This is a genomic window from Nonomuraea sp. NPDC050536, from assembly GCF_044457685.1.
Lineage (GTDB): Bacteria > Actinomycetota > Actinomycetes > Streptosporangiales > Streptosporangiaceae > Nonomuraea.
Map to the genome: position 1 here is coordinate 112,230 of NZ_JBITHD010000009.1, position 55,581 is coordinate 167,810.

Annotated in this window: 55 protein-coding genes (2 of these 55 running past the window's edge); 29 read left to right on the forward strand and 26 right to left on the reverse strand. The window is 71.9% G+C overall.

Features of this window, described 5'->3' with window-relative positions; genetic code table 11:
* The 3 genes in view from ACIBHX_RS25235 to ACIBHX_RS25245 are tightly spaced (at most 11 nt apart) and all read left to right on the forward strand, a layout consistent with a single transcriptional unit that may run on beyond the window.
* Window positions 1–532, forward strand: the end of a protein-coding gene (locus ACIBHX_RS25235; protein ID WP_397069685.1) for an NPCBM/NEW2 domain-containing protein. 1,424 nt of this gene lie to the left of the window's left edge; 532 of the gene's 1,956 nt are visible here — the last part of the coding sequence; the start codon falls outside the window, past its left edge; it ends in the stop codon at window positions 530–532.
* 11 nt (window positions 533–543) lie between these two features.
* Complete coding sequence (locus ACIBHX_RS25240) at window positions 544–2,154, forward strand: beta-N-acetylhexosaminidase (protein WP_397069687.1); 1,611 nt, start codon at window positions 544–546, stop codon at window positions 2,152–2,154.
* Complete coding sequence (locus ACIBHX_RS25245; protein WP_397069688.1) at window positions 2,124–2,789, forward strand: tyrosine-protein phosphatase; 666 nt, start codon at window positions 2,124–2,126, stop codon at window positions 2,787–2,789. The genes ACIBHX_RS25240 and ACIBHX_RS25245 overlap by 31 nt, the downstream gene beginning before the upstream one ends.
* Here ACIBHX_RS25245 and ACIBHX_RS25250 read toward each other — a convergent pair.
* Entirely contained in the window at window positions 2,786–3,280 is a 495-nt protein-coding gene (locus tag ACIBHX_RS25250; RefSeq protein ID WP_397069689.1) for a DUF2087 domain-containing protein, read from the reverse strand. The two genes, ACIBHX_RS25245 and ACIBHX_RS25250, sit on opposite strands and share 4 nt — an antisense overlap.
* Before the next feature lie 17 nt (window positions 3,281–3,297).
* Here ACIBHX_RS25250 and ACIBHX_RS25255 point away from each other — a divergent pair, with 17 nt between their 5' ends.
* The gene (locus tag ACIBHX_RS25255; RefSeq protein WP_397069690.1) at window positions 3,298–3,852 is read left to right on the forward strand and encodes a hypothetical protein; all 555 of its coding nucleotides are present in this window, start codon (window positions 3,298–3,300) and stop codon (window positions 3,850–3,852) included.
* Window positions 3,853–3,873: 21 nt separating this feature from the next.
* Here the strand turns inward: ACIBHX_RS25255 and ACIBHX_RS25260 are convergent, their stop codons facing one another.
* Window positions 3,874–6,372: a DEAD/DEAH box helicase gene (locus ACIBHX_RS25260; protein WP_397069691.1), complete on the reverse strand. Its 2,499-nt coding sequence runs from the start codon at window positions 6,370–6,372 to the stop codon at window positions 3,874–3,876.
* An 84-nt stretch (window positions 6,373–6,456) separates the two neighbouring features.
* On the opposite strand from ACIBHX_RS25260, the gene ACIBHX_RS25265 reads away from it, so the two are divergent.
* Window positions 6,457–7,485: a DUF4344 domain-containing metallopeptidase gene (locus ACIBHX_RS25265; RefSeq protein WP_397069692.1), complete on the forward strand. Its 1,029-nt coding sequence runs from the start codon at window positions 6,457–6,459 to the stop codon at window positions 7,483–7,485.
* On the opposite strand, the gene ACIBHX_RS25270 is transcribed toward ACIBHX_RS25265, so the two are convergent.
* Window positions 7,482–7,964 (reverse strand): GNAT family N-acetyltransferase, encoded by a 483-nt coding sequence (locus ACIBHX_RS25270; RefSeq protein ID WP_397069693.1) that lies wholly within the window; start codon window positions 7,962–7,964, stop codon window positions 7,482–7,484. The genes ACIBHX_RS25265 and ACIBHX_RS25270 overlap by 4 nt on opposite strands.
* Before the next feature lie 47 nt (window positions 7,965–8,011).
* A complete protein-coding gene (locus ACIBHX_RS25275) occupies window positions 8,012–9,268 on the reverse strand; it encodes an acyltransferase family protein (protein WP_397069694.1) in 1,257 nt (418 codons plus the stop codon).
* Window positions 9,269–9,476: 208 nt separating this feature from the next.
* Between ACIBHX_RS25275 and ACIBHX_RS25280 the strand changes: the two genes are divergently transcribed.
* The gene (locus ACIBHX_RS25280) at window positions 9,477–10,700 is read left to right on the forward strand and encodes a sensor histidine kinase (protein ID WP_397069695.1); all 1,224 of its coding nucleotides are present in this window, start codon (window positions 9,477–9,479) and stop codon (window positions 10,698–10,700) included.
* A complete protein-coding gene (locus ACIBHX_RS25285; protein WP_397069696.1) occupies window positions 10,691–11,338 on the forward strand; it encodes a response regulator in 648 nt (215 codons plus the stop codon). Before ACIBHX_RS25280 ends, ACIBHX_RS25285 begins: the two co-directional genes overlap by 10 nt.
* Window positions 11,339–11,579: 241 nt before the next feature.
* On the opposite strand, the gene mihF is transcribed toward ACIBHX_RS25285, so the two are convergent.
* The 3 genes from mihF to ACIBHX_RS25300 all read right to left on the reverse strand — a co-directional run bounded on the left by mihF (window position 11,580) and on the right by ACIBHX_RS25300 (window position 13,756).
* Entirely contained in the window at window positions 11,580–11,885 is a 306-nt protein-coding gene (gene mihF, locus ACIBHX_RS25290; RefSeq protein ID WP_157245573.1) for an integration host factor, actinobacterial type, read from the reverse strand.
* Window positions 11,886–11,988: 103 nt separating this feature from the next.
* On the reverse strand, window positions 11,989–12,393 hold the full coding sequence (locus ACIBHX_RS25295) for a heme-binding protein (RefSeq protein ID WP_397069697.1): 405 nt from the start codon (window positions 12,391–12,393) through the stop codon (window positions 11,989–11,991).
* 190 nt (window positions 12,394–12,583) lie between these two features.
* On the reverse strand, window positions 12,584–13,756 hold the full coding sequence (locus tag ACIBHX_RS25300; RefSeq protein ID WP_397069698.1) for an ROK family protein: 1,173 nt from the start codon (window positions 13,754–13,756) through the stop codon (window positions 12,584–12,586).
* 35 nt (window positions 13,757–13,791) lie between these two features.
* Here ACIBHX_RS25300 and ACIBHX_RS25305 point away from each other — a divergent pair, with 35 nt between their 5' ends.
* From ACIBHX_RS25305 to rbsK, 10 genes are all read left to right on the forward strand, one after another.
* A complete protein-coding gene (locus tag ACIBHX_RS25305) occupies window positions 13,792–15,048 on the forward strand; it encodes an MFS transporter (RefSeq protein ID WP_397069699.1) in 1,257 nt (418 codons plus the stop codon).
* A 667-nt stretch (window positions 15,049–15,715) separates the two neighbouring features.
* Window positions 15,716–16,792, forward strand: a complete 1,077-nt coding sequence (locus ACIBHX_RS25310) for a LacI family DNA-binding transcriptional regulator (RefSeq protein WP_397069700.1) — start codon at window positions 15,716–15,718, stop codon at window positions 16,790–16,792.
* A complete protein-coding gene (locus ACIBHX_RS25315) occupies window positions 16,789–17,703 on the forward strand; it encodes a carbohydrate ABC transporter permease (protein WP_397069701.1) in 915 nt (304 codons plus the stop codon). The genes ACIBHX_RS25310 and ACIBHX_RS25315 overlap by 4 nt, the downstream gene beginning before the upstream one ends.
* Window positions 17,700–18,518, forward strand: a complete 819-nt coding sequence (locus ACIBHX_RS25320; protein ID WP_397069702.1) for a carbohydrate ABC transporter permease — start codon at window positions 17,700–17,702, stop codon at window positions 18,516–18,518. The genes ACIBHX_RS25315 and ACIBHX_RS25320 overlap by 4 nt, the downstream gene beginning before the upstream one ends.
* Window positions 18,519–18,528: 10 nt before the next feature.
* Complete coding sequence (locus ACIBHX_RS25325; protein WP_397069704.1) at window positions 18,529–19,839, forward strand: ABC transporter substrate-binding protein; 1,311 nt, start codon at window positions 18,529–18,531, stop codon at window positions 19,837–19,839.
* Window positions 19,840–19,841: 2 nt separating this feature from the next.
* Window positions 19,842–20,825 carry an ADP-ribosylglycohydrolase family protein gene (locus ACIBHX_RS25330; RefSeq protein WP_397069705.1) on the forward strand — a complete coding sequence of 328 codons (984 nt, stop codon included), beginning with the start codon at window positions 19,842–19,844 and terminating at the stop codon, window positions 20,823–20,825.
* 7 nt (window positions 20,826–20,832) lie between these two features.
* Window positions 20,833–21,810, forward strand: a complete 978-nt coding sequence (locus tag ACIBHX_RS25335) for an ADP-ribosylglycohydrolase family protein (RefSeq protein ID WP_397069706.1) — start codon at window positions 20,833–20,835, stop codon at window positions 21,808–21,810.
* Window positions 21,807–22,946, forward strand: coding sequence for an ADP-ribosylglycohydrolase family protein (locus ACIBHX_RS25340; RefSeq protein WP_397069707.1), 1,140 nt, complete (start codon window positions 21,807–21,809; stop codon window positions 22,944–22,946). Before ACIBHX_RS25335 ends, ACIBHX_RS25340 begins: the two co-directional genes overlap by 4 nt.
* Complete coding sequence (locus ACIBHX_RS25345) at window positions 22,943–24,277, forward strand: ADP-ribosylglycohydrolase family protein (protein ID WP_397069708.1); 1,335 nt, start codon at window positions 22,943–22,945, stop codon at window positions 24,275–24,277. The genes ACIBHX_RS25340 and ACIBHX_RS25345 overlap by 4 nt, the downstream gene beginning before the upstream one ends.
* A 2-nt stretch (window positions 24,278–24,279) precedes the next feature.
* A complete protein-coding gene (gene rbsK / locus ACIBHX_RS25350; RefSeq protein WP_397069923.1) occupies window positions 24,280–25,161 on the forward strand; it encodes a ribokinase in 882 nt (293 codons plus the stop codon).
* Window positions 25,162–25,207: 46 nt separating this feature from the next.
* Here the strand turns inward: rbsK and ACIBHX_RS25355 are convergent, their stop codons facing one another.
* Window positions 25,208–25,909, reverse strand: a complete 702-nt coding sequence (locus tag ACIBHX_RS25355) for a hypothetical protein (RefSeq protein ID WP_397069709.1) — start codon at window positions 25,907–25,909, stop codon at window positions 25,208–25,210.
* A 69-nt stretch (window positions 25,910–25,978) separates the two neighbouring features.
* Between ACIBHX_RS25355 and ACIBHX_RS25360 the strand changes: the two genes are divergently transcribed.
* Complete coding sequence (locus ACIBHX_RS25360) at window positions 25,979–26,632, forward strand: response regulator transcription factor (protein WP_397069710.1); 654 nt, start codon at window positions 25,979–25,981, stop codon at window positions 26,630–26,632.
* Window positions 26,629–27,939, forward strand: coding sequence for an ATP-binding protein (locus ACIBHX_RS25365; protein ID WP_397069711.1), 1,311 nt, complete (start codon window positions 26,629–26,631; stop codon window positions 27,937–27,939). Before ACIBHX_RS25360 ends, ACIBHX_RS25365 begins: the two co-directional genes overlap by 4 nt.
* Window positions 27,940–27,987: 48 nt before the next feature.
* Here the strand turns inward: ACIBHX_RS25365 and pyrF are convergent, their stop codons facing one another.
* Window positions 27,988–28,794, reverse strand: a complete 807-nt coding sequence (gene pyrF / locus ACIBHX_RS25370) for an orotidine-5'-phosphate decarboxylase (protein WP_397069712.1) — start codon at window positions 28,792–28,794, stop codon at window positions 27,988–27,990.
* Between the two features lie 31 nt (window positions 28,795–28,825).
* On the reverse strand, window positions 28,826–29,467 hold the full coding sequence (locus tag ACIBHX_RS25375) for a FadR/GntR family transcriptional regulator (RefSeq protein WP_397069713.1): 642 nt from the start codon (window positions 29,465–29,467) through the stop codon (window positions 28,826–28,828).
* 50 nt (window positions 29,468–29,517) lie between these two features.
* Here ACIBHX_RS25375 and ACIBHX_RS25380 point away from each other — a divergent pair, with 50 nt between their 5' ends.
* A complete protein-coding gene (locus ACIBHX_RS25380; protein ID WP_397069714.1) occupies window positions 29,518–29,778 on the forward strand; it encodes a DUF6968 family protein in 261 nt (86 codons plus the stop codon).
* Here ACIBHX_RS25380 and ACIBHX_RS25385 read toward each other — a convergent pair.
* Complete coding sequence (locus tag ACIBHX_RS25385; RefSeq protein WP_397069715.1) at window positions 29,775–30,137, reverse strand: hypothetical protein; 363 nt, start codon at window positions 30,135–30,137, stop codon at window positions 29,775–29,777. The two genes, ACIBHX_RS25380 and ACIBHX_RS25385, sit on opposite strands and share 4 nt — an antisense overlap.
* Before the next feature lie 19 nt (window positions 30,138–30,156).
* On the opposite strand from ACIBHX_RS25385, the gene ACIBHX_RS25390 reads away from it, so the two are divergent.
* Complete coding sequence (locus ACIBHX_RS25390; protein ID WP_397069716.1) at window positions 30,157–30,963, forward strand: Cof-type HAD-IIB family hydrolase; 807 nt, start codon at window positions 30,157–30,159, stop codon at window positions 30,961–30,963.
* Between the two features lie 85 nt (window positions 30,964–31,048).
* Window positions 31,049–31,432 carry a hypothetical protein gene (locus tag ACIBHX_RS25395; RefSeq protein ID WP_397069717.1) on the forward strand — a complete coding sequence of 128 codons (384 nt, stop codon included), beginning with the start codon at window positions 31,049–31,051 and terminating at the stop codon, window positions 31,430–31,432.
* A 4-nt stretch (window positions 31,433–31,436) separates the two neighbouring features.
* Here the strand turns inward: ACIBHX_RS25395 and ACIBHX_RS25400 are convergent, their stop codons facing one another.
* Window positions 31,437–32,063: an endonuclease V gene (locus tag ACIBHX_RS25400; RefSeq protein ID WP_397069719.1), complete on the reverse strand. Its 627-nt coding sequence runs from the start codon at window positions 32,061–32,063 to the stop codon at window positions 31,437–31,439.
* Window positions 32,064–32,148: 85 nt separating this feature from the next.
* Between ACIBHX_RS25400 and ACIBHX_RS25405 the strand changes: the two genes are divergently transcribed.
* On the forward strand, window positions 32,149–33,222 hold the full coding sequence (locus tag ACIBHX_RS25405) for an alpha/beta hydrolase family protein (RefSeq protein ID WP_397069721.1): 1,074 nt from the start codon (window positions 32,149–32,151) through the stop codon (window positions 33,220–33,222).
* Here ACIBHX_RS25405 and ACIBHX_RS25410 read toward each other — a convergent pair.
* Window positions 33,219–34,526, reverse strand: a complete 1,308-nt coding sequence (locus ACIBHX_RS25410) for an ABC1 kinase family protein (RefSeq protein ID WP_397069723.1) — start codon at window positions 34,524–34,526, stop codon at window positions 33,219–33,221. The genes ACIBHX_RS25405 and ACIBHX_RS25410 overlap by 4 nt on opposite strands.
* 53 nt (window positions 34,527–34,579) lie before the next feature.
* Window positions 34,580–35,971, reverse strand: coding sequence for a glycosyltransferase family 39 protein (locus ACIBHX_RS25415; RefSeq protein WP_397069724.1), 1,392 nt, complete (start codon window positions 35,969–35,971; stop codon window positions 34,580–34,582).
* 103 nt (window positions 35,972–36,074) lie between these two features.
* On the opposite strand from ACIBHX_RS25415, the gene ACIBHX_RS25420 reads away from it, so the two are divergent.
* The gene (locus tag ACIBHX_RS25420; protein WP_397069725.1) at window positions 36,075–38,981 is read left to right on the forward strand and encodes a hypothetical protein; all 2,907 of its coding nucleotides are present in this window, start codon (window positions 36,075–36,077) and stop codon (window positions 38,979–38,981) included.
* Here ACIBHX_RS25420 and ACIBHX_RS25425 read toward each other — a convergent pair.
* On the reverse strand, window positions 38,959–40,557 hold the full coding sequence (locus tag ACIBHX_RS25425; protein ID WP_397069727.1) for an AMP-binding protein: 1,599 nt from the start codon (window positions 40,555–40,557) through the stop codon (window positions 38,959–38,961). The two genes, ACIBHX_RS25420 and ACIBHX_RS25425, sit on opposite strands and share 23 nt — an antisense overlap.
* 38 nt (window positions 40,558–40,595) lie before the next feature.
* Window positions 40,596–41,885: an FAD-dependent oxidoreductase gene (locus tag ACIBHX_RS25430; protein ID WP_397069728.1), complete on the reverse strand. Its 1,290-nt coding sequence runs from the start codon at window positions 41,883–41,885 to the stop codon at window positions 40,596–40,598.
* A 120-nt stretch (window positions 41,886–42,005) separates the two neighbouring features.
* Here ACIBHX_RS25430 and ACIBHX_RS25435 point away from each other — a divergent pair, with 120 nt between their 5' ends.
* Window positions 42,006–42,746, forward strand: coding sequence for a sulfite exporter TauE/SafE family protein (locus tag ACIBHX_RS25435; RefSeq protein WP_397069729.1), 741 nt, complete (start codon window positions 42,006–42,008; stop codon window positions 42,744–42,746).
* Here ACIBHX_RS25435 and ACIBHX_RS25440 read toward each other — a convergent pair.
* The 7 genes from ACIBHX_RS25440 to ACIBHX_RS25470 are packed head-to-tail and all read right to left on the reverse strand — an operon-like array spanning window position 42,734 to window position 48,178.
* Window positions 42,734–43,420: a type 1 glutamine amidotransferase gene (locus tag ACIBHX_RS25440; protein WP_397069730.1), complete on the reverse strand. Its 687-nt coding sequence runs from the start codon at window positions 43,418–43,420 to the stop codon at window positions 42,734–42,736. The genes ACIBHX_RS25435 and ACIBHX_RS25440 overlap by 13 nt on opposite strands.
* Window positions 43,413–43,811, reverse strand: coding sequence for a DUF5655 domain-containing protein (locus tag ACIBHX_RS25445; protein ID WP_397069731.1), 399 nt, complete (start codon window positions 43,809–43,811; stop codon window positions 43,413–43,415). Before ACIBHX_RS25445 ends, ACIBHX_RS25440 begins: the two co-directional genes overlap by 8 nt.
* Window positions 43,808–44,608: a bifunctional 5,10-methylenetetrahydrofolate dehydrogenase/5,10-methenyltetrahydrofolate cyclohydrolase gene (locus ACIBHX_RS25450; RefSeq protein WP_397069732.1), complete on the reverse strand. Its 801-nt coding sequence runs from the start codon at window positions 44,606–44,608 to the stop codon at window positions 43,808–43,810. Before ACIBHX_RS25450 ends, ACIBHX_RS25445 begins: the two co-directional genes overlap by 4 nt.
* Window positions 44,605–45,210, reverse strand: coding sequence for a cyclodeaminase/cyclohydrolase family protein (locus ACIBHX_RS25455; protein ID WP_397069733.1), 606 nt, complete (start codon window positions 45,208–45,210; stop codon window positions 44,605–44,607). Before ACIBHX_RS25455 ends, ACIBHX_RS25450 begins: the two co-directional genes overlap by 4 nt.
* A gap of 28 nt (window positions 45,211–45,238) precedes the next feature.
* A complete protein-coding gene (locus ACIBHX_RS25460) occupies window positions 45,239–45,823 on the reverse strand; it encodes a hypothetical protein (RefSeq protein ID WP_397069734.1) in 585 nt (194 codons plus the stop codon).
* Window positions 45,824–45,833: 10 nt separating this feature from the next.
* A complete protein-coding gene (locus ACIBHX_RS25465; RefSeq protein WP_397069735.1) occupies window positions 45,834–46,838 on the reverse strand; it encodes a LacI family DNA-binding transcriptional regulator in 1,005 nt (334 codons plus the stop codon).
* A complete protein-coding gene (locus tag ACIBHX_RS25470) occupies window positions 46,835–48,178 on the reverse strand; it encodes a rhamnulokinase family protein (RefSeq protein WP_397069736.1) in 1,344 nt (447 codons plus the stop codon). Before ACIBHX_RS25470 ends, ACIBHX_RS25465 begins: the two co-directional genes overlap by 4 nt.
* 122 nt (window positions 48,179–48,300) lie before the next feature.
* Here ACIBHX_RS25470 and ACIBHX_RS25475 point away from each other — a divergent pair, with 122 nt between their 5' ends.
* The 4 genes from ACIBHX_RS25475 to ACIBHX_RS25490 all read left to right on the forward strand — a co-directional run bounded on the left by ACIBHX_RS25475 (window position 48,301) and on the right by ACIBHX_RS25490 (window position 53,499).
* Window positions 48,301–48,612: an L-rhamnose mutarotase gene (locus tag ACIBHX_RS25475; RefSeq protein ID WP_397069924.1), complete on the forward strand. Its 312-nt coding sequence runs from the start codon at window positions 48,301–48,303 to the stop codon at window positions 48,610–48,612.
* Between the two features lie 7 nt (window positions 48,613–48,619).
* Window positions 48,620–49,765, forward strand: coding sequence for an L-rhamnose isomerase (rhaI, locus tag ACIBHX_RS25480; RefSeq protein ID WP_397069737.1), 1,146 nt, complete (start codon window positions 48,620–48,622; stop codon window positions 49,763–49,765).
* Window positions 49,762–51,801 carry a bifunctional aldolase/short-chain dehydrogenase gene (locus ACIBHX_RS25485; RefSeq protein WP_397069738.1) on the forward strand — a complete coding sequence of 680 codons (2,040 nt, stop codon included), beginning with the start codon at window positions 49,762–49,764 and terminating at the stop codon, window positions 51,799–51,801. Before rhaI ends, ACIBHX_RS25485 begins: the two co-directional genes overlap by 4 nt.
* A gap of 282 nt (window positions 51,802–52,083) precedes the next feature.
* Window positions 52,084–53,499 (forward strand): arabinose isomerase, encoded by a 1,416-nt coding sequence (locus ACIBHX_RS25490; protein ID WP_397069739.1) that lies wholly within the window; start codon window positions 52,084–52,086, stop codon window positions 53,497–53,499.
* Here ACIBHX_RS25490 and ACIBHX_RS25495 read toward each other — a convergent pair.
* From ACIBHX_RS25495 to ACIBHX_RS25505, 3 genes are all read right to left on the reverse strand, one after another.
* Entirely contained in the window at window positions 53,485–54,321 is an 837-nt protein-coding gene (locus ACIBHX_RS25495) for a hypothetical protein (protein WP_397069740.1), read from the reverse strand. The genes ACIBHX_RS25490 and ACIBHX_RS25495 overlap by 15 nt on opposite strands.
* 104 nt (window positions 54,322–54,425) lie before the next feature.
* On the reverse strand, window positions 54,426–55,079 hold the full coding sequence (locus ACIBHX_RS25500) for a hypothetical protein (RefSeq protein WP_397069741.1): 654 nt from the start codon (window positions 55,077–55,079) through the stop codon (window positions 54,426–54,428).
* Window positions 55,080–55,146: 67 nt separating this feature from the next.
* A protein-coding gene (locus tag ACIBHX_RS25505; RefSeq protein ID WP_397069742.1) for a hypothetical protein crosses the window boundary here: on the reverse strand, window positions 55,147–55,581 show its 3' portion. Its footprint extends 363 nt past the window's final position; only the last 435 of its 798 coding nucleotides appear in the window; its start codon lies beyond the right edge, outside the window; it ends in the stop codon at window positions 55,147–55,149.

Below are 55,581 nucleotides of genomic sequence, written 5' to 3' on the forward strand. Positions count from 1 at the left end.
GAAGACCTACGACCTGACCGGCGCCGTCACCGCCGCAGGAGGCGTCAAGCTCGGCGGGGCCGCGGTCGCCAGGGTCGCCCAGGGACCCGGATCCGGAAAGTCGTACATCAGCGACCTGACGTGGACCAAATCCGCCAACTACTGGGGACCGGTCGAGCGCGACCAGAGCGTCGGCGGCAAGGGCCAGAACGACGGCGCCCCGCTGACCATCGGCGGCGTCAAGTACGCCAAGGGGCTCGGCACCCACGCGCCCGCCGAGATCGAGTTCTACACCGGCGGCCGCTGCTCGACCGTCGAGTTCCAGGGCGGGGTCGACGACGAGGTCGGCGACGCCGGATCCGTGGACCTCGAGGTCTGGGCCGACGGCGGCCGCGCCGCGCACTCCGGCATCCTCACCGGCGCCCAGCCGGCCAAGAAGGTCACCGCCGATGTCACCGGCGCCCGCTACGTCCGGCTCGTCGTGACCAACGGCGGCGACAACGCCACATCCGACCACGCCGACTTCGGCGAGGCGGCCATCACCTGCTCCTAGGAGGCCCGTTGATGATCGTTCCCAAGCCCGCGCGGTTCGAGACCCGGCTCGGCCGCTTCGTCCTCGACAGGGAGACCGCGCTCGCCGCCGATCCCGCGCTCGGCGAGGTGGCGGCCTGGTTGCGGGGCGAGCTGTCGCCCGTCACCGGCGGCCAGTTGCTCCCCGGCAGGCCGGGGCCGGGAACGATCACCTTGGGGCTGGACGACCTGGCGCCGGAGGCCTACCGGCTCACCGTGGCGCCCGACGGCATCGAGATCGACGCCGGCGGGCCCGCGGGCGCCTTCTACGGGGCGCAGACGCTGCGCCAGCTCATGCCCGCCGCCGCCTTCCGCAGGGGCGCGGCCGGCGGCCCGCTGGAGCTGCCCGCCGTACACGTGCAGGACGCGCCGCGCTTCGCCTGGCGCGGCGCGATCCTCGACGTGGCCAGGCACTTCATGACCAAGGGCGACCTGCTGCGCTTCATCGACCTGATGGCCGTGCACAAGCTGAACGTGCTGCACCTGCACCTGTCCGACGACCAGGGCTGGCGCATCGAGATCAAGCGGTACCCGCGCCTGACCGAGGTCGGCTCCTGGCGCAAGGAGAGCCAGGTCGGCTGGATGGGCGAGATGGACGGCCGGCCACACGGCGGCTACTACACCCAGGACGACGTCCGCGAGATCGTCGCCTACGCCGCCCGCCGCCACATCCGCGTCGTGCCCGAGATCGACCTGCCCGGGCACACCCAGGCGGCCATCGCCGCCTACCCGGAGCTGGGCAACCTCGACACGCCCATCGAGGTGAGCGGCACCTGGGGGATCGGCTCCAACGTGCTCAACGTCGAGGACGCCACGATCGCCTTCTTCAAGAACGTGCTCGACGAGGTGCTCGAGCTGTTCCCCAGCCCGTACATCTGCGTTGGCGGCGACGAGTGTCCCAAGGACCAGTGGCGCACCAGCCCGTCCGCCCAGCGGCGCATCCGCGAGCTCGGCCTGCGCGACGAGGACGAGCTGCAGAGCTGGTTCATCCACCAGTTCGACGACTACCTGGCCGCGCGCGGCCGGCGCCTGGTCGGCTGGGACGAGATCCTCGAAGGCGGCCTGGCGCCCGGCGCGGTCGTCGCCTCCTGGCGGGCCGACCTGGGCGCGGTCGCCGCAGCCCGCTCCGGCCACGACGTGATCAACTGCGCCAACACCTCCGTCTACTTCGACTACCGGCAGAGCGAACGCGACGACGAGCCCGTGCCCTTCGGCACCGTGCTCACCCTCGACGACGTCTACGCCTTCGAACCCGTCCCCGCCGAACTGCGCGGCGATCCCGCGGCCGCGCACGTGCTGGGCGCGCAGTGCGGCATCTGGACCGAGCTGATCGACTCCAACCGGCGCATCGACTACATGGCCTTCCCCCGCCTGGCCGCCTTCGCCGAGACCGTCTGGTCCGGACCCGAACGCGACCTGCCCGGCTTCCGCGCCCGCCTGGCCGCCCACCTGCCCCGGCTGGACGCGCTCGGCGTCGAGTACCGCCACGAGTCCGGCCCGCTGCCCTGGCAGACCAGGCCGGGAGTGCCGGGCCGCCCTGAAGACCCGGACGCCTGGCAGGCCACCATCGACGCGTGGACCAGCAACCTGCGGAACGCTCGATGATCCTCGACTGGCCCGGCTGCCAGAACGCCCGCGATCTGGGGAGTGGCAGGATCCGCCGCGGCGCCCTCGTCCGTTCTGGCAGGCCCGGCCGCGACACCACGGAAGCGATCTTCGCCCACGGCGTCACCCGGGTCCTGGATCTGCGCCTGGCCACCGAGACCGACGTCGACCCCAGCCCACTGTCCGGGCACCGGGCCTACCGCAACCTGTCGGTGCTGCGGCCCGAGGACACCCTGCTGGAGGCGATGGGCGACACGCTGCCCGCCATCTACCGGGCCGTCCTCGACCGCGGCCAGGTCAACCTGGCCGCGGTGCTGAGCGCCATCGCGCAGGCCCCCGAGGGCGGCGTGCTGGTGCACTGCCACCAGGGCAAGGACCGCACCGGCCTGGTCGTGGCGCTGGCACTGGCCCTGGCGGGCGTGCCGGAGCAGGAGATCGCCGCCGACTACGCCCTCACGGCCCGTTTCCTGCCGCCCGCCCAGACCTGGATGCTCGACCAGATCACCGCCGCCACGATGCGGGCGACCCTGGCCTACCTGCGCGAGCGGTACGGCGGGGCCGAGCCGTACCTGCTGGACGGTGGGCTGGGACCCGAGGAGGTCGCGCTGGTGCGCGCCCGGCTGACGGCGCCCTAGAGGTCGACGGGGCCGCCGCTGCGCCAGTACATGCCATCGCCACGAGACAGCAGGTCCTCATCGATCAGGTACCGGCGCAGCGCGGCGTAGTCGTCGTGGAAGGCGCGCAGCGCCACGTTCACGTCCTTCTCCGAGTAGCGGACGCCCAGCTCGAACACCCGTGAGACGTAGCGCAGGACCACCAGCCGCTTCTCGCGCTTCGTCGGGATGCTCGCCAGCCGCCCGTCCACCAGGAACGTGCGCAGCAGCCGCTCCTCGGGGTCGAGCTCGGCCGCCGGCTCCGCGCTGTCCTTGAGCAGCTCGCGGAAGCGTTCCGGCCGCGCCCGCCACCCGTTCCCGTCCTGTACGGCGAGGCCGCCCCCGGCCAGCTTGGCCAGCGCCTTCTGCGACAGCCCGTCGCCCGTGCCGCCCAGCACGAGCCGGGCGAACGCCTCGCGTGTGTCGTCCTGGTAGAGCAGGCCGAGTACCTGCCGGATGTCCTGCGTGCTCACCCTTACCATTTTGACCCATGATCAACCTGTTACTGCTCGCGACCGCCGTGACGACCGCGATCCCGAACGGCTTCCTGCTCTACGAGAAGGCCGCCGCCACGAAGGACCGCGACCCGCAGACCACCTGGGCCGTCAGCCGCGGCAAGGGCGCCAAGCTCGTGGTCAACCCGTGCGACAAGGCCGGGCTCGGGCAGGCGGGACGCACCGCGGCCAGGACCCTCACCTACACGGCGGTGCCCGACTTCTCCAAGTCCGAGCAGGTGGTGCTGTACTCGACCGACGCCGCCGCGGGCCAGGCGATACAGGCCATCAAGGTCGCGGCCAGGAAGTGCTCGACCAAGGACTACCGCTTCTCCTGGCGCGCCGCCTCGCTGGGGGACGAGGCGATCACCGTGACCGGCCAGGCCCGCGGCGTCGGCGGCGAGCGCGCCGTGGTGGCCCGCCGCGCCAACGCCCTGGTGATCTACACGCAGGCGGGGGAGTGGGGCAAGCCGTCCGCCGCCGACTTCAGGCGGCAGAGCGGCGACGCCGGCCGGATGCTCGCCAAGATCTGCGACATCGCCGCCTGCTAGGCCGCCCGTCCAGGCGTACCGTCAGAGCCGGTTGAGGCCCTGCACGTGCAGGACGGCGCGGCCCTCCTCGTCGGAGCCGGCCAGGTCGACCTGGGCGTCGATGCCCCAGTCGCCGTCTCCGGCGGGGTCGCGGATCGTCTGGCGCACCTTCCACAGCCCGGACTCCTCCTCGATGCGCAGCAGGGCGGGCCCGCGCGCGTCGGCGTCGGTGAGGATCTCCTCGTGCTCGTCGTAGTAGGCGTCCAGGGCCGCGCCCCAGTCGACGTCGGGCGCCAGCTCCTCCAGCTCGTTCTCCTTCTCGATCGCGCACAGCTCGACCAGGCGGAACATGGCGTTGCGCACCAGGACCCTGAAGGCGCGCGGGTTGCCGGTGACCGGCCGCACCCTGGTCTCCAGCTCCTCCTGCTTGGCCAGCGCCTCCTCGGGGTTGGCCAGCTTCTCCCACTCGTCGATCAGCGAGGAGTCGACCTGCCTGACCAGCTCGCCCAGCCACTCGATCAGGTCGACCAGGTCCTCGGTCTTCAGATGCTCGGGAACGGTACGGCTGAGCGTCCGGTAGGCGTCGGCCAGGTACCGCAGCACCGTGCCCTCCGAGCGGGCCAGCTCGTAGAACTGGATGTACTCGCCGAAGGTCATCGCCCGCTCGAACATGTCGCGCACGACGGACTTGGGGCTGACCGTGTAGTCGCCCACCCACGGATGGCCGCGCCGGTAGGTCTCGTAGGCGCCGAGCAGCAGGGTCTCCAGCGGCATCGGATACATGACCTCGGCGAGGGCGTCCATGCGCTCCTCGTACTCGAGCCCGTCGGCCTTCATCTGCGCGACGGCCTCACCCCTGGCCTTCTTCAACTGCGCGGACAGGATCTGGCGCGGATCGTCCAGGATCGACTCCACGATCGAGACCATGTCCAGCGCGTAACTGGGCGACTCCCGGTCCAGCAGGTCGAAGGCCGCCAGCGCGAACGTCGACAGCGCCTGGTTGAGCGCGAAGTCCTCCTGCAGGTCGATCGTCAGCCTGGCCCGCCTGCCCTGGTCGTCGGCCTCGCGCAGCTGCTCGACGATGCCGCCCGCGAGCAGCGACCGGTAGATGGCGATGGCCTGGCTGATGTGCCGGCGCTGCCACTTGCGGTCCTCGTGGTTGTCGGTCAGCAGGTGCTTCATCGCCTGGAAGCAGTCGCCCGGCCGGTTGATGATGGCCAGCAGCATGGCGTTGCTCACCTTGAAGCGGGAGGCCAGCGGCTCAGGCTCGGCCTCCTGCAGCTTGGCGAAGGTGTCCTCGCTCCAGCCGACGAAACCCTCCGGCGGCTTCTTGCGCGCGTAGCCACGGCGCCGCTTCGGGTCGTCGCCGATCTTGGCCAGGGCCCTGGCGTTCTCGACGTCGTGCTCGGGCGCCTGGCAGGCCACGTAGCCGATCGTGTCGAAGCCTGCCCGGCCCGCCCGGCCGGCGATCTGGTGGAACTCGCGGGCCCGCAGGCGGCGCACCTTGTTGCCGTCGTACTTCGACAGCGCGGTGAACAGCACCGTGCGGATCGGCACGTTCACCCCGACGCCGAGCGTGTCGGTGCCGCAGATGACCTTCAGCAGCCCGGCCTGCGCGAGGCGCTCCACCAGGCGCCGATACTTGGGCAGCATGCCCGCGTGGTGCACGCCGATGCCGTGCTTCACCAGCCGTGACAGCGCGCGGCCGAAGCGGGTGGTGAAGCGGAAATGGCCGATCATGGTGGCGATGGCGTCCTTCTCCGCCTTCGTCGCCATGTTGATGGACATCAGGGCCTGGGCGCGCTCCATCGCTGCGGCCTGGGTGAAGTGCACGACGTAGACCGGGGCCATGCCGGTGCTGAGCATCTCCTCCAGCGTCTCGTGCAGCGGGGTCATCCGGTAGGAGTACACCAGCGGCACCGGCCGCTCGGCGTGCTTGACCACGGCCGTCGGCCGCCCGGTGCGCCGGGTCAGGTCCCGCTCGAACATGGAGACGTCGCCCAGCGTCGCCGACATCAGCACGAACTGCACGTTCGGCAGCTCGAGCAGCGGCACCTGCCAGGCCCAGCCGCGGTCGGGCTCGGCGTAGAAGTGGAACTCGTCCATCACGACCTGGCCGATGTCGGCCTTCGCGCCGTCGCGCAGCGCCACGTTGGCCAGGATCTCGGCGGTGCAGCAGATGATCGGCGCGCCCGGGTTGACGCTGGCGTCGCCGGTCATCATGCCCACGTTCTCGGTGCCGAAGATCGCGCACAGGTCGAAGAACTTCTCCGACACCAGAGCCTTGATCGGCGCGGTGTAGAACGTGCGGATGTCCCTGGTCAGCGCGGCGAAGTGAGCCCCCGCTGCCACCAGCGACTTGCCCGAGCCGGTGGGTGTGGCCAGGATCAGGTTGCTGCCGGAGAGGACCTCGATCAGCGCCTCCTCCTGAGCGGGATAGAGGGTGAGCCCCCGCTCGGTGTTCCACGAGGCGAACGCATCGAAGATGGTGTCGGGATCGGCGTCGATCTCTTCTGGCAGTCGGTCAACGAGTAGGCTCACCCTCCCTATCCTGCCGAGCGCGGGCCTGCTGGTCGAACCAACCCCGGATGATGACGCAGAGTAGCCGTTTGATTCCATATTGCTATGAAAGGTCGACTGCTTGTCGCGGGCGCGGTGGCGCTCGCTCTCAGCGCGTGCGGCAACGGTCCGCTGCCCATGCCCGCCGGTTCCGGCGCTCATGGGTCGCCGTCCGGCTCCGCATCAGGTCCCACGCCCAGGGGTACGGCGGCGCCGTCAGGCCCGGCGGGAGGCGGCGCGGCGGTGCCGAGCCCGAGTCCCAGTCCCAGTCCCACGGGCAGGTACGCCTTCGTGCCGAACTACGAGGAGCCGGAGGACAGGTCGCTGCTCGCCGCACAGAAGTTGATGAAGGACAACCACCTGCTCGAGGACTGGGCGCTGACGGCCAACGAAGGCTTCTTCCCGCCGGTCAACGTCCCGATCATCGCCGACCAGTGCGACGGGATCAACGCCCTCTACGACCCCGAGACCAGGTCCATCGTCATCTGTTACGAGATGATCGACTACCTGGCGGAGCTCTTCCGCGAGCCGGACAAGGGCAAGAAGTCCAAGCCCAGCGCCAAGGAAGTGGACAAGAGCGTGGTAGGTGCCATGAACGGCATCTTCTACCACGAGCTCGGCCACGGCCTGATCGACCTGTACGACCTGCCCGCCACCGGCCGGGAGGAGGACTCCGTGGACCAGCTGGCGGCCCTGGTGCTCATCCAGGGCGCCGAGGACCAGGACGACTACACCGACATCATCAGCACGATCGAGACCTGGGGGCGGGTGTCGCAGAGCGAGGACGTCGACAAGCAGGCCTTCGCCGACGAGCACTCGCTGAGCCTGCAGCGCTACTACAACATGATGTGCTACCTGTACGGCTCGGACCACAACGGGTTCCTGCAGCTCGTGGCCGACGGCGAACTGCCGGTCTCGCGGGCCGTGCGCTGCGAGGAGGAGTACCGGAAGATGGCCCACGCCTGGAGCACGCTCCTGACCCCCCACCTGCGCAACGACCTGCCCTCCGTCTCACCATCGCCGTATCCCACGCCTACGCCTTACGCGAGCCCATCGCGGGTGCTGCGCACGACGTCGGCCGGCCACGGCGGCTAGAACCGCAGCTGAAGGAGGATCGTGTCGATCCAGCGGCCGTGCTTGAAGCCGATCGCCTCGAGCCGCCCCGCCTGCTTGAACCCGAACGACTCGTGCAGCCGCAGCGACGAGGGGTCCTCGGTGTCGGCCACCACGGCCACCAGCTGCCGGGCGCCGCCCTGCCTGCACCGCTCGACCAGCTCGCCGAGCAGCCGGCGGCCCAGCCCGCGCCCGGTGGCGCCGGGGGCCAGGTAGATGGTGTCCTCCAGGCTGTGCCGGTAGCCGGGCTTGGGCCGGTACTGCCCCGCGTAGGCGAAGCCGAGGATGTCCCCGTCCTCCTCGGCCACCAGGAAGACCGCGGCCCCGGCTGCCTTGGCCCGCCACGCCTGCACGTCCGGCGCGCTCTCGTCGAAGGTGGCCACGCTCTGCTCGACGTAGTGGGCGTAGATCGAGGCGATGGCGGGCAGGTCGGCGTCTTCCAGCGGACGGATCTCAGTCATGGCACAGATTGTCGCAATCCCCTGATGAACGGCGTGTTTCCGAACCCTCACACGCGCGCGGGCACCTGGGCCCTGGGCCCGGTCAGCAGCAGCCCGCCCAGGATCGCCACGATCGCCGCCACGGGCGCGACCCCCGGCGCGAACCCGGCCACGGTCAGCGTCAGCAGCCCGCCCCCGATCAGCACGGTGGAGGCCAGCACGGTGGTCCAGGTGGCCCTGCCGTACGGCAGCGCGGGCGGCTCCTCGAAGCGGGCGAACCCGCGCAGCAGCGGCCACATCACCAGACACAGCGCGCCGAACCACAGCGGCCATCCGGCCAGCCAGCCCGCACTGCCGGGCGCGGGCGTGTCCAGGCCGAGCCCCACCACGACGACCCCGGTGACGGTGAACAGCGCCGGCATGTGCCACAGGTACACCGTCATGATCCGCGGGCCCGCCCAGGCCAGCAAGCGCTGGGTGGGCAGCCGCAGGATGTGCGACCGCAGCATCGTCACCAGGCCGATCTGGCCGAACGCGACCGCCAGCATGGCCAGCGTGGGCGGCGCCATGTTCGACACCGCGGCCCCCGGCAGGCCGATCATGCTGCCCGGGTACGGCCCGAACGCCACCAGCAGCGCCGCCGCGCCGAACCCGCCCGCCGCCATCAGGCCCGGCCTGGTCAGCCGCCCCTGCCGGTAGAAGAAGCCCAGCTGGTACACCGCCAGCCAGACGAACACGATGTTGAGGTAGCCCACGGCCTCCACGCCGGTGGAGAACCTGGCCACATCCGTCAGCACGGCTCCCGCGGCGAGCACGGCGGGGACCCGCCAGCCGTACCTGCCGTGCAGCTTCACCAGGTACGGCGTGGCCGTCACGGCGATCAGGTAGACGGCCAGGAACCACAGCAGCTGACCCGTCAGCTTCGCCCCCACCTCGAGCGGCTGCGCGGGCACGCCCAGCGTCAGCAGCACGTGGGGGAGCGGGATCCAGACCGCGGCCAGCGGCAGCAGCGGCCAGGCCAGCCGGCGCAGCCGGGAGGACAGCCACTGCGGCGCGGGCAGGTGCGTGCGGCCGAAGCTGATCGCGTTGGCCGCGCCGCCGGCGAAGAAGACCAGCGGCATCACCTGGCTGATCCAGGTGATCACCCACACGCCCGGCGTGGACAGCGCGTTGCCGGTGGTCAGCCGGGCGCCGTCGTAGGCGAGCACGGGGATCGTCCAGTGCTGCAGGACGACCAGCGCCATCCCGAACACGCGCAGCACGTCGATGAACGGGTCCCTTCCAGCCGTCGCGGTCGTCGCCGGCCTTTCCAGCAGGACGGTCATCAGGGAGCCTCGATTCGTCGGGGGTGGACGTCTCAAGGCTTCCGTCAGGAGGCTTGCGGCACATTGCCGCAAACCACCGTCTTCAGGTCAAGATCTCCCCACCCCCGGGGGTGGGGGCAGCCCTACCAAGGGATGCCTGCACGCCCGGTCGTCGCGGTCCTGGCAGAGCCGTAGCGTGTAAGCCATGCGCTCCCGGATGAGACGTGTCATGCTCGACACGCGCTACACGCTGGTGGGGTTCCCCACGGCCGTCATCGCCTTCCTCCTGCTGGTCGCGGGCTTCGCCGCGGGAATCGGCACCGCGGTGGTGTGGATCGGCGTGCCGATCCTGGCGGGCACGCTGCTGATCGCCAGGGGCTTCGCCGACGCCGAGCGCGGCTGGCTGGCCGACGTGCTCGACCGTCCTCCCGTGCGCCCCCGCTACAAGCCCGCCCCACCGGGGTCCGGGCGCTTCCGCCGGCTGGTGAACCCGCTGACCAGCGGCCAGTCCTGGCTCGACCTGCTGCACGGGATCTTCAACTTCCCGATCTCGATCGTCTCGTTCCTGTTCACCGTGGTGTTCTGGGCGCTGCCGATCCTCGCGCTGACCTACCCGATCTACGGCTACTACACCAGCCGGATCCCGCACAACGTGGAGCTGCCCGAGCTGCTCGGCATCGGCAACGGCTACGAGACCAACGTTGTCTTCTACCTCACGCTCGGCGTGCTGTTCCTGTTCATCAGCCCGTTCGTCATCCGCGGCGCCGCGCTGCTGCGCGCCGGGCTCGGCCGCGCCCTGCTGACCGGCGTCGCCGAGCTGCAGGAGCGCATCGACGACCTGGCCGAGGGCCGCGCCGCCGCCGTCTCCGCCGAGGCCAACGCGCTGCGCAAGCTGGAGCGCGACATCCACGACGGGCCGCAGCAGCGCCTGGTGTCGCTGGCCATGGACCTGTCGCGGGCGCAGCGCCAGATGCAGAAGGACCCCGAGGCCGCCCAGGCCACGATCACCTCCGCCATCACCGCCACCCGCGAGACGCTCGACGAGCTGCGCGCCCTCTCGCGCGGCATCGCCCCGCCCATCCTCACCGACCGCGGCCTGGCGCCCGCGCTGGCCGCGGTGGCCGGCCGCTGTACCGTCCCCGTCGAGCTGGACGTGCAGACCGTCGAGCGCTACCAGGCGGCCGTGGAGAACGCGATCTACTTCGTCGTCGCCGAGACCCTGACCAACGTGGCCAAGCACAGCCGCGCCACGGTCTGCACCATCCAGCTCGTCCGCGTCGGGGACATGCTGGTGCTGACCATCGGCGATGATGGGGTGGGCGGCGCACACGTCGCCAAGGGACACGGTCTGGCCGGGCTGGCCGACCGGCTTCGCGCGGTCGACGGGGAGCTGGTCGTCCAGTCACCCGACGGCGGGCCGACATTGATCATGGCGGAGGTGCCGTGCGCGTAGTCGTGGCCGACGATGCTGTTCTCATCCGTGAGGGCCTGGTCAGGCTGTTGGAGGAGTTCGGCTTCGAGGTGGTGGCGCAGGTGGGGGACGGCGTCGCCCTGGTGGAGGCCATCGCGTCGCTGAAGCCGGACGTGTCGGTCGTGGACGTGCGGATGCCGCCGTCGTTCACCGACGAGGGGCTCAGGGCGGCCGTGGAGGCGCGCGAGCGCGTGCCCGGCGCGCCGGTGCTGATCCTGTCGCAGTACGTCGAGGTCTCCTACGCCGACGACCTGCTAGCCGACGCCCGCGGCGCGGTGGGCTACCTGCTCAAGGACCGGGTCGTCGACGTCGACGAGTTCCTCGAAGGCCTGCGGCGCGTGGCCGCGGGCGGCACCGTGTTCGACCCGCAGGTGGTGTCGCAGTTGATGGTCCGCAGACGCAAGGACGATCCGCTCGCCCAGCTCACGCCGCGTGAGCGCGAGGTGCTCGGGCTGATGGCCGAGGGCAAGTCCAACCCCGCCATCGGGCGCCAGCTCGTCATCAGCGACGGCGCGGTGGAAAAGCACATCCGCAGCATCTTCAGCAAGCTCGGCCTCTACGCCGACGACTCCGACCAGCACCGCCGGGTGCTCGCCGTGCTGGCCTACCTGCGTTCCTGACCCCGTACGGCGGGTCGGCGCACTCCGGGACGTCGGCCGGGCTCGTTTCCCCCTCGCCCGGCCAACAGTGCGCGCGTAACGGCGCCCGGCCACCACCCGGTCAGCGGTCGTGTCCCTGGAGGCGCTCAGCCCCGGGCGGCGGGTGGCGGTGGTGCGGCTCGCCGTACCTCATCGAGATACCTCGTGGAGCGAGCCGCGCCGGTCCGCGCGGCGCGTCCGCGCGGACCTGGCAGCCCGACGATCAGCCGAGCGCGTCGACCAGCTTCTTGCGCTGCTGGGCGCCCAGGCCGCCGAGGCGGCGCTTCTCGTCGACGCCGGCCTCCTCCATCAGAGCGGTGGCCTTGGCGGGGCCGACGCCCTTGACCGCGCGCAGCGCCTGCGAGACCTTGATCTTCTTGGCGATGTCGTCGTCGCGCTCAAGCAGCTGGGCGAACGTCAGCTCGCCGGCCTTGACCTTGGCGAGCAGCGCGGTGCGGGCCGCGCGAGCCTCGGCTGCCTTCTCCAGAGCCGCCTTGCGCTGCTCCGGGGTGAGTGTGGGAAGTGCCATCTCTGTTCTCTCCTCGGGGAGTTAGCGATCGGGATTCTGTTACCCCTTGTGCAGTGGCTAATCATGGCGGATACCAGCGGTTCGTGTTGCGGAAAGCGCCCGCTCAGCGTGTACGCCACACCGAAGCGGCCGCCTCGGCGCACGCCACGTCCTGTGCGACGGTGCCTCCGCTGACCCCCACCCCGCCGACCACGCGTTCCCCCTCACCGTAGTCCGCCCACAGGGGGATACCACCGCCGAAACATACGAAACGGTCCCCTGCCAGGCCGTACAGCTCGCCGCCCGGCAGGGTCAGCGGGTGCAGGTCGGCGGTGGACATCCGGTTGGCCACCGAGGTGTACGCCTTGCCGGGCGCCAGCACCGGCCCGGCGATCTCCGCACCCTCCATACGCTGGAACGTCACCAGATGTCCGCCCGCGTCGACGACCGCGACCGAGATGAGCGCTCCCTCGCGGGCGGCCTGCTTCAGCCCCGCCTCGCACATCCGGAGGGCGAGTTCAAGATTCACGTTCAGCACCCCAAGATCCCAAGATTTCCACGTATCGAACGCTCCATCCGTACAGCCCGCTCGGCGGCGACCGCAAGATCGCTCATCGCCTGCTTTCTGAGGAGATGACGGCTGAGCTCGATGGGCGTTTTACACCCTCCCGGGTGGTATCCGTCACACCGTGACGCTCGGGCGTGTCGGAGGTGGTCACTCAAGCTCCTGGCCAGCGTTTGAGGCCCTCGGGGGTCAGGAAGGCGTCGAAGACGGACTCCATCGCGCCCAGCAGGGGGCCGCGGCGGGCCAGGACCGATGGGGCGAGCTGCGGCGGGTGGTCGCGGCGGATCGTCATCAGGCGGCCGTGGAAGGCCGCCTCGAGGGTCTCGGCCGCCTGGGCGTGCAGGTCCAGGCCGAGACCCGACAGCGTGACGATCTCCGGGTCGTGCGCGTTGACCAGGGCGGCCAGGCCGGTGCCGAGCGCCGTCGCGTTGGCCGCCACCGCCGCGCGCGCCGGGGCGTCGCCACGGGCGAGGATCGCCGCCGCCTCGTCGCGGCCCTTGCCGCCGCCCGCGGGCAGGCCCAGGTGGCGCAGCAGGGCGTTCGAGCCCACGTCCATGCCCCAGCAGCCCACGGCGCCGCACATGCACCGCATGGTGCCGCCTGTGAGCGGCATGTGACCGAACTCGGCCCCCACCCCGCTCGCCCCTCCCAGCGGCCGCCCGTCGACCACGAGCACGCCGCCCAGGTCGAAGTCCACGTGCACGTGCAACCCCACCTGGACCCCCGCCATCCGGCCCCGCCGCGCCTCGGCCAGCGCCGCGCACACGGTGTCGTTGCTCACCTGCAGCGGCACGTCCAGGGCGCCGAGCAGGGCGGGCACGTCCACGGCCCGCCAGCCGAGGTGGGCCACGTCGACCAGGTGGCCGTCGCGGATCGGGCCGGGCACCGCCAGGCCGATCCCGACGACGCGGGAGCCGTACTCCCTGATGTGGGCGCGCAGGGCGTCGCCGAGCGGGGGGAGGGTCCTGGCGGGCGTGCCGTTGTGCGGCCAGTCGTCCAGGACGGTCAGGCGGCCGCCGAGCTCGCAGGCGGCGATCTCCCAGGCGTCCTCGCGCAGGTCCACGGCCAGCGCGACCGGGCCGCGCGGATGCGGCCCGGGGATCTGGGTGGGGCGGCCCCTGCCGTGCCCGGCCGACGGCTCCTCGTGCAGCAGGCCGTCCGCCACCAGGCCGCCGACCAGCACCGACGCGGTGCCCCTGGCGAGCTCGAGCTCCCTGGTGAGCTGCGACCGGGTACGGGTCGCGCCGCAGGCGTGCACGGCGCGCAGCAGCCTGGCCCTGTTGTGCTCGCGCAGCTCCACGCTGGTTGTGGCGCCGGTCACAGTCATTGTGGCCACCTCCTCCGTCTTATTATGCTCTAGCCGTGAACAAAAAGGCGCGCATCGCGGTGTTCGGGTTCTTCTTCCTGAGTGGCTTCGTGCTGGGACTGTGGGCGGCCGGGCTGCCCTCGCTCAACGACCGCCTGCACCTCGGGCCTGGCCGGCTCGGGAGCGTGCTGCTGCTGATCTCCGCGGGCGCGCTGGTGTCGATGCTGATCACCGGTCCGGTCGTGGATCGCTGGTCGAGCCGCCGCGTGTGCTGGATCGGCGGGCCGCTGTCGGCGGTGCTGCTGCTCGGGCCCGCGCTCGCGCCCTCGTACTGGTCGCTGGCGGCGCTCGCGGTGGTCTTCGGCATCGGCGTGGGCGTGACGGAGGTCTCCATGAACGCCCACTCCGTCGAGGTCGAACGTGCCTACGGCCGGCCGATCATCTCCGCCTTCCACGGCACCTGGAGCCTCGGCGGAGCCGCCGCCGGCGCCATCACCGCCGGAACCCTCCGCCTCGGCGTCGACCCCCAGGCCCTGCTCGTCGCCGCCGCCCTGGTGGTGCCCTTCGGCTACCTGGCCGCCGCCCGCTGGCTCCTGCCCGCAGGTGCCGCTCCTGAGGGATTCGCGGGCAGTGCGGCGCCGGTGGGCTCCTCGGGCGGGGAGCAGGTCGTCGTCGAGCGCTCTCCTGGGGGCGGCGCGCTGGGGCAGGCCGTGCTGGAGCGCTCCGCGCGTCGGATGCCGCTGGGGGTGGGGCTGATCGCGTTGCTGGGGGTGGCGGCGTTCGCGGGGCATCTGAGCGAGGGGGCGGCCATCGACTGGACCTCGCTGCACGCCCGCTGGATCCTGGGCGCCGACCCGGCGCTGGCGCCGCTGGCGTACACGGTGTTCTCGGTGGCGATGACGACCGTGCGGCTGCTGGGCGACCCCATCAGGGCACGACTCGGGCCCGTGCTGACGATCCGGCTCGCCGGAATCCTGGCCACCGCCGGGTATGTCCTCGTCCTCGTCGCCCCAGCCACCGGAGCATCGCTCCGGTTGCCGGTCGCGTGGGTCGGGTGGGCGCTGGCGGGCGTCGGGCTGGCCACCGTCGTGCCGGTCATCTTCAGCGCGGTCGGCGCCGCGGGCGGGCCGGTCGGACGGGCGCTGTCGCTGGTAACGGCCTTCGGCGCCAGCGGGCTGCTCGTCGGGCCCGCCGTCCTCGGCTACGTCGCCGAGGCGGCATCGCTGCCGGTGGCCCTCATCATCCCCGCCGTCCTCGCCGCCGTCGTCACCCTCTCAGGCACCCCCGCCATCCGCCGCGTCACCCCAACCTGACCTGCCTTTCCGGCAAGCTTTCCGGGCGTTGCGTGTCCGGCAGGCTCTTCATCGCGTTGCTCGTACGTCAGGCCCTTCAGGGCGTTGCAGGCCTTTCAGGGCGTTGCTTGTGCGGCGGGCTCTTCAGGGCGTTGCGGGCTTTTCAGGGCGTTGCTTGTACGGCAGGCCACCTGCCGCCAGTCGCCGTACTTCGGCTGAGCGCCTCCAGGGACACGCTCGCTGACCGGATGCCGGTGACCCACCGTTACGCCCCTCCGGAACCCGCCCACGGCGGCTCGTCCCTCCCGCCGCACGGGGCTGCCCCGCCTCCCGCCGTACAGGGCGCCGCCCTCCGCCGTACCTCGTCTCGCCGACCCGGCGCCTGGGAGCGGCCGGGGGCGGGGCGTTCCGTGCTCGCGTAAAGGCGCCGGTTTGCCGTCGTGCCTCGTCTCGCCGTCGCGGTGCCTTGGGGGTCGGTCCGTGGGCGGTGGGTTGCGTGCTCGCCGTACAGGGGGGCGGGGGGTGGCTCTCGTCTCGGCGGGCTGAGGGGTGGGGGGTTTGGGGAAAGGGGGGTTGACCTGGTGTTATGTTATCGTGACTTGACCCTGTGGTTGCGTGCGGGTTTCATTTGCGCATTGCGGTAAACGTTTACAGAAGTCGGGCGTTTGCCTTCAGGGGAAGGACAGAGGTGGGCGACGGACCTACGATCAACACGATCGCTGAGCGCGCGGGCGTTTCGATCGCCTCGGTCTCGCGGGTGCTGAACGGGCTGCCGACCCGGCAGGACACGGTCCGCAGGGTGATGGCCGCGGCCCAGGAACTGGGATACGTGCGCAACGCCGTGGCCCGCTCGCTGAAGTCACGCCAGACGCACCAGATCGCCTTCGCCATGGCCGACATCGGCAACCCGGCGTACCTGGCGATGCTGCGCCAGATCCAGCCCGTGCTGAAGGCCGCCGGATACCGGCTGGTGCTGCACTCCACCGACGCCGTGGCGGCCGACGAGATCGATGTGCTGCACAGCCTGGGCGAGCGCTACGTGGACGGGCTGATCATGAGCCCGCTGCGCGTCACCGACGCGCACCTGGAGATGCTGGCCGCCGCCCGGGCGCCCGTCGTGATCATCGGCTCGGTGCCCGAGGGCACCAGGGTCGACAACGTGCGCGCCGACTCCCGCACCGGCGTCAAGCTGGCCATCAACCACCTGCACACGCTCGGCCGCCGCCGGATCGCGCTGGTCAACGGCCCGCTCGACACCGTGCCCGGCGCCGCCCGCGGTGCGGCCTACCGGGAGGCGCTCGAGGCGCTGGGCCTGCCGTACGACGAGGACCTGGTGGAGATAGGGGACTTCTACCGCGCGGAGGGGGCGCGGGCGGTGGCGAACCTGCTCGGCCGGGTGGCCGACGTGGACGCGCTGATGTGCGCCAACGACCTGATCGCGCTGGGGGCGCTGGACGTGCTGCGGGCCGCGGGGAGGCGGGTGCCCGAGGACGTGGCGGTGGTCGGGATGGACGACACCGATCTGGCAGCCGCGTCCTGGCCGTCGCTGACCAGCGTCTCGCTCGGTTCGGCCGAGCGCGGCAAGGCCGCCGCCGAGCTGCTGCTCGACCGGCTGCAGCGCGGCGACAGGGAGCCGCGCGTGGTCACGGTGCCGCCGCGGCTGGTGCCGCGCGCCTCGACCACGGGCCAGGAGCCCGCCCCGGTCCCCGTCACGGCAGGCCGTACCGAGAACAACCGCACTGATGCGAAGGGAGGCGCGGCGTGACGGCGACCGCGATGAAGCCGGCGCGGTCTGTGCCGAGGGCGAGCGCCAAGGTGCGCTCGCGGCAGCGCCGCGAGATGCTGGTGCTGCTGCTGCCCGCGCTGGTGCCGGTCCTGCTCTTCAGCGTCGGCCCGCTGCTGTACGGCATCGGGCTGGCCTTCACCGACGCGCGGGGCGGCAGGAACCGGGTCTACCACTTCGTGGGGTTCGACAACTTCGCGAACCTGCTGACCGATGCCGACTTCTGGTCCTCGTTCAAGATCGGCCTGATCTACGCGCTGAGCGTGACCGCGCTGACGTTCCTGGCGGGCCTCGGCCTGGCGATCCTGCTGAACCAGAACCTGCGGTTCCGTGGCGTCGCCCGGGTGCTGGCGGTGGTGCCGTGGGCGATGCCACCCGTGGTGGTCGGCCTGATGTGGAAGCTGGTCTACCACCCGGACGCCGGCATCCTGAACAGCCTGCTCGGCACCGACATCGACTGGCTGGCCGACTTCACGTTCGTCATCCCGGCGATCATCATCATGGGCGTCTGGGCGGGCATGCCGCAGACCACCGTGGTGCTGCTGGCGGGCCTGCAGAACGTGCCGAAGGAGCTGTACGAGGCGGTCGAGGTCGACGGCGCGGGCACCTGGCGCAAGTTCTGGAACATCACGCTGCCCCAGCTCAAGCCGGTGATCGTGGCGATCACCTCGCTCGACTTCGTGTGGAACATCAACCAGTTCAGCCTGGTCTACGTGCTCACCCAGGGCGGGCCGGGCGGCCGGACCCAGTTGCCGATGCTCTTCGCCTACCTGGAGGCGTTCCGCTACAACCGCTTCGGCTCGGCCGCGGCCATGGGCGTCGCGATCACCGTGGTCGTGCTCGCCGTGCTCGGCGTGTACCTGTGGCGGCAGATGAGGGAGGCCTCCTCGTGAAGCGGATCCCGCAGTACCTCGCGCTGCTCGCCTACATGGCGTTCCTGATCTTCCCGTTGCTGTGGTTGTTGTCGACCGCGCTGAAGACGCCGCAGGAGATGGCCCAGCTGCACCCGACGTGGATCCCGCGCGAGCCGACGCTGGCCAACTTCAGCGCCGCCTTCGAGGAGAAGGACCTGGTCGGCGCCGCGCTGCGCAGCGTGATCGTGGCGCTGTCCAGCTCCCTGATCACCGTGGTGATCGCGCTGCCCGCCTCGTACGCGCTGGCCCGCTACCGCAGCGCGATCAACAAGGGGGCGCTGGGCTGGGTGCTGCTCAGCCAGGTGTTCCCGTTCATCCTGATCATCATCCCGCTGTTCACGATCATGGTGAAGCTGGATCTGGTCAACACGCTGGCCGGGCTGGTGGTCGTGCACGTGACGTTCACGCTGCCGTTCGCGCTGTGGATGCTGCAGGGCTACGTGCGCTCCGTGCCTCCCCAGCTGGAGGAGGCCGCGGCCGTCGACGGCGCGGGGCGTATGCGGGCGATCGTCAGCGTGGTCGCGCCGCTGCTGGCGCCGGGAGTGGTGGCCACTCTGCTGTTCTCTTTCATCTCGTCCTGGAACGAGTTCCTTTTCGCGCTGGTGATGCTGAAGGACCCGGACGTGATCACCCTTCCACTCCTGCTGGCCTCGTTCACGGGGCCTGAGGGAGTGGCCAGGCTCGGACCGCTGGCCGCGGCGTCAGTGATGGCGACGATCCCGAGCCTGGTGTTTTTCGCAATCATCCAGCGGCGGTTGAAGTCCGGCCTGATGGCCGGTGCCGTCAAGGGCTAGGAGGTCCTTTATGCGTATCAAATCGGCGCTGGCCGCAGCCGCGATCATCGCTCTGTCCGCAGCGTGCGGCAGCAGCGGCGGCAGTGGTGGCACGGGCGAGCCGGCCAAGTCCGGCAGCGAGCCCGTGAAGCTGAACTTCCTCAGCCTGGCCTGGCAGAAGGAATCCGTCGCGGCCAACAAGGAACTCGTCGACGAGTGGAACAAGGCCAACCCCAACATCCAGGTCACCCTCGTGCAGGGCAGCTGGGACAACGTCAACGACCAGCTCGTCACCCAGTTCGCCGGCGGCACGGCGCCCGACGTCATCCACAACGACTCGCCCGCGCTGTCCACCTTCGCCTCGCAGGGCTACCTGCTCGACCTGAAGGACAAGGTCCCCGCCGAGCTCAAGAGCGACATCCCGCAGGCCGCCTGGGACACCACCACCTTCGACGACGGCAAGGGCAACCAGGGCGTGTACGGCGTGCCGTTCCTGCAGGAGTCGCAGGTCATCTACGCCAACAAGAAGGCGCTGGACGCCGCCAAGGTGCGCATCCCCACCCCCGACAACCCCTGGACGTGGGACGAGTTCGCCGACATCAGCAAGAAGCTCACCAAGGGCGGCAACTACGGCGTGGCCTGGGCGATGAAGTCGCCGGTCAACAAGACCCTCAACCTGGCGCTGAACTTCGGCGGCACGTTCTTCCAGACCGCCGACGGCAAGACCACGGTCAAGGTCGGCCCTGAGGAGAAGCAGGTCCTGCAGCGCATCTACGACCAGATCAACAAGGACAAGTCGGCCGACCCGAAGGCGCTCGGCATGGGCACCGCCGACCCGCTGCCCGGCTTCTTCGCCGGCAAGTACGCGATGCTGCCCGCCGGCGTCTACCTGCGCCAGCAGGTCGCCGAGCAGGCGCCCAAGGGCTTCGACTGGGTGACGCTCCCGCCGCTGAAGGGCACCTCCTCCAACCAGGGCGCGGTCTCGCAGACCCTGTCGGTGGCGCAGGACAGCAAGCACCCGGACGAGGCGCTGAAGTTCATCTCCTTCTTCCTCAACGGCACCAACCAGGTCAAGCTGGCCAAGGGTGACTGGCTGCTGCCGACCTCGCAGAAGGCCGCCACCGACCCGGCGATGACCACCAAGGAGAACGGCTGGGACGTGGCCACCGCCACCGCCAAGGACCTCGTCGTGGCGCCGTTCCTCAAGGTCAAGGGCTACGACGAGTGGAAGACGAAGGTGGCCACGCCGGCGCTGCAGCAGTACTTCGCCGGCAAGATCAGCCTCGACGACGCGGCCAAGCAGCTCGTCGACGAGGGCAACAAGGTGCTGGAGAACAACTGATCTTGAATCATCGGGGTAGTTTTCAAGATCATGCCCGGGGGTGTCTGCTCGGTCTCGCGGCCGGCGACGCCCTCGGGGCTCCCGCGGAGAACCTCACGCCCGCCGAGATCCGGCGGCGCTGGGGGACTCTCACGGAGATCGAGGGCGGCGGCACCGACGACACCGAGTACGCCATCTTCGCCTCGTCCTTGCTGGTACGGCACGGCCACGCGCTGACCGCCGCGGACGTGGCCGCCGCCTACAGGTCCGAAGTGATCCCGCTGATGACGGGACCGATGCGCGGGGCGGGATTCTCCGAGCTCGGCACCGTCCAGGCGTTGCGCCGCGGGCTGGAGCCGCCGCTGACCGGGCTGGTGCACTCGCACGGCTGGTCGGACGGGCTGGCCATGCGCGCGGCGCCCTACGGAATCTTCTGCCCGGGCGATCCGGCGGAGGCGGCCCGGCTCGTCGAGCAGGACGGGCTGGTCAGCGGCTCGGGCGAGGGCATCCTCGGCGGGCGTGCCGTCGCCGCCGCCGTGGCCTCCGCCATGTCCGGCGCCTCGCCTCGCGAGGTCGTCCAGGCCGCCCTCTCCGTGATCCCGCCTGACTCCTGGACGTCTCGCAATCTGGTCCGCGTCTGCGAGATCCTCGGCCAGGCGCCGTACGAGAGCGCCGACGACGTGCTGACGGAGGCGTTGCACGAGGCCGTGGTGGTGAAGCACTACCCGTGGACCGATGTGGCGCCGGAGGCCGTGGCCCTGGCGCTGGCCGCCTATCTCGTAGGGGAGGGCGACGTCGAGAGGTCCGTGACGTTCGGGGTGAGCCTGGGCAGGGACGCGGACACGATCGGCGCCATCGCCGGCGCGGTCGCCGGGGCCGGGCAGGGAGAGAGCGGGGTCCCGCGCAGATGGGCGGAAAGAATCGGGCCCGTGACGGGGAAGTGCCTGCCGGTCGTGGCGGGAAGACACGTACTGGACGTCGCCGACGAGCTGGCGAGAGGACTCTGAGGAGACCATGTCGGGGGACAGAAGAAGGGGAGCCTTCGCCGGGCTGGCCGTGGGTGACGCCGCGGGCTGGCCGGCGGCCAGGCACCGCTCGGCCGTGCACGCCCCGTGGAGCCGCAGGCTCTACCGCGAGCTCGACGCCTTCGCCGAGGAGCACCGGGTCACCACGCTGCCCGTCCCGTTCGCGCTCAACCAGCCCACCGCGCCGCTGGCGCTCGGCCCGTCCGACGACGCCGAATGGCTGGCCTGGACCGCGCTCACGCTGAAGCAGGACAGGGCCGAGGCGTACGGACAGCTGGCGGGCCGCGAGGACATCAGGGCCCGCATCTCCGTGGCCACCGCGCTGGACAACCTGGCCAAGGGGGTCGGGCCGCCCGCCAGCGGCCACGACAACCCGCATCACTTCGACGACGCCGCCGCGATCAGGGCCGTCGCGTTCGGCGTCCTCGGGCTCGATCCGACCGAGGACGCCCAGGTCACCAACGCCGAGGACGGGCTCAGGGCCGCCCAGGCCATGGCCGCCGCGATCCGGGCCGCGGTGGAGACCGGCTCCGCCACGGAGGCGGTCGAGGCGGCGCTCGCCGTACTGCCGCAGGACACCGCGATCGGGCACAACGCCCGCATCGCACGACAGGCCGCCAGGAAGGCGGGGGACGCCTTCGCCGCGGTGCCCGCGCTGGACGCCGCGCTGGTCGACCACGTCTACAGCTACGCCGTGGGCGCGGCGCAGACCGTACCCGCGGCGCTGGCGCTGGCCGAGGTGTCGGGCGGCAGGCTGCGCGAGGCGGTGCCCGCCGCGGCGTGCCTTTCCGCGCTGGCCGACTCGGCGCCCGCGCTGGCCGGGGCCCTGACCGGGGCCTGCGGCGGATACGAGGCGATCCCGCAGGGGTGGGTCGACTCGTCGCGCACACTGGCCGGCTGCTGCCTGCCCGAACTTGCGGGCAGAGATCTGATGGAACTCGTGGAGCTCTTGGAGGGACTCGCATGACGCCGCTTGACGACAGGGCCACCGGGTGCGTGGCGGGAGCGGCGGTCGGTGACGCCCTCGGCGGCGCCACCGAGGGCTGGACGCCCGAGCAGATCGTCACCAGGTACGGCGGGCAGGTCGAGGGCATCGTCGGCCCGTACAACGAGGACTGGCGCAACGCCCGCCCGATCGCCCCGTACCACAAGGGCGACGGCCACATCACCGACGACACCCTCATGACGCACGCGCTGATCAGGGTGTACGAGCAGGTCGGCGGCCACCTGGACGCCTACTCCATGGCCGAGCACCTGGTGCCCGAGCTGATGGGCGCCAAGCAGTGGATCCCCGAGCTGGAGGCCGAGGCGCTGCCGCTGCAGCGGATCTTCCTGGCCGAGAAGTGGATCGTGGCCCGCCTGCACTACGGCCACGCCGACCCGCGCGAGGCGGGCGTCGGCAACATCGTCAACTGCGGCGCCGCCATGTACGTCGCCCCCGTCGGCATCGTGAACGCCGCCGACCCCGACGCCGCCTACGCCGAGGCCGTCGACCTGGCCGGCGCCCACCAGTCCAGCTACGGCCGCGAGGCCGCCGGCGTCATGGCCGCCGCGGTCGCCGAGGCCATGCGCCCGGGCGCGACCGTCGACTCGGTCGTCGCCACCGCGCTGCGCCTGGCCAAGGACGGCACCAGGGCCGCCATCGAGGCGGTCTGCGAGGCGGCCCGCGGGCACGGCCACTGGGACGGCTCGTTCGAGACGCTGCGCGCGGCCATGCGCCCCTACGACACGGTCGCCGACACCTACCGCGACCAGGGCCTGGGAGCCCGCCGCCCGTCGCGGGTGCACAGCATCGAGGAGCTGCCGCTGGCGCTGGCGTTCCTGGTCATCGCCAAGGGCGACTACCGCGACACGGTGCTCGGCGGCGTCAACTACGGCCGCGACGCCGACTCGATCGCCTCCATGGGCGGCGCGATCGCCGGCGCGCTCGGCGGCCTCGCCTCCATCCCCGCCGACTGGGTCTCGGAGGTCGGTACGGCCAGCCGCACCGACCTCGTGGCTCCCGGCCACGCGATCGCGGCCGTGGCCCGCCGGGTACACGCCGAGGACCAGCGACGGCGGCGCGCGCACGAGGCGGCCTTCGCCGAGCTGGACGAATCGTGATCCGCCTGACCTGGGTGCAGCCCGAGGACCTGATCGGGCATGAGCTCCGCCAGGCCGCCGAAGACGGCCGTATCGCCAAATATCCCGAAATAGGGGAGATCGCGGACAGGTGGCACGCCGCGGGCGGGCACGACGCCCCGCCCAGGGCGGGAGCCTCCGCACCCGACGCGGTGCGACTGCGCGGCCTGGCGGGCGACCTGCTGGACGAGCTGGCCTCCTTCCCATCACCGCTCGACGAGCCGACGGATATTTCCGACATCGTCGCGGCGTGCCCGGACTGGCCCTCGCGGGTGCAGGCCGCCGTGGATCCGGCGCGGGTGCTGGGCGCCTGGCAGGGCAGGGCCGCCGGATGCGTGCTGGGCAAGCCGGTGGAGAAGATCCCGCGCGTGGGCATCCAGGAGATCGCCAAGGCCACCGGCAACTGGCCGATCCGCGGCTGGTTCACGGCCCAGGGTCTGCCGAGGGAGATCGCCGAGCGGTGGACCTGGAACAGGCGCAGCGCCGTCAACTCCCTGGCCGAGAACATCGACGGCATCCCCGAGGACGACGACCTGAACTACCCGCTGCTCGCCCTGTCGGTCCTGGAGCGCGCCGGGCGCGGCTTCACCACCGAGGACGTGGCCAGGCTCTGGCTGGACGAGCTGCCCGCGGGCCGGACGTTCACCGCCGAGCGGGTCGCCTACCGCAACCTGCTCGACGGGCTCGAACCCCCGCACACCGCCACCTACCGGAACCCGTTCCGCGAGTGGATCGGCGCGATGATCCGCACCGACGTCTACGGCTGGGTCAACCCGGGCGATCCCGCGGCCGCCGCCGAGCAGGCCTGGCGCGACGCCCGGCTCACCCACACCGCCAACGGCGTGTACGGGGCCATGTTCGCCGCCGCCATGTGCGCCCAGGCGCTGGTCGCCACGTCGGCGCGGGAGGTGGTCGAGGCCGGGATCGCGGTGGTCCCGCCCGCCTCGCGGCTCGGCGTCGCGCTGCGCCAGGCCGTCGAGGACGCCTCGGCCGAGAGCGACTTCGAGCGCGTGATCGACCGGCTGCACGAGCGGCACGGCGACCTGCACTGGGTGCACACGATCAACAACGCCGCTCTGGTCGCCGCCACGCTCGTGCACTCCGGCGGCGACTTCACGGCCACCATCGCCGGTGCCGTGGCCGGCGGCTGGGACACCGACTCGGCGGGTGCCACCGCCGGGTCGATCGCGGGCGCGCTGAACGGCGGCGTGCCCGGGCAGTGGCTGATGCGTGACAGCCTGGCAAGCAGCTTGACCGGATTCGACGGAGTGACCCTCGTGGCGCTGGCCCGCCGTACTCAGGAGATGATGTGACCATGATCTCGGTCTTCGGCAGCGCGAACATTGATCTGGTCGCGTACGTGGCACAGGCCCCCAAGCGGGGCGAGACGGTGACCGGGCGGGCGTTCCGCACCGTGCCCGGCGGCAAGGGCGCCAACCAGGCGATCGCCGCCGCCCGCGCGGGAGCCGAGGTCGCCTTCCTCGGCGCGGTGGGCGACGACTCCTTCGGCGCCGAGATTCGCGACACCCTGGCCGGGGCGGGGATGGACGTCACGGGCCTGCGCCGGGTGAAGGGTCCGAGCGGCATCGCGCACATCGTGGTCGACGACGAGGGCGGCAACTCCATCATCGTCGTGCCCGGCGCGAACGGCACGATCACCGGCCCGTCCGGAGACGACCTGGCCGTGATCGCCCGCTCGCAGGCGCTGCTGCTGCAGCTCGAGCTGCCCATGCAGGCCGTGGTCGGCGCCGCCGAGGCCGCCAGGGTCGCCGGCGCGCAGGTCATCCTCACCCCGGCGCCGGCCCGCCCGCTGCCGGACGAGCTCCTCGAGGCCGTGACGCTCATCGTGCCCAACGAGCACGAGGCCGCCGCGCTGACCGGCGCCGCCGACTCAGGCACCGCGCTGGACGAGTTGCTCAAGAAGGTCCCCGAGGTCGTCATCACGCTCGGCTCCGAGGGCGCGCTGTACGGCTCGCGTTCAGGAGAGCGGCTGCGGGTGCCCGCCGTACCTGTGAACGCGGTCGACACGACGGCGGCCGGCGACACGTTCGTCGGCGCGCTGGCCGTGGCCCGCGCCGAGGGCAGGGCGCCCGCCGAGGCGTTGCACTTCGCCTCGGTCGCGGCCGCATTGTCGGTGCAGCGGGAGGGCGCCAGCACCTCGATGCCCACCCGCGAGGAGATCGACGCCGCGCTGTGAGGCTCAGGGGTGCTCGCGGCTGCCGGTGAACGCCGTACCGCGCAGGTCAAGACTGGCTCAGGATCTTGACCAGGGCGAACTCCTCCTGCTCGCCGTGCACGGTCTTCTCCTTCACCAGGCCGACGCCGTGCACGTAGTACTTGTGGTCCAGCACGTCGGGCTCCAGCGGCGTCCACTCCTTGGTGACCAGAGCCGACGGGAACGCCTTGTACGGCACGGTCACCGGGGCCGACATGTCGATCACCATGAAGTAGTCCTCGGCGTGACCCGGGTCGTACTCCTGCCGCACCGGCTGGCCCACTTGCGGGTCGGCGGTGATGTAGATCCCGGCCCGCGCGCCGGAATCGCCCGCGTGCCAGGTGCCCTCGGTGGTGACCATGGCGCCGTCGGGCTCGAGTTCGGCGGTGTCCTCGCCGACGTACCAGACGTTGCCGGTGGAGTCCTGGCTGTAGTAGTCGCGCGTGGTCTCGGCGAGCTTACCTTTGAGGTAGAGCAGGTCCAGGACGATCCGGCACGGCTTCCCGTCGATCTTCTTGGTCTCCTTGGAGATCCGGACGTGCTCGACGGCGGCCTCGCCGTCCTTGACGCCGCGGTAGACGAAAGTCGTGCCCGGCTTCAGGGGGAACCAGGGGTTGGTGACGTTCGCGGAGAATATCGGTGCGGAGTTCGCGATCGCCGCCGTGCTGGGCGTGGGGGAGGCGCAGGACGTCGCGATCAGGGCGCCGGCGAGCCAGGTAGAACGGGACATCTTTCCTCCCTTGGCGATACCGCCCAGGATCTGCCGCCTTCGATAAGAGGAGGCTGAGAGGAGCCCGCCATGCGCGTGCTGGTGGTGGAAGACGAGCCGGAGATGGCCTCGATCCTGCGCAGGGGCCTGACGGAGGAGGGGTTCGCCGTCGACGTGTCGGCCGACGGCGAGGAGGGCGCCTGGTATGCGCGGGAGAACTCCTACGACGTGATCGTCCTGGACGTGCTGCTGCCCGGCATCGACGGGTTCGCGGTGCTCGAAGGCATCAGGGCCGCGGGCAACTGGGCTCCTGTGCTGCTGTTGACCGCCAGGGACGCCGTCGAGGACCGGGTACGGGGGCTCGACCTCGGGGCCGACGACTACATGCTCAAGCCTTTCGCCTTCGCCGAGCTGCTGGCCAGGCTCCGGGCGCTGCTGCGCAGAGGGGCAGGGGAGCGGCCCGCTGTACTGTCCGCGGGTGATCTCCAGCTCGACCCCGCCTGCCACGAGGTGCGGATGGACGGGCGGCTCGTCGGCCTGACGGCCAAGGAGTTCGCCCTGCTGGAGTACTTCATGCGCAGGGCAGGACGGGTGGTGTCCAAGACGGAGCTGGTCGAGCACGTCTGGGACTTCGCCTTCGACCGCGACTCCAACGTGGTGGAGGTCTACGTGGGCTACCTGCGTGCCAAGATCGGCCACGGGCGGATCGAGACCGTCCGCGGGGCGGGATACCGGTTGCCATGATCGCCAGGCTTTCCCTCAGAGTGCGGCTGACGCTGGCCTTCGCGCTGGCGATGGCCCTGGTCCTGGTCGCGCTCGGCGGCTTCCTGCATGCCCGGCTGGGCGCCGCGCTGCTCGACGGCATCGACCTCGACCTGCGATCCAGGGCCGGGGTGATCGTGGGCGCCCTCGACAGGCACCGCCCCGCGCCCATGGAGATCGGGCAGGATCTCATCGACCCCGACGAGGCCTTCGCCCAGATCCTGGACTCCTCAGGGCACATCCTGCAGACCACCGACGCGGTCCGCGCCGCCCCCATGATCAGTGTCCGCGGCCTGACCGGCCCCACCTTCCTCACCACCCGCGTGCAGGGCGTGGACGACGAGGCCAGGCTGCTCGCGGTGCCCACCGCGGCCGGGACCGTGGTCGTCGGCGCGCCGCTCGGCGACCGGCAGGAGGCGCTCGACAGCCTGCTCGCCCTCCTGCTCATCGGCGGACCGTGGGCGCTGGCCCTGTCGTCGGCCGCCGGCTGGCTCGTCGCGGCCGGGGCGCTCCGGCCCGTCGAGCGCATGCGCAGGGAGGCCGCGGCCGTCTCCGAGCTGGAGCCCGGCCGCCGCCTGCCCGTCCCTCCCGCCGGCGACGAGCTGACGCAACTGGCCGTGACGGTCAACGCCATGCTCGACCGGCTGCACGACGCCTCCGCGCGGCAGCGCCGCTTCCTGGACGAGGCCAGCCACGAGCTGCGCACGCCGCTGTCGATCCTCAAGAGCGAGCTCGACCTCGCGCTGGCCCGCCCGCGCACCCGCGAGGAGCTCGAGCTGGCCGTCCGGTCAGCCGCCCGCCAGACGGACACCCTGGTACGGCTCGCCGAGGACCTCCTGGTGCTGGCCCGCACCCGCCACGGTCGCCTGCCCGTCCACCGCACCCCCGTCCGCCTCGCGGACTTCCTCCGCGATCTGGCCCCCGAGGGGGTCGAGGTCTCGGCCCCCGACGAGATCGTCCGCCTCGACCCGCTCCGGGTACGGCAGGCGGTCGGCAACCTCCTGGACAACGCGGTACGGCACGGCCGCCCACCCATCACCCTCCTGGCCTCCAGGGACGGCGGCACGATCACCATCTCCGTGGAGGACGAAGGCCCCGGCTTCCCGCCCGACCTGGCGGAGCGCGCCTTCGAGCCCTTCGTCAGCGGCACGGGCGAGGGAGCGGGGCTCGGCCTCGCGATCGTCAAGGCCGTCGCCGAATCCCACGCCGGCACGGCCACGCTGACGCTCCCCTCCCGCGTCACCCTCGTCCTGAGCACCGCCGACCCCCAGGTAGCAGAGCACAGGTGACCGGCCCTCAGGGGGCGGTGCGGCACGTGCTGATGTTCGCCTGAGCTCCTACGGGGCGAGGTGGGTCTGGCAGTCGTCTCGGTAGCGCATGGTGGTGGTGCGGATCTTGGCCGGGTCCGCGAGTGCGGCGCGGGAGACCGAGGGGATGACGGCGTGCTGTACCTGGGCGAAGAGGCGGCCCACGTCGGCGGGGGAGCCGCCCTGCGCGCCCAGGCCGGGCGCGAGGATGGGGCCGTTGAGGTCCGTCAGGTCGAGGTCGAGCGACGGCAGGGTGGCGCCGACGACCAGGCCGACGGGCCCGAAGGGCGCGTGGCCGGCGTTGGCCGCGGTCGCGCCCGCGACGATCTGGTCCGCCACCAGGGTCTGCAGGGAGGTGGCCTCCGGGTTCGAGGTGCGTGCCAGGACGAAGAGCCCGGCGTCGTTGGCCAGGGCCGAGGTGATCGTGCCCGCGAGCGACTCGAACCCCGGATACGGGCTGACCGTGATGGCGTCGGCCGCCAGCGGGCTGCCCTGGTCCAAGTACGCCTCGGCGTAGGCGGCCATGGTCGTGTCGACGTCGCCGCGCTTGACGTCCAGCAGCACCAGCGTGCCCGCCTCGCGCAGGTCGGCGATGACCTGCTCGAGCACGGCGATGCCGCGGCTGCCCCAGCGCTCGAAGAAGGCCGACTGCGGCTTGACCACCGCCACCAGGTCGCCGACGGCTTCGACCACCGTGCGGCTGAAGCGCTCGAGCCCGGGGGGCGAATCATCCAGTCCCCAGGCCGTCAGCAGGTCAGGGCTCGGATCGATGCCCACGCACAGCGGGCCGAACTTGTCCAGCCTGGCCCGCAACCGTGTCCCGAACGACTCATTCATCACTGTGCCCCCTCGTGAAAACGTAGGCAGACTAGTCCGCGGAAGCCGTACGGAGGAAGGATTCGACCAGGCCGATATGGGTTGCCATCGCCGCGGCCGCCCGCGAAGGGTCCCGATCCCGGATCGCCTCGTAGATCGCCTCGTGGCCGCCGGCCTGCCCGGCGGGGTGGCCTCGCCGTACGCGCTCGCGCAGGGCACGGCCGCCCAGCGCCTGGATCAGGGCCGCGAGCACCGGGTTGCCCGCCGCGGCGGCGACCGTCTCGTGGAAGCGGACGTCCGCCTCGACCGGCGCGGACCGCATCGCCTCCAGGCAGCCGGCCAGCTCGGCCAGCTGCTCGTCCGTGGCGCGCGCCGCAGCCAGACCCGCCGCCTCCACCTCCAGCACCCTGCGTACGGCCAGCAGGTCCAGCACCGTGGCATCCTGCGACGCCTCGATCAGCAGCGAGAAGGAGTCGAGCAACCGCCCGGGCGCCAGGCTGCTGACATAAGTGCCCGATCCCTGGCGCGCCTCCAGGATCCCGCCGAGCGTCAGCGCCCTGATCGCCTCGCGCAGCGTGTTGCGGGACACGCCGAGCCTGACGGCCAGCTCGCGCTCGGTCGGCAGGCGCCGGCCCGGCTCGAACTCGCCCGTCACGATCGACCGCTTCAGCCGCTGGATCGTCTGGTCTGTCACCGACACACCCCCAGTCTTTCAGCGCACGCGGGGTGGGTAGATCACCAGACATGTACGAAATTGCGCAGCGCACGCTACCGCTGCGTACCGACCCGCCCGCAGAGGTGACGGTCACGATCGGCCTGCCGTACGAAGAGGCGAACGGCGAGTGGTCGTGCCCGTACCGCATCGACGGGCTGGACGGCTGGGAGCACGAGCGGAAGGTGACGGGCGCCGACTCGCTGCAGACGCTGGAGCTGGTGCTCGACGTGGTCCGAGCCGCCCTCGAAGGCTCCCACGAGGCCAGGGAAGGCCTGCTGAGCCTGGATTAGCCGGGCGCGAGCAGCCACCTCCAGCGGGCACGCTCGGTGACCAGCGTGGCCAGCGCCATCGCCGTCACCACGACCGCCACGATCGGGTGCCAGGCGGTCCACGACGCCCACACGGCCGCGACGAGCTGCAGGAGCACCAGCCCGATCGTCACCCACCCGGGCACGGCGACGATCACGTTGCTCTTGTCGCCCGGCGTCGACAGCACGGTCGGCAGCCCTATCAGCACGATCACCGACAGTACGGCCAGCGGCACCGAGACCGGCGCGAGCGCCCACGGCGTGGCCACCCAGGCCACCAGCTCCGTGGCGAACCTGAGGATAGAGGGGACACGATCGTTCGGACGGGGAGGTTTGGTCACGAAACTGGATAATAGGGGAGTGACTTCTCCTCGCCTCGTGGCCACGGACCTGGACGGAACCCTCCTCGACTCGACCGGATCGATCACCCCCCGCACCCGCCGCGCCCTCGACCTCGCCCGCGCCGCCGGAGCGGAGATCGTGTTCGTCACCGCCAGACCGCCGCGCGGCGTGGACCGCATCACCCCGCAGACCGGCGAGGGCGGGGTCGCGGTCTGCAGCAACGGCGCCATCGTCTACGACACAGCCACCCGCGAGATCGTCACGTCCCGCACCCTCGATCCGGCCGTCGCCGCCAAGGTCGCCATGCTGCTGAGCGAGACCATGCCGGGAGTCGGCTTCGCCGTGGAGACCGGGTGGAACGTCCTGGCCGAGCCCGCCTACGACCGGATCCTGCTCTTCGACCAGGAGTACCGGCGCGACCTGCCCGGCCTGGACAGCCTGTGGGACAGCGGGGAGCCGATCGTCAAGCTGATGGCGTGGTCGCGCGGCCACACCGCGGACGACATGCTCGCCGTGGCGCTGGCCGCGGTCGACGGCCAGGCCGAGATCACCCACTCCGGCGGCACAGGCCTGCTGGAGATCAGCGCCGCCGGCGTCACCAAGGCGGGCACGCTGGCCCTGCTGTGCGCCGAGCGCGGCCTGGCGCCCCAGGATGTGGTGGCCTTCGGCGACATGCCCAACGACCTGGCCGTGCTGGCCTACGCGGGCCTGCCGTACGGCATGGCCAACGCGCACCCGCTGGTCCTGGAGTCCGTCCCGAACAGGACGCTCAGCAACGACGAGGACGGCGTGGCCGTCGTACTGGAGCGGTTGTACGCCCGCTGATGTAGATCGGATCGCGACGCCGGGCGGATGCCCCCTTCCTCGCCCGGCAAGATGCTGGGTTTTCACGCGAGCGAAGGAGAGTCCAGTGGTTACCCAGGTCGCCAAGGGGAGCGGGTACCTGACCGCGTTCAAGGCCGTCACCGTGGTCAACACGCTGGCCGTCCTGGTGCAGGCGGTGAGCGCCGGGATGCTGCTCAGCGGCGGCGCCTCGGGCCTGCACGGCGCAGGGGCGCTGGTCGTGCACGTGCTCGGGCTGATCCAGCTCGTCGTGGCCGTGCTGCTGTGGCGCTCGGGGCGCGGGCCCGGCTGGCCGGCGCTGACGGCGCTCGTGGTGCTGCTGACCGGGTTCGCGCAGTCGGCGCTGGGCGGGTCTGGCGTCGTGCTGGTGCACGTGCCGCTGGGCATGGCGATCTTCGGCCTGAGCGTCTGGCTGCTGGTCTGGGCCTGCTCGCCGCGCCGCGCGAGCTGACCGGCTAGTCGCCGTGGCGCGCGAGGTGGTCGGCGGCGCGGATGGGGTCGGGGAGCCGGTAGTAGGGCGACAGGCGCAGCACCTGCTCGCAGGCCGCGTCGAGGCTGATCCGGTGGCCCTGGGAGACGAAGACCGGCTTGACTCCGTCCTGGGTGCGCAGGGCGCGGCCGACCACCTCGCCGTCCATCACGATCGGCGTCCATGACCCGCGCCGCGCCGCCGGATCCCGGTACTCGCCCACGAAGTGGGTCTTGCCCACGCCGAGCGCCGGCAGCCCGGTCACCACGCCCAGGTGGCACGCCAGGCCGAACCGCCGCGGATGGGCCAGGCCGTACCCGTCGCACATCAGCAGGTCGGGCGTGACCGACAGCCCTTCGAGCGCCTTCATCAGCGCGGGCACCTCACGGAAGGCGAACAGCCCAGGCACGTAGGGGAACTCGGGCCTGCCGTGCACCACCCGCTGGTCGACCCGCTTGCCCTGCGCGTCGAACACGACCGCGGCCGCCTCCAGGGCGTCGCCGTGGTAGTGCACGTCCAGCCCGGCGACCAGCGCGAAGCTCGCGGGCCCGTCCAGCTCGACCCGCGCCCGCAGCTCCTCCTGGACGCGTTCCGCCTCCTCGATCGAGATCACCCCTCCACGGTAGCCGCCGCACAATTGGATCAAGAAATTTCGGGCGCAGGGGTGAATAGATGGTCTTGGGAGTACTGTCGGGGACATGACGGACGTGCGGGTGATCGTTGGTCCCGGGGTCGTGGCAGACGAGGTGCTGCTCAGGGAGGTCGCCGAGCGGGAGTTCGCGGCCTGCGGGATCCGCGGGTCGCTCGTGCACGCCAAGGACGCCGCCGAGATCGGGCAACGCTGCGCCGCCCCTGACGGGCTGCCGGTGGTGATCCCCGGTCCCGAGGCCAGGGGCGTGATGGAGGAGCCGCTGGGCCCGGTCGTCTGGCTCGACCTCGACCGCCACGACGGGGTGAACGTCGGGGAGGGCGCCGCCCACCTGCACGGGCGCGGCATCGGCGGGCTCACCTGGGCGATCAGGCACGCCGTGCACCGCCACCGGCATCCGGCCGAGCGGATCTCCTACGGCGCGCACCCCGACCAGTGGGGCGAGCTGCGCCTGCCCCCGCAGCCGGGGCCGCACCCGGTGGTCGCGCTGGTGCACGGCGGCTACTGGCGGGCCATCTGGGCCGCCGACCTGATGGACGCGCTGGCCGTCGACCTCGTCGAGCGCGGCTTCGCGGTGTGGAACCTGGAGTACCGCCGCCCCGACCTGCACGGCTGGCCCGCCACCACCGAGGACCTGTCCGCGGGACTCGGCGCGCTGTCCGAGGCGGGCGACGGCGCGCTCGACCTCGACCGCGTGGGCGTGGTGGGCCACTCGGCCGGCGCGCAGCTCGCGCTCAGGGCCGCGGCCGACGGCGCCAGGGTCGCGCTGGCCGTCTCCCTGGCGGGCGTGCTGGACCTGGTGGAGGCCGACCGCCGCTGGATGAGCTCCGGCGCGGTGGCCGCCGCGCTCGGCGGCGGCCACGACGGCGACGCCAGGCTGTACGGCGAGGCCAGCCCCCTGCTCCGCCTCCCGCTCAAGGTGCGCCAGCTCGTGGTGCAGGGCACGGGTGACGACCTGGACCTGGTGGACTTCAGCCGCCGCTACGCCCGCGCGGCCCGCGACGCCGGCGACGACCTCACCTACCTGGAGATGTCAGGCGACCACTTCGCCGTCATCACTCCCACCGCCCCGATCTGGCGCACCACCGCCCTGGCCATCGCCGACGCCCTGCAGCGCCGCTAGCCCTCGTCGGTGAAGCCGGGGATCCAGCGAACGGCCTCGGCGCGGAAGGGGGCGGTGGCCCGCAACTGGCTGAGCAGGCCGTACCCGGCGGTCAGGACGCGGAAGCTCATCACGTAGTCCGGCGGCACGTTGAGCGAGCGGAAGATGCTGGTCCCGTCGCCGAACATATAGAGCCCGCGCTCCCGCATCCAGTCGCGGGTGAAGGTGAACTCCGGCACCGAGATCGGCTCGGCGTACGGCCGGACGAAGGACGCGAGCGCGTCCATGTCCACCGCGACGCCCTCCCGGATCACGCCCTCCTGGCGGAAGACCTCCGCCACCCGCTCGATGTCGCCGGCCGCGCCGTAGCGCAGCATGGGCCCGACCGCCGGCGGGTGACCGTCCGGATACTGCTTGACCGCGCCGAAGTCCAGCACGCCGAGCCGCCCGTCGGCGGTCATCCTGAAGTTGCCCGGGTGCGGGTCGGCGTGCAGCAGCCGGGCCCTGGTCGGCGCCGAGAAGGAGAAGCGCACCAGCAGCAGCGCCGCCCGGTCGCGCAGCTCCTGCGGCCCGTCCGCGATCACCTGCGACAGCGGCGTGCCCTCCAGCCACTCGGTCACGATCACGTGCTCGGAGGCCGCCACCACCGGCGGGATCGCGAAGTCGGGGTCGTCGGCGTACTCGGTGGCGAAGGCGTGCCAGGCCTGCGCCTCCCAGCCGTAGTCCAGCTCCTCCGCCACCCGATCCTGCAGCTCCTGCACGAACGAGCGCACGTCCAGGCCGGGCAGCAGCACGCCGAACAGCTTGGCCACCCGGCCGAGCTGCTTGAGGTCGCCGGTCAGCGCCTTGGCCGCGCCCGGGTACTGGACCTTGACCGCGACCGCCCGCCCGTCGGCCCACACGGCCCTGTGCACCTGCCCGATCGAGGCGGAGGCGGCCGGTTCGTCGTCGAAGGAGGCGAAGTGCTCGCGCCAGCCGTCGCCGAAGTCCTCGGCCAGCACCCGGTGCACGGTCGTGGCGGGCATCGGTGGCGCCGAGTCCTGCAACCTGGTCAGCGCCGCCCGGTAGGGCCCGATCACCGCGGGCGGCAGCGCCGACTCCAGCACCGACAGCAGCTGCCCGATCTTCATGGCGCCGCCCTTGAGCTCGCCGAGCACCTTGAAGATCTGCTCGGCGGTGCGGGTCTGCACCTCCGTCGCGATGAGCTCGGCGGGCTTGCCGAAGGCGCGCTTGCCCAGCCCGAGGGCGGTACGGCCGGCGTATCCGAGAGGCAGGGCGGCGAGCTTGGCGGTACGGGCGACCGCGGACTGGGGAAGATCGGCCATGGCCCGATCTTTTAGACTGAATGCCAATAAGGCAACGTGACAGTCGCCACACTTCAGGTGTGGGTGAACAGCGTGAGCCGGATCCGCCCGATCGTCTCGCTGGTCGCGACGCGGAACAGCGGATCGTGCAGCAGCTCCTGGCAGCGCCGGTCGCCGGCCCAGTGACGGTGCGGCGGGGAGACCATCCAGATCCGCCGCAGCCGGTCGGCCTGCCGCAGGAACGGTCCCCGCGCGTAGGTGATGTCGTGCAGCACCCGAAGCGGCGCCTCGTACACCCCGACGAACAACCGGAACGGCCGCGGCACGAACAGCACCCCGTCGCCCGGCCGCTCCTGCGCCGCGAGCGTGCCCGCCATCGCGCGCAGGTTGTCGGGCCTGCTGTCGGGCCGCCGCAGCGCCACCTGCGCGGGCAGCACCAGTACGGCGAGCAGCACGAGCGCCGCCGGCGCCGCCCACCGCCACCGCCCGCCGGGAACCGCGACCCCCGCCACCGCTCCCAGCAGCAGCGCGAACCCGGGCACGCAGAACAGCACGTACCGCGGGCTGTAGACGGGATGGACCTGCGAGATCGCGAACGACAACGCCACGGGCAGCACCGCCCACGGCAGCGCCACCCGCAGCAGCGCCCGCTCCGACCGGGCGGCCACCACGACCCCGGCCAGCCCGAGCCCGCCCAGGAACACCACCGCCACCCAGCTCCCGCCCACCCGATAGGCGAACCCGGCCAGCCGCATCACCCCGGGCGTCCGCAGCCAGGCCACCTGCCGCTGCTCGTGCACCGCCACCAAGGCCAGCGGCAGCACCGCCACCACCGCCCCCGCCACGGCCACCGCCCACCGCCGCACAGGTGCCGATCCGGATCCCGGCCACAGCCCGCGGGCCGAGCCGGAATCCGAGGGCCGCCAGAGCACGGTCGCCAGGTGGGAGGGCACGAGCAGGAGCGCGTACAGGTGCAGCCAGCCGAGCAGCGCCAGCGACCCGCCGTAGGCCAGGCACACCCGCCACCCGCCGCCTTCCACCAGGTCGAGCAGCAGCCAGGTGGCCAGCACCGCCACCGCGCTGACCAGCGCGTAGGAGCGGGCCTCCTGCCCGTACCTGCTGACGATCGGCAGCAGCGCGTACGCCAGCCCCGCCACGATCCCGACCCGGAGCGCGGCCAGCCGCTCGCCGATGCGGCACACGCCGTACGCGGTGGCCGCCATGGCCAGGACGGACGGCAGGCGCAGCACCACCTCGCCCACCCCGAACACGGCGACCAGCGGCCGCAGCAGCAGGTAGTAGAGCCCGTGGACCGCGTCCATCGACCCCAGCAGCCGCCACAGCCGATCCCACGGCATCCGCGCCGCCGCCGCGCTGACCGACTCGTCCCGCCAGAACGACGGAACGGTCACCCCCGCCAGCCCGACCCCCAACGCCGCCAGCGGCGGCACCCCACGCCAGTACACCCGCCACCTCTACAGGGCTCCGGCGAACGACGGCTGAACACCGCGCGTCCACGCCAGGAACCCGACTCGCGCGTCGATCGTCCTACGGCTGGAAGGGGGACGCATGGACGAGCAGATCTACGAGCAGATCGACCACGGGCCCGAGCTCGACCGCCTGGTGACCGCGCTGATCTCGGGCGAGGCCGACGTCGTCGCCGTGGTCCCCGAGATCGACGGCCTGGAGTGCGCGGGCACGACGACTCTGGCCAGAGCCGCATGCGAAGACCCGCGTGTCGCCCGGCACTACTCCGGCGGCGTCTTCTGGTTCGCCATCGGTTCCGACGGCCTCATCCGCTCGACGGGGCAGGACGTGCTCGGCGAGGAGCCCGGCGACGTGCTCGTCGTCTTCGACGGCCTGCACCGGCATCCCATCCGGCCCTCGGCCTTCGAGCTGGCGCCGGAGGCACGCACGCTACTGACGGCCAGATCCGCCGCCGCACTCCCGGCCGAGGCCGAGATCGTGCGGGTGCCACTGCCCGCGCGGGGCTGGCCCCTGCTGTCCGCGCTGAGCTCGGCCCTGGGTACGGCACAGCCGCCCCTGACCGACGCGGGGGACGCCGGGCAGCGGGCGGCGGCCGTGCGCCAGGTGCTGGCGGTCGGCCTGGCCGGGCTCGGAACGCCCGGCAGCGTGGAGCGCCTGGTCGAGCTCGGCGTGTTCGCCGCCGACGGGCACGTGCCCGCCGGCATGATCCGCCTGCTGTGGCGGCAGACCGCGGACCTGTCCGAAGTCGAGTCGGAGCTGACGCTGGCGGGCCTGAGCGCCCTGGGCCTGCTGCGGCCGTCCTTCCACGACGACGTGCTGGTGGTGCCCGATCCCGTCATGGCCTACCTGACGCAGGCGCTCGGCGGGGAAGGTGCGCTGCGCGCCGGCCGAGCGCTGGTGGAGGCCCTGGTCGAGCATCCGTGGGAGCGGCTGACCGAGGCCGAGCGCGTCTACCTGGCCGTCCACCTGCCGAGGCTGCTGGCGGGGACCGGCGGGCACGTGGCGGACCTGGTCTGCGGAGCCGGCTGGATCGTCTCCAAGCTCGGCAGCCATCCGCCCGCCTTCCTCGAACAGGACCTGGCGCTGGCGGGGTCTCCGCTGGCGCGCAGGCTGCGCCGTACCCTCGCCCAGAGCGCGGCGCTGCTGGCGGAGGCCCGTGAGGGGCTGCCGAACACGTTGGCGGCCACGCTGGCCGGGCGGCTGCATCCGGTCTCGCCGGTGGCGGGCGATCTGCGCGAGCTGTTGCGGGAGTCGGGCCGGCCGTGGCTCGAGTGCCTGTGGGAACCGCCCGACCTGCCGGCCGAGTCGCTGCGGCGTTCGTGGCGCGCCGGGCTCGACGGCGCCGAGGTCATGGCGGCGGGTCCCGGCCTGCTGGTCACGGGCGACGCCGAGGGCAAGGTCACGCTCTGGAACCTTGACGGGACCATCAGGACCGAGTTCCAGGCGGACCAGGACGGCGTCGACGCCGTGGCCGTGGCGCCGGACGGCAGCTGGCTGGTGACGGCCTCCGAGGACGTGGTCACGGTCCGGAGCCCCGACGGCACGCCCACGGCCACGATCGACCACGAGGGGCAGCTGATCAGGGAAGTGGCCATCGCCCCCGACGGTGCCTGGCTGGTCACGGCGACCATCGCGAACGGGGTCATGGCCTGGCGCCCGGACGGGACGCTCCTGTGGCAGGGCGAGGCGGAGATCGGATACCCGGCGAACCTGGGCATCGGTGCGGGCGGCGCGTGGGTGGCGGTCAACGGGCCGCGGGGCTCCGGCGTGCAGATCCTCACCTGGGGCGGCACGTTGCGCGGCAACCACGGCCGGGACGTCGGGGGGTCCGCCGCCCACCCGTGGCGCGACCTGCTGGTGATCCACGACGACGACGGCCCGCTGCGCCTGTGGCGCCCGGACGGCACGCCCGCGGGCACGATCCCCGCCGACGACCTCTACGGCGCGATCACCATCGCCCCGGACGGCACGTGGGTGGCGGGCCCCGCCCATGGCGGCCTCGCCATCCAGCCGCTCGACGGCCGCCCGCGCTCCGTCCGCGCCGGCGGGCTGGTGCGGCACGTCGCGATCGGCCCCGACGGGACGTGGCTGGCCGGCGCCGGCTACGACGGCGTGATCAAGGTGTGGGAGCGCGAGGACGGCCTGCCCAGGCCCGACGAGCACCTGCGCCGCCGCCCCCTGTGGTCGATCGCCGTGGGGGCGCGCGGAGATCTGATCGCCACCGCCGGGACGGACGGGGTGACCCTGTGGGACGACGAGGGCAGCCAGCCCCGCACGATCCTGGAGGCCACCCCGTGCAGCTCCGTCGCCATCTCACCCGACGAGACGTGGCTGGCGGCCACCGGCCAGGACGGCAACCTGCGGGTGCTCACCATGAGCGGCATAGTGACGCTCATCGCCCCCGCCCACCACCGGACGCACGCGGTGGCGATCTCCCCGGGCGGCGACTGGATCGCCACCGTGGGCAACGACGACGCGGTCGTGATCTGGCGCAGGCACGGCGTCCAGGTGGCCCGCCTGTCATGCCCGGACGACGGCTGGAGGCAACTGGCCATCGCTCCGGACGGCTCCTGGGTGGCCTGCGGCGGACGGGAGCAGGTGCGCCTGTGGGACACCGGCACCTGGGAGCTGCGGTGCGCGCTGCCCGGCGCCGACGCCGTGGCCGTCGCGCCGGACGGCCGCTGGCTGGCCACGGGCGCTAAGGACGGCGCGGTGCGGCTGTGGGACCCCGTGGGGCTCGAGCTCGCGCAGTTCCAGGTGCCCGGCGGGGAGGTGAACGGACTGGCCGCGGGGCCGTTCGGCTCGTGGCTGGCCGTCACCACGAACAGGGGCCTGCTGCACGTCTGGGACGTGGCGGAGGAGGCGATCATCGCGTCGATCCACGTGGAGGAGCGCCTGGACCGGTGCGCGTGGACTCCGGGCGGCACCCGCCTGTTCGGCGTGGGCGGCGCCGGGCTCTACGGGTTCAAACTCCACCTTCGGAGTTGAGCAGCGCCGCCGCCCGCTCGCGCATCTCGACCTTGCGGATCTTGCCGGTGACCGTCATCGGGAAGCCGTCCACCACGTGCACGTAGCGGGGGATCTTGTAGTGGGCCAGCCTGCCCGCGCAGAACTCCCGCACCGCCTCGGCCGTCAGCGGCTCGGCGCCCTGCCGCATGACCACCCACGCCATCAGTTCCTCGCCGTACTTCTCGTCGGGCACGCCGATGACCTGCACGTCGGCGATGTCCGGGTGGCGGTAGAGGAACTCCTCGATCTCGCGCGGGTAGATGTTCTCGCCGCCCCTGATGACCATGTCCTTGATCCGGCCGACCACGTTGACGTAGCCGTCGTCGTCCATGGTGGCCAGGTCGCCGGTGTGCATCCAGCGGGCCGCGTCGATGGCCTCGGCCGTCTTGCCGGGCTCGTCCCAGTAGCCGAGCATGACCGAGTAGCCGCGGGTGCACAGCTCGCCGGGCTCGCCGCGCGGCACGGTCAGTCCCGTCTCCGGGTGCACGATCTTGACCTCGACGTGCGGCATGACCCGGCCGACCGTCTCGGTCCTGCGCGCCAGCCCGTCGGCGGAGCGGGTCATGGTCGACACCGGGGAGGTCTCGGTCATGCCGTAGCAGATCGCGACCTCGCGCAGGTTCATCTCGGCGACGACCCGCTTCATCACCTCCACCGGGCACGGCGACCCCGCCATGATCCCGGTCCGCAGGCTCGACAGGTCGAAGCCGCCGGAGATGGCCAGCTCGGCGATGAACATCGTCGGCACGCCGTACAGCGACGTGCACCTTTCCTGCTGTACGGCGTGCAGCGTCGCGGCCGGGTCGAAGCCGGGGGAGGGGATGACCACGCACGCCCCGTGCGAGGTGGCGCCCAGGTTGCCCATCACCATGCCGAAGCAGTGGTAGAAGGGCACCGGCAGGCAGACCCGGTCGGCCTCGGTGTAGTGGATGAGCTCGCCGACGAAGAAGCCGTTGTTGAGGATGTTGTGGTGCGACAGCGTGGCGCCCTTGGGGAAGCCGGTGGTGCCCGAGGTGTACTGGATGTTGATCGGGTCGTCGAAGGCCAGCCCCGCCATCCGCTCGCGTAGCGCGCCCGGGTCGCCGCCGCCCCGCAGGAGCGCGTCCCAGGCCGGGTCGCCCAGGAAGATCGCGTCGGCGAAGCCGATCTCGCCGACCATCGCGCGGTAGTCGCCGCCCTTGTGCGTCACGGCGCTGATCAGCAGTTTCATGCCCGACTGCTTGACCACGTAGGCCAGCTCGTGGGCGCGGTAGGCCGGGTTGACGTTGACCAGCACCGCGCCGATCTTCGCGGTGGCGTACTGGACGATCATCCATTCGGCGCAGTTGGGCGCCCAGATGCCGACCCGGTCGCCCTTGGCCACGCCCAGACCCATCAGACCGAGCGCCAGCCGGTCGACGTCGGCGTTGAGCTGGGCGTAGGTCCAGCGGCGGCCCGTGGGCACGTCCACCAGCGCCTCCCGCTCGCCGAAACGGGCCATGGTGCGTTCGAGGTTCTCTCCGATGGTCTCGCCGAGCAGGGGCGTCTCGGCTGTGGCGCTGGAGTACGCGAGCATGGACCCAGTCTCCGCGAGGCCCGCCGTACACACCAGACCTAGTGGTGGCGGCGGCGCGCCAGCCAGGCGGCGGCGAGCAGGCCCGCACCGGCCGCCAGCCCCGCGGCGCCCGCGGCCAGGCGGTGCCGGCGTGCGACGCGGCGCGCCACCTCGGCGTAGGGCGTGGTGGAGAAGGACACCAGCTCGTACTGCGACACGTAACGGCCGGGCAGGGCGCGCTCCAGCGCGTGCTCGATCCGCTTCTGGGCCAGGAACGCCCTGGAGCCCACCTTGTCGCGCATCTCCACGAAGTTGTCCAGCGCCAGGCGGGCGATCACGTCGGTGTCGGCCTTGCGCCGCTGGAACAGTGCCAGCGCGCGGGGGAAGTCGTCGCCCGTCTCGTCCAGGCAGCGGTCCAGCTCGACGCAGTCCTCGAAGCCGCAGTTGGCGCCCTGGCCGTAGAAGGGCAGGATCGCGTGCGCGGCGTCGCCGATCAGCCCGGCCGTCATCGCCTCGCCGGTCACGTGCCACGGCGAGCAGCTCATCGTGACCAGGTGGCCGACCGGGTTGCGCCGGTAGTCGGCCGCCAGGTCCGGCATCAGCGCGAACGCGTCCGGGTAGCCGGCGCGGAAGGCCGCCTGGTCGAAGGCCGCCAGTTGCTCGTGCGGCCAGAACAGCGTGCAGGTGAACGACCTGTCCGGGTTCGGCAGCGCGATCATCATGGATCTGCCGCGCGGCCAGATGTGCAGCGCCCCCGGCTCCATCGCGAACTCGCCGCCGCGCGCCGGGATCGTCAGCTCCTTGTAGCCGTAGTCGAGATACTCCTGGCTGAAGTCCACCCCCGGCAGCTGCTGCAGCCGCGCCCTGACCGCGCTGAAGGCGCCGTCCGCCCCGATCACCACCTGCGCCTTCTCCACCAGCCCCGAGGCGAACTCCAGCCGCCCGGTCCGCTCGTCCAGCGCGGTCAGCCGCTGGCCGAAACGCACCCGTACGCCGGGCAGCTGCGCGGCCTCGAGCAGGCGCAGGTTCAGCTCGGCCCGGCCGATGGAGTTGATCGCGTGCCGCCGGTCCGCGCTGTAGGGCTGGAAGCTCAGCGTCCCGTCGACCGCGTGCATCATCCGGCCCGGCATCGGGATCGCCGCGGCCAGCACCTCCCGCTCCAGCTCGAGCCTGCGCAGCGCGTCGATGCCCCGCTCGGAGATCGCCAGGTTGATCGACCTGCCCCGGTCGGCGCCCGCCTCGCGTGGATCCCGCCGCCGCTCGTACAGCGTCACGCAGTGCCCGCGCCGCGCCAGGAAGCAGGCCAGCAGGCACCCGACCAGGCCCGCACCGACGATCGTGACCTCCATCTTCCCTTGGTACGGCCGGGCCGCCGCGTTGTCCACCGCGACAGGCGGTGGCGTCCAAGCGCGTATCCAAACGCTGACCCGCCCGCCGCCGGCGAACGGCGGCGGCCTAGCATGGCGGGGGTGATCGTCGGGGAGATGGCGGGACTGCTGGCCGCGGGCGTGGCCGCCGGCGTGGTCAGCACCGTGGTCAGCCTCGCCTCGATCGTCTCCTACCCGGCGCTGCTGGCCTTCGGGCTGCCGCCGCTGACGGCCAACGTCACCAACACCGTCGCGCTGATGTTCACTGCCGTGGGCGCCGCCGCCGGATCCCGGCCCGAGCTGGCCGGCCAGGGCCCGCGGGTGCTGCGCCTGGGCTGGATCACGGCGCTCGGCGGCGCCGCCGGGGCCGCGCTGCTGCTGGTCACGCCCTCACGGACGTTCGAGCAGATCGCGCCCTGGCTGATCGCCGGCGCCTCGCTGCTGCTCGTGCGCCCGCCCCGGACCGGCAGGCACAGCGAGCACGGCCTGCTGATGCGCCTGGCGCTGTTCGCCGTGGCCGTCTACGTGGGCTACTTCGGCGCGGCGGGCGGCATCCTCATGTTCGCCGTCCTGTCCACGGTGATCGAGCGGTCGGCGGCGCACGTCAACGCCCTCAAGAACGTGCTGTCCGGCCTGGCCAACTGCGTGGCCGCCATCGGCTTCGCGCTGTTCGGCCCCGTCGACTGGGGCGCCGCCCTGCCCCTGGCCGCCGGCTTCCTGCTCGGCGGCTGGATCGGCCCCGCCATCGCGCGCCGGGTGCCGGGCCAGGGCCTGCGCTACCTGGCCGCCGCGTGCGGCCTGGCCGTCGCGGTCAAGCTCGGCTACGACGCCTACGCCTCCTGAACCACCGCCGCGAAGCGGGCCGCCACCTCGCGCCACACCGGAGTCGAGACCGGCTCGTCGGCCACGGCCCGCGCGTGTAGCTCGCCGGGGTCGAAGCCGTCCACCTGCCACTGCAGCACGCGCTCCGGCAGCACCTCCGGGTGGAACTGCACGCCCCACGCCCGCTCGCCCACCCGCAGCGCCTGGTACGGGCAGCGCTCGCTGCGCGCCAGCCACGCCGCGCCGGGCGGCAGCGCGGTGATGGCGTCCTTGTGGTGCTCGATGGCGGGCACCACCTCGGGCAGGCCGTGGAACAGCGGGTCCTTGTCCGCTTCTGGCAGGAACGTGATCGGCGTGCTGCCGTTCTCAGGCTCGCCCGAGTTCCCCGTCACCTCGCCGCCCGCCACCTGCGCCAGCAGCTGCCCACCAAGACAGATCCCGAAGTACGGCGTGCCGTCCGCGAGCGCCTGGGCGGTCAGCGACCGGACCCCGGCCAGCCACGGCGCCCGCTCGTCCTCACCCGGCAGGTAACCGCCGCCCAGCATGATCAGGGCGTCGTGCTCGAGCCGCTCGGGCAGCGCCACGCCCTCGTGGGCGGCCACCACGTCGGTCCGCAGGCCGTACTCCTCCAGCCAGGCGCCGAAGCGGCCGGGGCCGCCGGTGGTGCTGTTCTGGACGATCAGGACGTCACGCATCGTAGGCCTCCGCCAGCCAGTCGAGGATCTGCTCGTCCACGTCCTCAGGACGGGTGAGCTTGAAGAAGTGGTAGGCCTGCCCGCCGCCCCCGGGCAAGCTCCTGGCCAGCAGCGGGTGCGCGATCGACCGGGGGAGCACCAGCATCAGCGACAGGCTGCGCGCCTTCGGGCGCACCTCGGCGAACTTGCGCGCGCTCTTGAGGAACACGCCCACGCCCACCGCGTCCTCGTGCACCGGGCCGAGGTGGTCGAGCAGCCGGTCGTAGATCTCCCGGTATTCGGCCGGCCAGGGCGCGAACACCTGCTCGACCGTGATGCCCGGCACGCACGTGTGCGACTGCCGGGCCTTGGCGAACTCCCTGTCGCACCGCGGACAGGTCCACAGGGTCACGTGGCCGCCAGCGACACGTTCCTGAGCAGCACCGCGGTCGTCACCGGCCCGACGCCGCCCGGCACCGGCGTCAGTCCGCCCGCCCGGCCCTCGACCGCGGCGGCGTCCACGTCGCCAGCCAGCCCACCCTCGGGCGTCGGGTTGGTGCCCACGTCGATCACGATCGCACCGGGCTTGACGTGCTCCGCCCCGATCATCCCGGCCCGCCCCACGGCCGCCACCAGCACGTCGGCCTCCGCGGTGACGGACGGCAGGTCCCTGGTGCGCGAATGGCAGACGGTCACCGTGGCGTTCCTGTCCAGCAGCAGGTGCGCCAGCGGCTTGCCGACCACGGTCGAACGGCCCACCACGACCGCTCGCCTGCCCTCCAGCGGCACCTCGTAGTGGTCGAGCAGCGCCATCACTGCGCCCGCGGTGGCAGGCGCGAAGGCGGGCAGCCCCGCCGCCAGCCGCCCGAGCGACAGCGGGTTGGCGCCGTCCACGTCCTTGGCCGGGTCGATGGCCGAGGCCAGATCCTGCAGCCGGGCGCCGCCCGGCAGCGGCGTCTGCAACATCACCCCGTGCACGCCGGGATCGGCGCTGAGCCGCTCCAGCGTCGCCCTGATCTCGCCCGCCTCCGGCCCGGGCTCCACGATGTCGCAGGCGATGCCGACAGCGGCCGCCGCCTTGGCGATCGAGCGCACGTACCACAGTGCCGCCTCGTCCTCGGTGGCCACCACGACGGCGAGCCGCGCGCCGCCCGTGATCGAGGCGCGGATGGCGGCCGACAGCTCCTTGCCCGGCATCGACAGCGTCATGCGTTGATCTCCTCGCGTACCTCGGCGGTCACCCAGTCGGCCCTGGCCACCGCGGCGTCCACGCCCGACAGCCGGATCCGCAGTTTCTCGCGCGCCTGCTCGTCCCTGATCCCGCGCAGGTTGACCTCCACGTTGACCCGTGCGGTGGTCAGTGCCGCCCTGGCCGCCTCGGCCGCGGCGGCCACGTCGGTCACCACGTTGCGGTTGCCGATCGGCAGCAGCACCTCGCTCAGCTCCACCAGCCTGATCGCGGTCTCCAGCACCCTGGCGGGCGGCTCGGCAGCGCCCACCAGCGCCGCCGCGATGGCCGCGCCGCGCTCGTCGCCCTTGGGCATCCGGTAGGCGTCGGCCACCGCGGTGAAGGCCGCCGCGTCCTCCTCGGCCAGCCGCAGGGCCCGGGTCCGCAGCGTGTCGGTCTCGGCGATCACGCCAACCACCGTCTCGGCGTGGGCCACGTACTTGTCGCCGCAGCTGTAGCGGGCCACCATGCCGAGCAGCGCCGCGGCCTGGGCGGCGTGCAGCGCCGCGGTGGCGCCGCCGCCCGGGGCGGGGGTGTGGTCCGCCAGTTGGGAGAGGAAATCGACGATCCGTGTGTCGCGCATGGCGGCATTCTTTCAGTCGCCGCCGCGTTCACTCGCGCTGCATCGGCCGCGTGGCGTCTTCGGGCGCGAGCGGGTTCCGGGGCTGGTTCTGGGGCTGGTGGTGGGGCTGGTTGTGGGGCTGGTGGGGCGGGCCCGGCGGGTAGGGCGGCGGCCCGCCGTACGGGGACTGCCCGCCGTAAGGGACTGGAGGCTGTACGGCCGGCCGGGACGAGCGCCAGCGCGACGGGAAGGCCGACACCGTCAGCATCGTGACACCGAGCACCAGCATCAAGCCCGAGTAGTCCAGCGTCTGCAGGCCGATGCCCACCATGCTGGACAGCAGATCGTCGGGCAGGATCCGCACGCCGGTCATCTCGATCAGTGGCGTGATCCCGAGCGCGCTGAAGACCAGCCCGCTGATGAGCGAGGCGATCGGCGAGATTCGCGAGCCGAGCAGGAAGGCCAGCGCGATCGCGGTGAGCGCGAGGAGCCCGAACCCCAGCCAGGGGGGACGTAAGGTCCTCGCCATCTCCGTCGAGGCGGAGCCGACGCCGTACGTCAAGCCTGCGACGATCAGGGGGGTGAGGAGCAGCCCCGCGACCACTCCGAGAGCGTGACGTACACCATTCGACATGATTCGCAACTTATCGCGTGGATTCCCGCACGACGAGTTCGGGCTGGAACATGATCTGCTGATGGGCGTGCGTGTCCGGGTTGTCGCACTCGTCCAGCAGCAGTTCGGTGGCCACCCGGCCCAGCTGGTAGGTGGGCTGCCTGATCGAGGTCAGCGACACCGTGGAGGCCGAGGCGAAGTCGATGTCGTCGTAGCCGATCAGCGACACGTCGTCCGGCACCCGCACGCCCGCCTGCAGCAGGCCGCGCAGCATGCCGAGGGCGAGCAGGTCGTTGGCGCAGAACAGCGCGTCCGGCAGCGCGCCCTGGGCCAGCAGCTTCTCGGCGGCCTCCTGCCCGCACCTGGCCGTCATCGCGGGCATCGCCACCTCCTGCAGCGTCTGCGGGTCGCGCCCGGCGGCGGTCAACGCCCGCTCGGCGCCGCGCCGCCGGTCCTGGCACTGGCGCATCGTGGCGGGGCCGGTGACGTAGGCGATGCGGTCGGCGCCGCCCCGCAGCAGGTGGGCCATGGCCGTCGCGCCGCCGGTCACGTCGTTGACGGCGACCGAGCACTGGTCGGCCCGATCGGCCGGATGGTCGACCAGCACCACGCAGATGCCGCGCTCGCGCAGCCGGTCCAGCCGTAGCGGGTCCTGGTCCGAGGGCGTGATCAGGACGCCGCGCACCCGCTGCTCGGCGAAGACCAGCAGGTTGCGCTCCTCCTTGGCCCGGCTGCCCGCCGAGTTGCCCAGGATGACGGCGTAGCCGAGCTCGCTGGCCACGTCCTCCACCCCGGCGGCCACGTCGGTGAAGAACGGGTTGCCGATGTCGATCACCGACAGCCCCACGGTCCTGCTGTGCCCGGCCCGCAGTGTCGAGGCCGACCCGTGGCGCACGAAGCCGAGTTCGCGGATGGCCGCCTCGACCCTCTCGCGGGTGGCCGCGGCCACCTTCTCCGGCCGGTTGAGCACGTTGGACACCGTGCCGGGGGACACCTCCGCCCTGGCCGCGACGTCCTTGATGCTCACCGTCGTCATCTCGGCTCCCAAATCCGCACCCCTGCGCCGCGCCGTACCAGCTCCCTCATCTGCGGCAGGTCGCCGACCAAGCCGCGCGCCCTGGCCTGGACCAGCGCGTTGCCCAGCGCGGCGGCCTCCACGGGGCCGGCCACCACGGGCAGCCCCGTCGCCTCGGCCGTCAGCCGGCACAGCAGGGCGTTGCGCGATCCACCGCCGACCAGATGCACGACCTCGACCTTCCGGCCGCTGAGCCGCACGGCGTCGGCGACGGCTCGCTGGTAGGCCAGGGCGAGGCTCTGCAGGATGCATCGTACGGCCTGCGGCAGGCTGTCCGGCGCCGCCTGCCCCGTGCGCGCACAGTACGCGCTGATGCGCGCGGGCATGTCGCCGGGCGGCAGGAACGACGGGTCGTCCGGGTCGATGACCGTCTGCGTGGTGGCGTGCTCGGCGGCCTCCAGGAGCGGTTCGAGGTCGGGGTCGCCCCAGGCGCGCAGGCACTCCTGCAGGATCCACAGGCCCATCACGTTGCGCAGGTAGCGGACCGTGCCGTCGACGCCGGCCTCGTTGGTGAAGTTGGCCAGGCGGCTGTCCTCGGTCAGCACCGGGGCGTCGAGCTCGACGCCGACCAGGGACCAGGTGCCGCAGGAGATGTAGGCGAAGTCCCTGGTCGCCGCGGGCACGGCGACCACCGCGGAGGCGGTGTCGTGCGAGCCCACCGCTGTCAGCACGGCCTGGTAGCCGACCTCCTCGGCGACGTCGTCACGGAAGCGTCCGATTCCTTCCCCGGGGTGCCGTAAAGCCGGAAATATCCGCTTATCCAGCCCCAGTTGCTCCATCAGGCCGGTGGCCCACTGGCGGCGGGTCGCGTCGAACAGGCCGGTCGTCGAGGCGTTGGTCGGTTCGGCCGCCTTCTCGCCGGTCAGCCAGTACCCCAGCAGGTCCGGGATCATCAGCAGTGTCCCGGCTTGGCCGAGGCGTTCCCTGAGGAGCTGGTTGACCGTGTTGAACGGCAGGAACTGCAGCCCGGTGACCTCGTAGGGATCCACCCGCCCGGTGACGTCCGCGGTGCGCCCGTCCCGGTAGTGTACGGGGTTGCCGATCAGCCTGCCTCCGTCGTCCAGCAGCCCGTAGTCGACGCCCCACGAGTCGATCCCGACCGACTCGGCCCGGCCCGCCCTGCGCAGCCCGTCCAGCACGCCCCGATACAGGGCCAGGACGTCCCAGTGCAGGGTGCCCGCGACCCGGACCGGCCGGTTGGGGAACCGGTGCACCTCGGCCAGCTCGATCCCGCCGGCTGTCACGTCGGCCCGCATCACGCGCCCGCTCGAGGCGCCCAGGTCAACCGCGATGAATCGCATCCTCTGATTAAAACGTAACAACGATGGGCCCGCCAAGCCCCGTTGACGGTCCCGGAAACACCATCTAGATTGCGTGGGCATCCGATTAAAACGTTTGTTGCCTCGGAGGGCGTATGAGTGCTCTGGAACGTGTCTGTTTCCTCCTCCAGGTCAAGCGGGAGCGCCTGGAGGAGTACAAGGAACGCCACCGCGCCGTGTGGCCGGAGATGCTCGACGCGCTGAGGCAGGCGGGCTGGCAGAACTACTCCCTCTTCCTGAAGCCGGATGGGCTGCTGGTCGGCTACCTGGAGACCGACGACTTCGCCAAGGCCCAGCAGGCGATGGCCGCCACCGAGGTGAACGGCAGGTGGCAGGCCGAGATGGCGGAGTTCTTCGAGGTCGGCCGCCCGGACGAGGGACTGATCCGGCTCGGCGAAGTTTTCCACCTGGATTGAGGAGCACATGGTCAAGGACGAACTGCGCCGCCAGCACATCGAGCTGCCGTCGTGGGCCTTCGGCAACTCGGGCACGCGCTTCAAGGTGTTCGCCCAGCGCGGCGTGCCGAGGGACCCCTACGAGAAGGTGGCCGACGCCGCCCAGGTGCACAGATACACCGGCGTGGCGCCGACCGTCGCGTTGCACATCCCCTGGGACAGGGTGGCCGACTACGGCGACCTGGCCGGGCACGCGCGCGAGCTGGGCGTCGGCATCGGCGCGATCAACTCCAACGTGTTCCAGGACGACGACTACAAGCTGGGCAGCGTCACCAACCCCGACCCGGGGGTGCGCAGGAAGGCCACCGACCACCTGCTCGAGTGCGTCGACATCATGGACCAGACCGGCTCCGACACGCTGAAGCTCTGGTTCTCCGACGGCACCAACTACCCGGGCCAGGACGACATCCGCGCCCGCCAGGACCGCCTGGCGGAGTCGCTGGCCGAGGTCTACGAGCGGCTGGGCGAGGGGCAGCGGTTTCTGCTGGAGTACAAGCTGTTCGAGCCGGCCTTCTACATGACCGACCTGCCCGACTGGGGCACCGCCTACGCGCACTGCGTGAAGCTGGGGCCCAGGGCGCAGGTGGTGGTCGACACCGGCCACCACGCGCCGGGCACGAACATCGAGTTCATCGTGGCGTTCCTGCTGCGGGAGGGGAAGCTCGGCGGGTTCGACTTCAACTCGCGCTTCTACGCCGACGACGACCTGATGGTGGGGGCGGCCGACCCGTTCCAGCTGTTCCGGATCATGTTCGAGGTGGTGCGCGGCGGCGGCTACACCGAGGACGTGGCGTTCATGCTCGACCAGTGCCACAACATCGAGCCCAAGATCGCCGGCCAGATCCGCTCGGTGATGAACGTGCAGGAGGCCACCGCCAAGGCGCTGCTGGTCGACCGCGACGCGCTGGCCATCGCGCAGCGCGAGGGCGACGTGCTGGGCGCCAACGCGGTGTTCATGGACGCCTACAACACCGACGTCCGCCCGCTGCTGGCTGAGCTGCGCGAGGAGATGGGCCTGGCCCCCGACCCGATGGCCGCCTACGCCGGGTCCGGCTACTTCGACAAGGTCGTCGAGGAGCGGGTCGGCGGCAGCCAGGCGGGATGGGGCGCGTGACTGTGAACGAGCTGCTCGACCGGGCACACGCCCTCGGCTCCGACCCGCGCAACACCAACTACGCGGGAGGCAACGCCTCGGCCAAGGGCCATGGCACCGACCCGGTGACCGGTGCGCCGGTCGAGCTCATGTGGGTCAAGGGCTCGGGCGGCGACCTGGGCACGCTGACCGAGTCCGGGCTGGCCGTCCTGCGGCTGGACAGGCTGCGCGCGCTGGTGGAGGTCTACCCGGGGGTGGAACGCGAGGACGAGATGGTGGCCGCCTTCGACTACTGCCTGCACGGCAGGGGCGGGGCGGCGCCGTCCATCGACACCGCCATGCACGGGCTGGTGGACGCCGCGCACGTCGACCACCTGCATCCCGACTCGGGGATCGCGATCGCCACGGCATCTGACGGCCCCGCGCTGACGTCGCGGATCTTCGGCGACCGGGTGGTGTGGGTGCCGTGGCGGCGGCCCGGGTTCCAGCTCGGGCTGGACATCGCGGCCGTCAAGGCGGCGCATCCGTCGGCGATCGGCTGCATCCTGGGCGGTCACGGGATCACCGCCTGGGGCTCCACGAGCGCGGAGTGCCAGGCCAACTCCCTGGAGATCATCCGGACCGCCGAGGCGTACATCGCCGCGCACGGCCGCCCGGAGCCGTTCGGCCCAGTGATTTATCCCGAAATTTCGGCAGAAGTACGGCTGGCCAGGGCGGCGGCGCTGTTCCCCGTGCTGCGCAGGCTGGCAAGCACGGACGCCTTCGCGCGGACCGGAACCCGGCTGGCGGGGCACTACACCGGTTCGCCGGAGGTGCTCGACTTCCTCTCCCGCGCCGAGCACCCGCGCCTGGCCGCGCTGGGCACCTCCTGCCCCGACCACTTCCTGCGCACCAAGGTCGCCCCGCTCGTCCTCGACCTGCCGCCCGACGCGCCGCTCGACCAGGCGATCGCGCGCCTGGAGGAGCTGCACGAGCGCTACCGCGCCGACTACACGGCTTACTACCAGCACCACGCGGTTGAGGGATCGCCCGCCATGCGCGGCGCCGACCCGGCCGTCGTGCTCGTGCCCGGCGTCGGGATGTTCACCTTCGGCAAGGACAAGCAGACCGCCCGTGTGGCGGGCGAGTTCTACGTCAACGCGGTCAACGTGATGCGCGGCGCCGAGGCCCTGTCCAGCTACCGGCCCATCGACGAGGCAGAGAAGTTCCGCATCGAGTACTGGGAGCTGGAGGAGGCCAAGCTCCGCCGCCTGCCGGACCCGAAGCCGCTGGCCGGGCGCATCGCCCTGGTCACCGGCGGCGGCTCCGGCATCGGCGCGGCCACGGCCCGCCGGCTGGCCGCCGAGGGCGCCTGCGTGGTCGTCGCCGACCGCGACCTGGGCGCCGCAGAGAAGGTCGCCGCCGAGATCGGGACCAGGGACGCCGCCGTCGCCGTCCGGGTGGACGTGACCGGCGAGGCGCAGGTCACCGAGGCGGTACGGCAGGCCGTGCTGGCCTTCGGCGGCCTGGACCTGGTCGTCAACAACGCCGGGCTGTCGCTGTCGCGCTCGCTCCTGGAGACCACGCTCGACGACTGGGACCTGCAGCACGACGTGATGGCGCGCGGCTCGTTCCTGGTCTCCCGCGAGACCGCGCGCGTCTTGATAGATCAGCGCCTGGGCGGCGACGTCATCTACATCTCCTCCAAGAACGCCGTCTTCGCCGGGCCCAACAACGTCGCGTACGGCGCGGCCAAGGCCGACCAGGCGCACCAGGTCCGCTTGCTGGCCGCCGAGCTCGGCGAGCACGGGATCCGGGTCAACGGCATCAACCCCGACGGCGTGGTGCGCGGGTCCGGCATCTTCGCCTCCGGCTGGGGCGCCAACCGTGCGGCCGTCTACGGGGTCGAGGAGGAGCGCCTCGGCGAGTTCTACGCCCAGCGCACCCTGCTCAAGCGCGAGGTCCTGCCGGAACACGTCGCCGCCGCGGTCTACGCCCTCACCGCCGGCGACCTGTCCCTCACCACAGGGCTCCACATCCCCGTCGACGCGGGCGTGGCCGCCGCCTTCCTCCGTTGACGCCTGGCCCGTCGCCCGGCCCAAGCGGGATCGGCTCGCCGCCGGGCCGGGTTCGTTGCCTGGGACCGGCTCGACGCCCTCGAACCGGTTCCGGGCGCCGTGGCGGCGGGCGACCGTCACCGACTCGCCGGAAGCGCCGCTCGCGGGTCCTCGGCCGAAGTGCGGCGGGCGGCGGGTGGGCGCGGCCCGCCGTACAGGAAGACGCTCCGTACAGGAAGACGCTCCGCACAAGAAGGCCCTCGCACGGGAAGACCCGCCGTACAGGAAGGAAGGAGAGGATTCATGACGCTCGAACGGATCAAGGCGATCCCCACTCGGGTCGGGCTGGTCGCTGGGGGGCTCGGTGCGTACTGGCCGCAGTTTCCCGACCTGCTGCCGCAGCTGCGAAGGTCGGCCGCGCGGGTCTCCGAGAGGATGGGCGAGCTCGGGTGCGAGGTCGTCGACGTGGGGTTCATCTCGGACGCGCAGGAGGGCGCGGCCGCGGCGGAGAAGCTGCGTGCGGCGGGATGTGACCTGATCGTCGGGTTCCTGACCACCTACATGACCGCCACCATGCTGCTGCCCGTGGCGCAGCGCTCGGGGGCGCCAGTGCTGCTGATCAACCTGCAGCCGACCGAGTCGATGGACCACGACACCTTCGACACCGGGCAGTGGCTGGCCTACTGCGGGGCCTGCCCGCTGCCCGAGATGGCCAACACCTTCATCCGCGCCGGCATCCCGTTCCGCTCGGTCTCCGGCTACCTGGAGGACGAGCGGGCCTGGCGGCGGATCGAGGGCTGGGTGAAGGCCGCGGGCGTGCGGGCCGCGCTGCGCAGGGGACGGCACGGGCTGATGGGCCACCTCTACCCCGGCATGCTCGACGTGTCCACCGACCTGACGCTGGTCCCGGTCAACTTCGGCGGGCACGTCGAGGTGCTGGAGTTCGACGACCTGCGGGTCCGGGTGGAGCGGGTCTCCTCCGCCGAGGTCAAGGAGCGCATGGACCTGACGCGCGAGGTGTTCGCGCTGGACGACTCGGTCGACACCGCCGACTTCGAGTGGGCCGCCCAGGTGAGCTTGGGGCTGGACCGGCTCGTCGCCGACTTCGGGCTCGACAGCCTGGCCTACTACCACCGCGGCCTCGACGGCGAGATCCATGAGCGGCTGGGCGCGGGCATGATCCTCGGCTCGTCACTGCTGACCGCGCGGGGCATCCCCGCCGCCGGGGAGTACGAGCTGCGCACCTCGCTGGCCATGTTGATCATGGACAGGCTGGGCGCGGGCGGCTCGTTCACCGAGCTGCAGGCGCTGGACTTCCTGCGCGGCCACGTCGAGATGGGCCACGACGGGCCCGCCCACCTGGCCATCAGCTCCCGCCGTCCGCTGCTGCGCGGCCTCGGGGTCTTCCACGGCAAGCGCGGCTGGGGCGTGTCGGTCGAGTTCGACGTCGCCCACGGTCCCGTCACGGCCTTCGGAGTACGGCAGGGCCGCGACGGCCGCTTCGCGTTCGTTGCCTCGGAAGGCGTCACGGTGGACGGCCCGCACCTGAAGATCGGCAACACCACGTCCCGCGTCGACTTCGGGCGCGACCCGGGGGAGTGGACCGACGCCTGGAGCGCCACCGGCATCTCCCACCACTGGGCCCTCGGCACCGGCCACCGCGTCCCCGAACTCCGCGCCCTGGCCGAACTCCTGGAGATCGAACTAGCCGAAGTCTGATCGAAAGCCGCCCCGGGGATGGCGGCCGTACAGCCTCCGTGCGATGAGCCCGGCGAGGGCCAGTACGCAGACTCCGAGGGCGAGCAGCGGCCAGGCAGGGCCGACGCGGCCTGGCCGTGCGACCACGATCGGGATGACGGTACCGCCGACCCGGCCCGACAGCGGTGTCACGACGTCGAGCCGTACGGAGTGCCGGCCGGGAGTCGCGGCCAGGAAGGGCAGCGAGCCCTTCCACTCGCCGCGGATCTCGGCGGCGGTCAGCTCGTGGCCGCGCAGGGGGACGAGCCCGTCGTCGCTCGGGGTCATGATGACGCGCAGGTTCCGGACGTCCCTTGTACCGGCGTTGCGCACCAGCACGTTGACGTTGAAATCGGCACCGCTTTCCGGCGTCTCCGGTTCCAGCCCAGCCTTCGCCTGAAGCGTCTCCGGCGACGTCCCGGTCTGCTCGACACAGGTGTCCGGGAGAACGCGGAGCCGTTCGACGCGCGCGCCTCCCCAGACGTCCGCGTCGACCGTCAGCGTGTTGAGGCCGCCGGTGACGCCCTTGACCTGCAGGTAGTTGGACATGAGGACGTCGGCGTGGCCGTCAGCCGCGTGGCCGTGCCGGCCCTGCTCGGCGATGGACACGGTCTGCCAGTCCACGCCCTGACCCGTGGGTGTGAACTCGACCATCGCCGCGGTGCGGCCGTTCGTCGCCGCCGAGACCGTGGCCCCGCCGCCCGCCCGGACTGATACGACCGCCGCCACGTGCAGACGGACGAGGTACCACGTCGCCGGGCCCTGTGCCGCGGTCGAGGGGAGCTGGAACCGTGCCCGGACCACCTCGGTGGACCCGTTTACCGAGGTGGTCGTGGCAGCCGGGACGCAGCTCCCCTGCACCGGGGAGTTCATGGACAGCTGGGCGGCGAGCAGGAGCGCGGCGGCGGCTATGGCATTACCACTTCGGTCGCCCAGCCATCGTTGTAGCTGACGCTTCCCGCGTTCTCGTAGTTGTTGAGGTAGATGGAGTCCGGGTGGACCGCGTAGCCGTGGCTGGAGAACAGGCCGGCGATCCAGCGCTCGTCGGTCTCGTTGTGGTAGGAGTAACCGCCGTAGCAGTTCTCGTTGTAGTCGTTGTGGCTGGTGGCGACCACGAAGTATCCGTAGTAGTTGCTGTACATCTGGTCGGTGCTCGGCGGTGCGTAGACCCGGAAGTGATAGCTGTCGCCCTGGCAGGTGCTCCCGCGGTGTTGCTTGAGACCTTTGTCGGAGTCCCAGCCGCCGCCGACCCAGGCGTACATCACCCCTCCCTGGAGGGAGAGTGTCCCGCTCACGACGTTCTTGACCCGGTTGATGGACGCGCGACCTGTGAAGATCAGGTCCACCGGCCAGTCGACGTGGTTGATGTCCCGCGATTGCGCGTCGTAGTCGAAGCTGTCGAAGGTCGCTCCCCCACCGGGGAGGACCAGGTCCCAGTGGTAGCCACCCTGCGCGGTACGCGCCTGCGCGGCGGGCGCGCCCACGCCGAATGCGGCCCCGAGCAGCAAGAACAGCGCGGCCCAGCGCGCTGGGTAGCGCCGGCCGCCACGATGTCGTCGCATGTTCGCCATCCCCTTCAGGTGTGATCGACTGGAGCATCCCTCCTTGGCAGGTACGGGCAGAAGCAATTCACGAATCCATCGAATTGCCACCTGGGTTGGCCGCGAGCAGCCCCGACCCGAGAAGGGTGACCTCGTGGCGGACCCGCTGACCGTCCCGCTCCGTAGTGATCAGGCCGGCCGAGCGGAGCACCACCGCGTGAGCGGAGGCCGTCGGCGGACCGACGTAGAGGCGGCGGGCCAGCTCGGCGGTGGAGCATCCGCCGTCGATCGCCCGCAGCGCTCGGGCCCGGCCCGCGCCGAGCAGCACCGACAGGGAGTCTCCGCCGCGACCGAGCCGGTCGGCTCCGTCCTCTCGGCAGGGGTAGATCAGCACCGGCGGATGACCTGGTGCCGTCATCGGATGGATGGAGCTGCTGCCGAACGCGCATGGCTTCAGTACGAACCCCTGGTTCGCCGTCGACCCGACGGGCGGCTGATCCGATGCGGCGTACAGAAGGTGCCC

What these genes read in the sequence shown, in the direction of transcription:
- ACIBHX_RS25240 (WP_397069687.1), top strand. Translation starts at nt 544, where the DNA reads ATGATCGTTCCCAAGCCCGCGCGGTTCGAGACCCGGCTCGGCCGCTTC.
- ACIBHX_RS25255 (WP_397069690.1), top strand. Translation starts at nt 3,298, where the DNA reads ATGATCAACCTGTTACTGCTCGCGACCGCCGTGACGACCGCGATCCCG.
- ACIBHX_RS25265 (WP_397069692.1), top strand. Translation starts at nt 6,457, where the DNA reads ATGAAAGGTCGACTGCTTGTCGCGGGCGCGGTGGCGCTCGCTCTCAGC.
- ACIBHX_RS25270 (WP_397069693.1), bottom strand. Translation starts at nt 7,964, where the DNA reads ATGACTGAGATCCGTCCGCTGGAAGACGCCGACCTGCCCGCCATCGCC.
- ACIBHX_RS25275 (WP_397069694.1), bottom strand. Translation starts at nt 9,268, where the DNA reads ATGACCGTCCTGCTGGAAAGGCCGGCGACGACCGCGACGGCTGGAAGG.
- ACIBHX_RS25280 (WP_397069695.1), top strand. Translation starts at nt 9,477, where the DNA reads ATGCTCGACACGCGCTACACGCTGGTGGGGTTCCCCACGGCCGTCATC.
- mihF (WP_157245573.1), bottom strand. Translation starts at nt 11,885, where the DNA reads ATGGCACTTCCCACACTCACCCCGGAGCAGCGCAAGGCGGCTCTGGAG.
- ACIBHX_RS25300 (WP_397069698.1), bottom strand. Translation starts at nt 13,756, where the DNA reads ATGACTGTGACCGGCGCCACAACCAGCGTGGAGCTGCGCGAGCACAAC.
- ACIBHX_RS25325 (WP_397069704.1), top strand. Translation starts at nt 18,529, where the DNA reads ATGCGTATCAAATCGGCGCTGGCCGCAGCCGCGATCATCGCTCTGTCC.
- ACIBHX_RS25335 (WP_397069706.1), top strand. Translation starts at nt 20,833, where the DNA reads ATGTCGGGGGACAGAAGAAGGGGAGCCTTCGCCGGGCTGGCCGTGGGT.
- ACIBHX_RS25340 (WP_397069707.1), top strand. Translation starts at nt 21,807, where the DNA reads ATGACGCCGCTTGACGACAGGGCCACCGGGTGCGTGGCGGGAGCGGCG.
- rbsK (WP_397069923.1), top strand. Translation starts at nt 24,280, where the DNA reads ATGATCTCGGTCTTCGGCAGCGCGAACATTGATCTGGTCGCGTACGTG.
- ACIBHX_RS25355 (WP_397069709.1), bottom strand. Translation starts at nt 25,909, where the DNA reads ATGTCCCGTTCTACCTGGCTCGCCGGCGCCCTGATCGCGACGTCCTGC.
- ACIBHX_RS25360 (WP_397069710.1), top strand. Translation starts at nt 25,979, where the DNA reads ATGCGCGTGCTGGTGGTGGAAGACGAGCCGGAGATGGCCTCGATCCTG.
- ACIBHX_RS25365 (WP_397069711.1), top strand. Translation starts at nt 26,629, where the DNA reads ATGATCGCCAGGCTTTCCCTCAGAGTGCGGCTGACGCTGGCCTTCGCG.
- pyrF (WP_397069712.1), bottom strand. Translation starts at nt 28,794, where the DNA reads ATGAATGAGTCGTTCGGGACACGGTTGCGGGCCAGGCTGGACAAGTTC.
- ACIBHX_RS25380 (WP_397069714.1), top strand. Translation starts at nt 29,518, where the DNA reads ATGTACGAAATTGCGCAGCGCACGCTACCGCTGCGTACCGACCCGCCC.
- ACIBHX_RS25405 (WP_397069721.1), top strand. Translation starts at nt 32,149, where the DNA reads ATGACGGACGTGCGGGTGATCGTTGGTCCCGGGGTCGTGGCAGACGAG.
- ACIBHX_RS25410 (WP_397069723.1), bottom strand. Translation starts at nt 34,526, where the DNA reads ATGGCCGATCTTCCCCAGTCCGCGGTCGCCCGTACCGCCAAGCTCGCC.
- ACIBHX_RS25420 (WP_397069725.1), top strand. Translation starts at nt 36,075, where the DNA reads ATGGACGAGCAGATCTACGAGCAGATCGACCACGGGCCCGAGCTCGAC.
- ACIBHX_RS25425 (WP_397069727.1), bottom strand. Translation starts at nt 40,557, where the DNA reads ATGCTCGCGTACTCCAGCGCCACAGCCGAGACGCCCCTGCTCGGCGAG.
- ACIBHX_RS25430 (WP_397069728.1), bottom strand. Translation starts at nt 41,885, where the DNA reads ATGGAGGTCACGATCGTCGGTGCGGGCCTGGTCGGGTGCCTGCTGGCC.
- ACIBHX_RS25440 (WP_397069730.1), bottom strand. Translation starts at nt 43,420, where the DNA reads ATGCGTGACGTCCTGATCGTCCAGAACAGCACCACCGGCGGCCCCGGC.
- ACIBHX_RS25450 (WP_397069732.1), bottom strand. Translation starts at nt 44,608, where the DNA reads ATGACGCTGTCGATGCCGGGCAAGGAGCTGTCGGCCGCCATCCGCGCC.
- ACIBHX_RS25455 (WP_397069733.1), bottom strand. Translation starts at nt 45,210, where the DNA reads ATGCGCGACACACGGATCGTCGATTTCCTCTCCCAACTGGCGGACCAC.
- ACIBHX_RS25460 (WP_397069734.1), bottom strand. Translation starts at nt 45,823, where the DNA reads ATGTCGAATGGTGTACGTCACGCTCTCGGAGTGGTCGCGGGGCTGCTC.
- ACIBHX_RS25465 (WP_397069735.1), bottom strand. Translation starts at nt 46,838, where the DNA reads ATGACGACGGTGAGCATCAAGGACGTCGCGGCCAGGGCGGAGGTGTCC.
- ACIBHX_RS25470 (WP_397069736.1), bottom strand. Translation starts at nt 48,178, where the DNA reads ATGCGATTCATCGCGGTTGACCTGGGCGCCTCGAGCGGGCGCGTGATG.
- rhaI (WP_397069737.1), top strand. Translation starts at nt 48,620, where the DNA reads ATGGTCAAGGACGAACTGCGCCGCCAGCACATCGAGCTGCCGTCGTGG.
- ACIBHX_RS25490 (WP_397069739.1), top strand. Translation starts at nt 52,084, where the DNA reads ATGACGCTCGAACGGATCAAGGCGATCCCCACTCGGGTCGGGCTGGTC.
- ACIBHX_RS25500 (WP_397069741.1), bottom strand. Translation starts at nt 55,079, where the DNA reads ATGCGACGACATCGTGGCGGCCGGCGCTACCCAGCGCGCTGGGCCGCG.